The organism is Stratiformator vulcanicus (assembly GCF_007744515.1).
GTDB classification, from domain to species: Bacteria; Planctomycetota; Planctomycetia; order Planctomycetales; family Planctomycetaceae; genus Stratiformator; species Stratiformator vulcanicus.
On record NZ_CP036268.1, the window covers coordinates 4,755,070 to 4,812,740 of the forward strand.

The following is a 57,671-nucleotide window of genomic DNA, read 5'->3' on the forward strand; positions in this document are numbered from 1 at the left end:
GGCGATTCGACATTCGCGGAAACCAGCGGGAACGTGAATACGAACTGACGTTCGACATCGAACAGGCCGGGTCACACAACTTGAGCGTCGCCTTCGTGAATGACCATTATGTGGAAGCGGAAGGTTCAAAAAGCGGAGTCGACCGCAATTTGTACGTCAACGGCGTCAAGCTCTGGGGACCGGAAGCCGGCGCCCCGCGTCCTCCTGAACATCATCGCCAAATCGTTTCAACTGACCCGCGTCGAGCGGGCTCACTGAACAAGGCCGCTCGTCAGGTTACGGAGCGTTTCGCGGGACGGGCCTTTCGTCGAACCGCCACGAAAGCAGAGATAACGCGATTCGCCGCGCTGACGACCAGCATTGCGGAATCGAGCGGATCGTTTGAGCTCGGCGTGCGAGCCATGGTGCAAGCGGTCTTAATTTCGCCCGAATTCCTGTTTCGCGTCGAACAGCCGGTCGAGCAAGGCCCCGACCGACAACTCTCTGACCACGAGTTGGCCACCCGACTGTCGTACTTCTTGACGTCAACGCTGCCCGATGAAGAACTGCGTCGAGCCGCCGATGCAGGACGGCTGCGAACCGACAAACAAATCGAATCGCAGGTCCGCCGGCTGCTAAAAGAACAGAAGACGATTGACGCCTTGAACGAAGGATTCTTCGCTCAATGGCTCAACCTGAGAAACCTCGACGCGACGGCCCCGGAACCCGAGCTGTACCGCAAATGGAACACGAAACTCGCCCGCGCCATGCGGCGCGAGACGGAACTGTTCGCCGAGGAAATCGTCCGTAAAGATCGCAGCATTTTGGACTTCCTGACGGCCGATTACACTTACGTCAATCCGCGACTGGCCGAACTCTACGACATCAAATGGCGTGGCAAAGACCCGCTGCAATTGTATCTCGACTCGCTCTCCGGACGGGAACTCTCGAAAGTGAAACGAAAGGACTCGCGCGGGCCGAGTTTCCCAGAAGAGTCGACCTACCTGCGTGTGGACCTTCCGAAGAATCGACGTGGAGTGCTGACTCAGGCGGCAGTTCTCGCCGTTACCTCCAACCCGGTCGAGACGTCGCCGGTTAAGCGAGGCAAGTGGGTGCTGGAGAACATCCTCGGCACTCCCCCGCCCCCCGCACCGGCCAACATCCCGCCGCTTGATGAAGCCAAGGAAGCCGCGCCCGATTTGCCGTTGCGGGAGCAATTAGCTCTGCACCGAGAAAGTTCTGCGTGCTTTTCGTGCCACGCCTCGATGGACCCGATCGGCTTGGCGTTTGAGAACTACGATGTGCTCGGCATTTGGCGAGAAAAATTCGATGGGCACCGCATTGATTCGTCGGGCGAATTGCCGGAACGGGGCGAGTTCGAGGACGCAGTCGATCTGATCGACTTACTCGCGTCGGAACGCCGCCTGTTCGCCACCAACTTCGTCCGCAAAATGATGACGTACGCCCTCGGCCGAACGATCGATCGCCGTGATCGCTGCGCCGTCGAACGCATCGTCGACCGTGCCGAGAAAAACGGATTTCGCTTCTCTGAGATCATCGTGGGCATCGCCTTAAGCGATCCATTCACGATGCGGGCCTCCGAGACAAATTAAGTCCCCTTGCCGAAAGTAAGGATGACCATCATGCGCAACTCGATCTCTCGACGGACCGTGCTCCGGGCCGCCGGTTCCGCGATCGCCCTGCCTTGGCTCGAGTCGCTGGCGGCTTCTGCGAATTCGTCATCGGGTATGAATCAGCCCCCTGTCCGCCTCGGCTTTGTGTTCTTTCCCAATGGAGCCGTCCCCGATCAGTGGCGCCCCCAAGGGACCGGTACCGACTTCAAGTTCAGCCCGACTCTGTCTCCCCTGAGCGAGTTTCGTGAAGACGTGTTGGTCGTCAGCGGGCTGGCCCAATTGCTCGGCGACGTCGATGGTGGCGGCGACCACGCTCGCAATGCCGCAACCTTTCTGACCGGTGCCCGGGCCAACAAGAGTGAGTCCGACCTGCATGTCGGCCAAAGCATCGACCAATTCGCCGCCGACCGGATCGGATATGAGACGCGTCTGAAGTCACTCGAATTAGGGATCGACGCCGGGCGCAACGCCGGCAGTTGCGACAGCGGCTACTCCTGCGCGTACTCGAATACGATCTCCTGGCGCAGCCCGACGCAGCCGATGCCGAAGGAGGTGAAGCCGCGGGCGGTCTTCGAGCGATTGTTCGGCTCAAAAGGCAAGGGATCGGTCGCTGCTCAGGCACGTCGGATTGCGACGCGCAAAAGTGTCCTGGATACCGTCGCTGCGGGATCGGCCCGGCTACGGACCCGGATCGCCAAGAGTGATCAACGTAAACTCGATGAGTATCTCGGCAGCCTGCGCGAAGTCGAGCGCCGGGTCGAAGGGACGGACAGAAAGGCGATCGAACCGCCCCGCGATTTTCGGGTTCCGGATGAAAAACCCGACAACTTCGAAGAACACGCGAGATTAATGTACGACCTGATGGTCCTGGCGTACCAGACCGATTCGACACGTATCGCGTCATTGATGCTCGCCGGAGCCGCCAGCAATCGTACCTTTCCTCAAATTGAGGTCACCGACGGTCACCACTCGCTCTCGCACCACCAGGGACGGTCCGACAAAATCGAGAAGCTGACAAAGATCGACCGCTACCTCTGCGAGCAATTCGCTTACTTCATCCGTCGGCTCAAAGACACCCCGGACGGCGAAGGCAATCTGCTCGACAACACGATCGTGCTCTATGGCAGCGGGCTATCGGACGGGAATGAACACCGCCATGACGAACTGCCGATCGTCCTTGCGGGTGGAGGCGGACGCCTAAGAGGTGGTCGTCACCTGCGTTATTCTCGCGGAACACCACTAAATAATTTGTTCCTGAACTTGCTCGATACCGCCGGGGCAAAAGACGTCAAACGCTTTGGCGACAGCGACGGCCGTCTCCCCGATGTTGTCGCGTAATAGCGATTCGGCCTCAACGTGTTAAGACTCGCCGTCGGCTCCGTCGTCGGCCTCTCGCATCTCCAACAGAATCTCGAGCTCCGCAATGGCTTCGAAATCCTTCGGCCGACCGGCGGCGCGTTTAACGTGAATCAGCATGGGAAGATCGAGGACGCGGACATTTCTACCACTAATCTTCATTTCGACTGAGTGCGGCAGAAGCTGATCGTAGCCGCCCCCACCGGTGATCTCGCCGAGCAAATCGATTGCACCGAGGTCTGTTTGCAGCGTGAAATTAAGCCCGCGATCCAACGTCTTCGCGTCCCACAAGAACGGAAGATTCGGTGGCGCTCCTCGCAATTGCGGGCGATGCGACGAAAGACAGTCCGCGAGACGTTCGAGATTTTCCGGAGATCGCTCATAGACGACATCGATATCTTGCGTGAATCGCGCGGCTCCATGCTGAACAGCCGCAACGCCCCCGATCAGAATAAAATGAACCTCAGCATCACTCAATCGACTAAGAACTTCGATAAACTCGGTCTTCATTTTCACACCCCCCTCGCCCTCGCGTGGATGCAACGAATTCAGCCATTGACTCAAGCTGCGCGAGTCGATCGCTCGGGGTCATCCTCAAGTTCCTTACTAACAGCGAACGATCAACATCGACCTTATAAGCCTCAATAACCGGGTCGGGAAGAATCTTGACAGGCGTACTCGGCCTTAGGTCTTCTTCGTTCATCTTAAGTCCGTCCTTCGAAATGCCAATTTGCCTCCCCAGCTCACGGCAGCTTCGTCGATCCCATCAGATAACGATCGCATTCGCGGGCAACGCCGCGACCTTCGTTGATCGCCCACACCACTAAGCTCTGGCCACGTCGACAGTCGCCTGCGGCAAACACACCGTCAACATTCGTCGTGTATTGCTCGTGCTCGGCCTGATAGTTGCCACGGACGTCAAATTCGACACCCAATTGCTCGGCGACGGTCGGCTCCGGACCCTTAAAGCCGAGGGCGAGGAAAATTAAATCAGCCTCGACCTCGAACTCTGAATTGGGCACGACGCTGAACGGCGGACCATTCTTAACCGGCTTCGACCAATCGACCTTGCAGGCCTTGATCGACTTGACGTTCCCTTTGGCATCCCCGACGAATTCGAGCGTTTGAATCGAGAACTGCCGGGGGTCGTCGCCGAACTTCGCTTCCGCTTCTTCATGACCGTAATCGACGCGAAGAATACGCGGCCACTGAGGCCAGGGGTTTGAGGCGGTTCTTTCGCCCGGGGGTTGCGGCACGATTTCAAAAGTCACGACTTTCTCACATCCCTGACGGATCGACGTTCCGATGCAGTCGGTCCCTGTATCGCCACCTCCGATGACCAGGACCTTCTTTCCTTTCGCAGAAATATAGCCCTTCGGACTATCCCCCATCACTTTCTGCGTATTCGGACGCAAGAAGTCCATCGCGAAGTGAATTCCCTTCAGGCTGCGACCCGGTGTCTTTGCGAAAAAGTCATTCGGGGCCGTCGCACCCGTCGCCAGAACCACCGCATCGAACTTCTTCTTAAGTTCGTCAGCGGTGATGTCGTCGCCGACCTTACAACTCGTCACGAACTTGATGCCCTCGGCCTCCATGATATCGACGCGACGCTGAACGACTTCCGCCTTGTCGAGTTTCATATTCGGAATACCGTACATGAGCAGGCCGCCGATGCGATCATCTCGCTCGTAGACGGTCACCTTGTGCCCGGCTTGGTTTAACTGCGCCGCAGCCGCAAGCCCTGCGGGACCGGAGCCGATGACGGCAACCGTTTTCCCCGTTCGTTTCTCCGGGGGATTCGGAACGACCCAGCCTTCTTCGAAACCCTTATCGATGATCGCGCATTCGATGCTCTTAATCGCAACAGGGGGCTCGATAATCCCGAGCACACAGGAGCCTTCGCAGGGTGCCGGGCAGACTCGGCCTGTAAATTCCGGGAAGTTGTTTGTCTTATGCAGTCGGTCGAGCGCTTCGCGCCAGCGACCACGATAGACAAGGTCATTCCATTCCGGAATGAGATTGTTAATCGGGCAGCCGGTGGCCATCCCGGCCATCAGGTCACCGGTGTGGCAGAAGGGGACCCCGCAATCCATGCAGCGGGCCCCCTGATCGCGGAGCTGTTCCTCGGGCGGATCGAGATGAAATTCTTTCCAATCGAGAATCCGCAGCTTCGCGTCCCGCTCGGGAGCGTTCTGTCGTTCGATCGTCTTAAAGCCGGTGGGGTTACCCATAATAGAAGTCGAGAGTCAAGAGTTGAGTGTCGAGAGTGAAAGCAACCAGTCAGTATGTAGTGTCCGTCAAACTTCTTCCGCTCGTCGGAACCATTCTTTGATCGAGAGTTCGAACCCGGGAAGAATATCCCCGCCGTTCAACGAGTCTTCTTCCGTAAGTTCGGTGTAGTCATCAGCGGAGGAATAAACGCGACAAACTCTGGTTCGCGGATTTAACTCCCAGACAAGCTGGCAGCCGGAGTTAAAATATTCGACTCGCTTCTTATGCATCTCCGCGGGCGTGTTCGAGCGACTGAGTATCTCTACGGCAAGGTCTAAGCCGAATTCGCCAATCGCCTTCATCGGAAGCCGGCCATCCGGGAACCGACCTTTCAGGGCCAGAGAAACATCTGGCTTACGCACATTGCCTCCGGACATCCGGAGATCGAGATCTGGCCCAAACACAATACCGGACCGGTGAATTTCTAGGAATTGCTCAAGTATCGCGAGAAGCACCGCAGCCAACCGGCTCTCTACTACGGCCATAGCACCCTTCTTAACGATAACGTGATCAACCAACTCATATAATGCGTCCCGTCCCTCGACTGCCAGCAACTCGTTATCGCCTGCCGTTCCGGGTGACGGCAAAAGCAATATCCGGTCGGCGGGGATACCACCAAGTTCTTCAACCAAATCGGCAATCGTCGGAGGTCGTTCCAAGGTCGTCGCCGTCGCGGTGGCCATGATTAATTCTGCCCTCCTGTGGTTGCGACGACCGCGGACGGCTCTTTCGATTCGGTTGCTGCTGCGGCAGTGTCGGCTAATTCGCCGAGAGCTCGTTTAAAGTCGCGCGGCATGACCTTAACGAACTTAGCGACCTCACCACCCCAGTCGTCCAAAATTGCCTTCGCGACTGATGAGTCGGTGTAGCGAAAATGGTCATCGATTAATTCACGTAGTTCCGCTTCGTCCGCGTCCGATTCGACAGGGTCAAGGTCGACCATCTCCAAATTGCAGTTCGGCAGCAGATGGTCATTCGGGTCGTACACGTAGGCGATTCCGCCTGACATGCCGGCTGCGAAGTTTCGTCCAGTCGGCCCGAGAATCACGGCGCGGCCACCCGTCATGTATTCACAGGCGTGGTCGCCGACACCTTCGACAACCGCCTTCGCACCCGAATTTCGCACACAAAAGCGTTCGGCAGCGATACCGCGGGCGTAGAGTTCGCCTTCGGTCGCCCCATAGAGAGCGACGTTACCGATGATGATATTCTCTTCCGGCACAAAGGTAGAGACCGCGGGCGGACGAATGATGATCTTCGCTCCGCAAAGCCCTTTGCCCACGTAGTCATTCGCATCACCGTCGACCTCGATCGTTAATCCACGAACGCCCCATGCACCCACACTTTGGCCCGCCGATCCACTCGCTTTAATGCGAATCGTATCCTCGGCCAGACCGTCCTGCCCCCATCGCTTGGATATCTCGTGACTGAGGGTTGTCCCAAATGCGCGGTCGATGTTTTCGATCTCGCATTCAATTTCGACGGGGTCACCGTCTTCTAATGCATCGGCGGCTTGTTTAATCAGCCAGACGTCTTTTACGTCGTCGAGGCCGTGGTCCTGTTCCCGATCGCAAAACACTTGGACCGCATCGTGCGGCTTTCGAGCCGGGGTCAGAATTGCGCTAAGGTCAATGACCTGCGCCTTCGGATCGTCGATCGTGCGATCCTGCTCCAGGACGTCGCAACGGCCGACCATCTCGTTGATCGTGCGGAAGCCGAGCTTCGCCATGATCTCACGACATTCCTCCGCGACCATAAAGAGGTAATTGACCACGCTCTCCGGCTGACCATTAAACTTTTCACGCAACACGGGGTCTTGCGTGGCGATGCCGACGGGGCAGGTATTGAGGTGACACTTCCGCATCATGATGCAGCCGAGCGTAATCAGCGGAGCCGTGGCGAACCCGTATTCCTCGGCCCCCAGCAGTGTCGCGATCGCGACGTCACGACCGGTTTTTAATTGGCCGTCCGTCTGAATCCGAACGCGGCTTCGCAGATCGTTCATCACAAGCGTTTGGTGCGTTTCGGCCAACCCGAGCTCCCAAGGCAGGCCCGCGTGCTTTACGCTCGTTAAAGGCGAGGCGCCCGTGCCGCCGGAATCTCCCGCGATCAAGATATTATCCGCGTGACCTTTGGCCACACCCGAAGCGATCGTCCCGACGCCGACCTCTGAAACGAGCTTCACACTCACTCGCGCCGACGGGTTGGAATTCTTTAAATCAAAGATCAACTGGGCGAGGTCTTCGATCGAGTAAATATCGTGGTGCGGCGGCGGGCTGATCAGCCCGACTCCGGGCGTCGAGTGACGAGTCGCGGCGATGATTTTATTCACCTTGTGCCCGGGCAATTCACCTCCCTCTCCCGGCTTCGCCCCTTGCGAAATTTTAATTTGCAGTTCATCCGCATTGGTGAGATACCACGACGTGACGCCGAAGCGGCCCGACGCGACTTGTTTAATGGCAGACCGCTTGCTTTCGCCGTTTTCCATCGGCTCAAAGCGTTTGTAGTCTTCGCCCCCTTCGCCGGTATTGCTCTTGCCGCCAAGTTTATTCATCGCGATCGCCAGCGATTCGTGCGCCTCAGCGGAAATAGAGCCGTAGCTCATCGCGCCCGTGCAGAATCGTTTGACGATTTCCGACGCCGGCTCAACTTCTTCGAGCGGCACCGATTTGCACACTTCGAACTTAAACCGCATCAGCCCCCGTAACGCGGCATTGCGGGTCGTCTCTTCGTTGACGAGGTCGGCGAAGCGGTTATAGGCCGCCTTGTCGCCGGTGCGCGCCGCGGCTTGCACGGCGGCGATCGTCTGCGGATTCCAAGCGTGCTTTTCGCCGCCTTTCCGCCAAGCGAACAGTCCCAAATTTGGAAGAATCGGCAGGTCTTCGCCTTCGGTCCGCGAGGGAAAACCTAATTCATGGCGACGGATCGCTTCGGACGCCACCATATCGAGTCCGATTCCGCCGATGCGGCTGGCCGTGCCGACGAAGGCCGCCTCAATGACTTCACGCCCCAGCCCGAGCGCCTCGAAAATTTGCGCGCCCTTATAGCTTTGCAAGGTGGAGATGCCCATTTTGGCGAACACCTTCAGCATCCCTTTCGCCACGCCTTTGCGATACGCCGCGACGAGCTTTTCGTCCGTCCATTCCTGCTTTGAGACACCCCCCTCTTTAAGAACCTGCTTAAGAGATTCGAAGGCGATGTAAGGATTGACGGCATCGCACCCATAGGCTGCAAGCAGACAGAAGTGATGGACCTCACGGGCTTCGCCGGACTCCAGCACAATGCCGATCCGCGTGCGCAGCTCGTGCTTCACAAGATGGTGATGCACTGCGCCAACTGCTAATAGGGACGGAACCGGGACGTGGTCGGCATCAATCGCCCGATCACTTAATATGACCAGACTATGACCATCGTTGATCGCCTGCTGAGCTTCACTGCGAATACGCTCTAACGTCGCCTTAAGCCCGTCGGCTCCTTCTGACCGCGGAAAGGTGATGTCGATCGTCTTACTCGTCCAACCGCGATGGTCGATCGCCTTGAGCGAAGCGACTTCTTCATTTGTCAGAATCGGGTGAGGTACAAGCAGCCGTTGACAGTCGCTCGCTTCCGTTCCCAGCAGATTCCCCTCGGGACCGATCGAACACTCCAGCGACATGATGACTTCTTCGCGGATCGAATCGATCGCGGGGTTGGTCACCTGGGCGAACAGTTGCTTGAAGTAGTCGTAGAGCATCCGCGGCTTGTCCGAGAGACACGCCAGCGCCGTGTCATCTCCCATCGAGCCGATCGGATCTTTCTTCGCCTTAATGAGTGGCACGAGCATGAAGTTCAGCGTTTCGGTGGTGTAACCGAACGCCTTCATCTTCCGCAGTAACGCTTCGGAATCGTCTTCCGGTTCGGTCGGACCGGCCGCCAGTTCGCCGAGTTCAATCCGTTCGCTCTTAAGCCATTCGCCATAGGGCCGTGCCGACGAGAAGCGTTGCTTTAACTCTTCATCGGGGATGATCCGCCCCTCTTCGAAGTCGACCAAAAACATCTTGCCCGGTTGCAGCCGACCCTTAAATTTTACATTCTCAGGTTCGACTGAACTGACACCGACTTCCGACGCCATGACGACGCGGTCGTCGTGCGTTACGTAATAGCGACTCGGCCGCAAGCCGTTGCGATCGAGACAGGCGCCGATGTATTTGCCGTCGGTGAACGAGACGCTGGCCGGGCCGTCCCAAGGCTCCATCTTTGTAGAATAGTATTCATAAAATGCCCGCTTCTGCTCGGGCATCGCATGATGATTTTGCCAGGCTTCGGGAATCATCATCATTGCCGCTTCCGGGATCGGGCGGCCGGCTTGGACGAGCAGTTCGAGGCAGTTATCAAAATTACCTGAGTCCGAACATTCCGGCTCAGCAATTGGAAACGTCTTGCGAAGGTCGTCGCCGAACAGCTCGCTCCGCATCACGCCCTGCCGAGCTCTCATCCAGTTGGAATTACCACGAACGGTATTGATTTCACCGTTGTGAGCCATATAGCGCAGTGGCTGGGCGCGATCCCAACTCGGGAATGTGTTCGTCGCAAACCGCGAATGCACCATCGCGAGGTGCGTGGTAAACGCCTCGTCATTAAGGTCCGGGAAGTAAGGCCGCACCTGCGGAGCCGAGAGCATCCCTTTATAGATCATCAAACGCGTCGACAACGAGCAGACGTAGAACATCAGTCGCTGATCGAGATCGCTTTCCAACCGCAGGGCACGACTGGCCGCTTTGCGAATAATATAGAGTTGGCGATCGAACTCTTTGGAATCGATTCCTTCAGCAGCCGCAATAAAGGGCTGCTCCATTACCGGCTCGCACGCCCGGGCACTCGGTCCGATATCGGCAGCGTCCGGGTCGGTCGGTACGCTCCGCCAGCCGAGGAACTGCTGACCTTGCTCGGCGACCAGGCGTTCGAACACCTGCTTACATTGATCCCGCTCGCTATCGATCTTCGGCAGGAACAGGATGCCGGTTGCGAATTTGCCCTGCTCCGGCAAATCGATTCCCAAATCGGTCTGAGCCTTCTTCTTAAAGAACTCGTACGGCAGCGCGGTGAGAATCCCCGCCCCGTCGCCCGTGTTCGATTCGCATCCGCAGGCCCCGCGATGCTCCATATGAACGAGCATCCGGTCGGCATCGAGCAGAATTTGATGCGTGGCGCGACCTTTAATGTCGGCAATGAAGCCGACGCCGCACGAATCGTGTTCAAATTCCGGATCGTACAAACCATGTGCGGGAGGACGCCCGCCATTAAGTACGGACTCCGGGAGGCTATTGGACGCAGGCGATGTGTGGTTGTCGTGACTCATCGTCAAATCTCAACTTAATAAAGCGAATGTTCCGAGAACCGGAACGATCTCCGCAAAACCTTGTGTGAACTTCGTCTACTTACGCCATCGGTGATCGGTCGTGGCTGCAGCCTGCAACCTCCCGCCGGAGACGTTCCTCATCTCCGAAAGCTCCGGGGTCCGCTCCGCAGACCCCTTATCGTCTCAGCCTGCGACACCCACCGCCGCCGGCGGTTCGATGTCCACAAAATCATCAGAGCAAAGCAGTTCGATTAACCGCTGAGCAGCGATGACCAAGGCCTGATTCCGCCGGTGAATAAACCCGAGCGGCCGATACCAATGGGCATCGGAAAGTGGGACCGCTGCCAAGCTACCCGAGGCAATCTCGCGTTTCAGCAACGGTTCGGGCAGTATCGCCGCCCCGCTACCGATCTCGACCGAACGTTTGATCGTCTCGACGTTATCGAATTCGCGCAGGACGGTCATTTCAACGTCGGCATCACGCAGCCAGCGATCAATCTGCTTCCGCGCTGCTAAATTGGAGTCGAACGTGACGAGACGCTCGCCCGCCAACTCAGCCACCGAAACTTCCTCACGCGTTGCGAAGCGATGATCGGGCCCGACAGCCACCACCATTTTCTGCGACTGCCACGGGATGCAGTCGATGTCGCCGCCGTCACGCGGGAACGAAACGATGCCAAAGTGAGATTCATTGTTCAGCACGCTCTGATACACCCCGTCGGGCGTCCGATATTCCAACCGGACGTCGACGTCCGGATGACTCTGCATGAAGCAATCGATGGCCGATTCGACTTCGAGCAGGCCGACCGAATAGATCGCGGTGACACACAGCCGCCCGCTCAGGCGGTCGGAAAACTGCTGCACCTGATCTTCGACGGACCGGATCGACGCCAGCAAATCGCGGCAGCCGTCGAAATACACCTGCCCCGCACCGGTCAGTTCGAGCGGACGCTTCGATCGATCGATCAGCAATGTCCCGAGCCGCTTTTCCAAGGATCCCACCGCGTGACTGGCCGTCGATTGCGAAAGACCGTGCGCCTCGGCCGCTTTCGAAAAGCTCCGACGGGCGGCGACTTCGCAGAAAATTTCCACGTCTTTCAGGTGCATGCGGCCTATATGCAATATGCAAATACTGATGCGGATTCATTATCGAACAGCGTACTGTAGGCCCCGCGCACGCAATGTGTCAATCGTCGAGTTGGCGGGGCGAAATGTCGCAGCACCTTCGTGGCCGGAGCGCCGAAGGCTCTGTCTGTTCGCTACAACCCGAAGTTTACGAACTCGTTGCGGCGACGAATTGCGGGTTCCGGTCCTGCGGAACACGTCGCGGTCGCTTCGGTCGAGTGTGCTAGTAGGATCGGCGACGCGGCATCGAACCGGTCTGCCCCACCGAGTGGCGCGATCGACTGCTATCGAACTCGCCCGTGTTCAGACCGGTCGACCGGCCGGAGACGGACCACTCTCAGGTCGGTCGTTCCGAACGGGACGTTCCAATCTCGATCTACCCATCTGTGCGTGTGCAATACGGCAGTCGACTTTGAGGGAGCGATTACCCAAATCGCATCCCGCACCGCCAACATCTGCCGGAGTCCGGCAATCGAATTCGCTCGTTTAATCGGCCGGTCCAGATGACCAACGACCGCGTGCTCACCGATGTCGAATGCGAATAACGGTTCGTATGGCGGCACTAACGCATCAACTCGCTGCGCGGAGGCGGCCACTTCCTGTCGGCCATCGTTTGAGGGGAGCACCCACATCAACCCGACGATGAATCCGAAGCATCCGACTCCGCCGATCAAAATCGCCGCGGTCTTCGGCTTGCGCAACGGAAGGAGCACCAGCGCGACGATTGCAGCCGACGCGAATATCGAGGCGGCGAGCGTCGAAAGCGAAAGCACCGGAACGTCGTGCCGCGCATCCAATCGCATCACCAGATAGACGAGACCGGCCAGTACGGCCGCGACTGCGACGCAAGTTGCGGGCACATTCAGCAGCGGTTCGCCCCGCGCTGCGCATTTTCGCAACTGCTCGATTCTCCGAGCGGCCCACAGCGAACAGATTGGGAGGGCCGGGAGGAGATAGTGACTGTGCTTATTGACCGACAGGGAAAGGATCGCCAATTGGGTCAACAACCAAACCCAAAGAAAGCGTTCTCGCAGATCGGTCGGACGAGCGTCACGACGGGCCGACGTCGCCCGCCACGAGAATCGCTGACGCAAAGAGGCTGCCGTTGACGGCCAGGCAGCCTGAAAACTCAGCACCGCCCCCGGAATAGCGAAGATCGTCCACGGCATCGACAGTCCGAGCAAATGCGGAACGTAGTACCAAATCGGTGACGATCCGGTCGCCCCGACCGCCCGGCCGACCGTCTCGACCAACCAGATCTCGATGGCGTCGGGTCGTTCGGCTAGCAGCAACATTGGCCAAACGAAGATGGCAGCCGGCAATGCCACAAGCGTGCCGGGATTCAGTAAGAGTTTCCGGATTTGGTCTCGGCGACCTCGCAGCGTGAGCCAAACGATCGCGACACCGAAAATCATCGCCGGTCCGAAATGAAATTTCCCGAGCCAACTGACGGCGGCTAGCAGGCCAATGATCGTCCCGTCTCGGTAAGAGAGGCTCCCCCGATCATCCGCCTCTTTCGGCGCGATCAGAAATAGCGCGGCAGTCGAAAGCAGGCAGAGGGTCATATCGACCTCGGCCGAACGACCGTAAGTCACCACGTAGACACTGGAGACCTGAGCAAGAAACGCCGCGACGGCAGCCGTTCGTCCATACCACGCATCCGCCCAGAAAAAGAGAAGGATCGCCAAACCGACCGCGGCAAGGGCACTCGGGAGGCGTGCGGTCGCAGTGTCGATCCGACCGGCCAAACGCCCGACCGTGGCATGGGTCCAATAGACAAGAGGCGGCTTCCGCAGCCGAGGCTCACCGGCGTAGGTCGGAACGAGAAAATCACCGGTGCGCAGCATCTCCTGCGCAGGCACGATCGCCAACGATTCGTGGTGCCCCGCAGGTCGCCAAGTTCCGAGTTGAAAGAACAGGAACAGCGTGGCCGCAAAAGCAGCCAGCATCGCGGGCTTCATCGCGCGCGACAGCCGGGCCGACGCCACGGGGGCTGCTCCGATCGACACAACCGAGCCGGCGGTGGCATGGGATAGCGACGACATGAAGCCTCATCTGCTGCTGGCGGGTCGATCAACTCATCAATCGGCGAGCGGGCGCCTGCTTGTCGCTCCGCTTCGGTCCGACTCTAGGCGGCCGCTTTCAGCCCGACATCGTGCGACTCTTCATCGGGGGAGTCGAAGTTGATCTTTTCACGCACGGCGTATGGGGGAACTCCGCGCGACTGAAAGTAGATCCGGGTGATGAGTTCGCCGAGCAAACCGATCGCAAAAAACTGCACGCCCGCCATGATCGACAACGCCGTCAGCAACAGCATTGGATTGCCGGTCATATCGATTCCCGAACCGAGTTTCATCGCGACGGTCGTCGTGCCGGAGATCGCTGCAACACCAGCGCAGCAAAAGCCAGCCATCCCGAACAGTTTCATCGGCGAAGCGAGGTATTTCGTCAGATAGTGAACCGTCATCAAATCGAGCAGCACTCGGAAGACCCGTCCCATACCGTACTTCGAGACGCCGCGGGTCCGAGGGTGATGCCGCGTGACGACTTCGGCGCACCTCGCACCGCGCTGGGCGGCGAGAATCGGAATGAAGCGGTGCATCTCGCCGACGAGGTTCAGTTCCTGGGCGACCTCACGCCGCATCGCTTTGAGCGTGCAGCCGAGATCATGCACCGGCACCTTCGTCACCCAGGAGATCAGTCCGTTCGCGATCCAAGATGGGACTTTGCGATGCAGCAGCGCGTCCTGTCGATCTTTCCGCCAGCCATGAACGAGATCGAAACCTTCATCTAACTTGGTGAGCATCATCGGGATGTCGCCGGGGTCATTTTGCAGGTCGCCGTCGAGCGTGACGACCACGTCACCCGTCGCCGCGTGTAAACCTGCTTCCATCGCCGCGGTTTGACCGAAATTTCCGCGAAAAGAGACGACTTTGAAACGCCGGTCTTTCGCAGCCAAACTCTTGATCGCATTACCTGTTCCATCGAGCGAACCGTCGTCGACCAACACGACTTCGGATGATCGATCGAGCTTCGAGATCACGGCTTCGACAGCTTCGTACAACGGTTCGACGTTCTCGACTTCGTTGTAGAGCGGAATAACGATCGAAACGTCCATGTTTTCCTGCGTCCGGAGCACTGGGTTCGCAACAGAATGCGCAGCACGACGATGCCTGCCCATCGGCGCGGAAGTCTGGCACAATGACACCAAAGCGTCCAGACGAATCAAGGCCCCGCCAGCCAGCGCAGATTGCCCGATGTCACATTTCGCACAGCGTCTTCACGCCGCGATCAAACACAAACAGACGCCGGCTTTAGTCGGTCTCGATCCGCGACTATCGCAACTTCCGCCGCAAATTGTGAAGTCTGCGCGAACCCGGCATTCCGATGCAAATTTGGCGGCTGCCGCCGCATTCGAAGAGTTTTGCATCAGATTGATCGATGTCGTGACGCCGCTTGTCCCTGCGGTGAAGCCTCAATCGGCTTTTTTCGAGGAACTTGGACCGGCTGGGTCGCAGGCTCTGGCGAACGTCATCTCGCATGCTCGGTCGCAGAAATTGATCGTGATTCTCGACGCCAAGCGGGGTGATATCGGCTCGACGGCCGAAGCCTACGCCCGGGGTTTGATCGGTGGCGCAGACCCGCCGAGTCCTTGGATGGCCGACGCACTGACGGTGAACCCCTACCTTGGCACCGACACACTGCAACCGTTCGTCGATGTCGCGACCGAGCGAGGCGGCGGTATTTACGTGCTCGTCCGAACCAGCAATCCCGGTGCGTCCGCCTTTCAGGATCGGAGCGAGGACGGACAAAAATTGTTTGAAACCGTCGGCAGTGAAGTCGAACGTCTCGCTAGGGAGACGTCAGCCGAGGCCAATTACGGCTGCGTTGGAGCGGTTGTCGGCGCAACCTATCCTGCGGAACTTGCCGCACTTCGCGAGGCAATGCCGCACACACCCTTGCTCGTTCCAGGATACGGCAGCCAAGGGGGCACTGCGGCCGATGTCGCCTCGTCCTTCGATACGAGCGGACTCGGTGCCGTCATTAACAGCTCGCGGGCCATCAATTTCGCCTTTCGAGCTGAGCAGTACGCTACTGAATTCGGCGAAGAGCGATGGGAAGAGGCCGCCGAGGCGGCGACGCGGGCGATGATTTCTGATCTCGCCGATCTCACGCCTGCAAGTGCGCTGCAGACTTAGCGAGAAAAGAATCTGCTCACCGGCACCGCGAATCCCGGCAAATGCGGTTCGCAGGTGATCTCGTCATCGCCGGAAACCATTCGCGGGGGAACGCCCGGTTCGAAAATTGTGACAGATCCATTTAACGGTTCGACTCGCCAGACCACTTTCACTCCACCATCGAAATAGTCTTTGCACTTGGCGTCGATGAGCTTGATCGTGTCGGACGGCGAAAGGATCTCAACCGCCAAAGTGGGCGGCCCCGTCAGGAATGTGTCGTCCGCCTGAAATAGCTGCATCGCCTCGGCATCAAAATAGGCGACGTCGATGCCGAACAGGCTTTCGAGTTCTGGGAACAATACCCCTGCCTCACCGCTGAAAACTTCCCCTCGCGGCTCAGGCTGCGTATCAATCCATTTCAGAATCTCGGCAGCGATCCGCGGCTCGCTTCCGGAATGCCGCCAGTTTCGATAAGTCATCGGTAACTCAATCAATTCGCCTCGAATCAACATTCGGTCCACTGAGTCGTCCTCAGGAAGCGCAAGGAACTCCTCGATCGTCATCTGCTTCGGCGGGGAGGCGGTACTCATGGGAACTCATTCCAATTGTTCGACGTATGCATCACGATCGCGCGAAGAACTTGCTCACCGGCACTGCAAATCCCGGCAGTTGAGGCTCGCAAGATACTTCACCGTTCCCCGAGACCATCCGTGGAGGAGTATTCGGTTCGAAAATCGTCACCGACCGAAATGCCGGATCGACGACCCAGATGAGAGTCACTCCGGCCGCGAGATAATCCTTCACCTTCGCTTCGACGTATTGATGGCTGTCGGATGGTGAAAGAATTTCAACGACTAAAGTCGGCACACCGGTCAGATAAGTTTCATCATCCGCTTGCTGAGCTAATGTCGCAGCGTCGAAGTAAACGACGTCGACGCCGAACGAGGAACCAATTTCATCGAAGTTGACGCCAGCCTCGCCGCCAAAGACTTCCCCCCTCGGCTCCGGTCGCGACTCCAGCCACGATTCAAGCAGATGACAAATTCGCGAAATGCTCTTGGAGTGCCGCTTGTTACGCCTCGTCATCGGTAACTCAATCAATTCGCCTCGAATCAACATCCGGTCAACGGAGTCGTCTTCCGGAAGCGCAAGGAACTCCTCGATCGTCATCCGCTTCGGCGGGGAGGCGGTACTCATGGGATCGATCCATTGTCAGTACGCGGGCGATTGATTCACCTATATTCTACTTCCAAGGCGGGGTCGCGGGGAGATAGCCTTCGAATTCTTCGACAACTTTTGCTTCGTAGGCCCCCGCATACTCTCCACTTAAGAATTTGCCACACGATTCGTTCAGAAATCGTTCCCAGCTTGCTTCTTCGTGACCCGGATTGATGGGGTAGAACAAAGCTCCCACCGCGCGGGCGGCTTTCATATCACCCGGGGCGTCACCGATCATCAAAACCTTATCTTCGCCGTAGCCGAAATCTTTGGCCTGGCCCAGCGTTTCATTCTTTTTCCCGGCTTCCTGGCCGCAAATGGCATCGACGAACTGCTCGATGTCGTGCTCGCTCCACTCCTTCTGCAGCGCCGCGTTCGGTGTTGCCGAACACACGATCATGTCGGCCTGAGGACGAAGCTTTTCAAGGCTCTCACGCAGGTAGGGGAATGGCGAGACGCCGTGGACCATGTCGTCGACGGTCGCGTTGACGGCTTCGGACCATTTTAATGTCAGGACGAGATCCGGGTCGTTCGTCTTCTCGACTTCCGCCTTGAGCGCGGGATTGCCCAGCTTCGACTCGCGGGCAATCCAGTCCCGCAGCCCCTTTAATTCCGGCAGCTTCGCCTTGCGGCGAACGACTTCCGGCCGCTCTTCCAGCCAATCCAACGCTTCGGTCAACGCCGGGAAGCGATTGATGCCCCGCGACTTACTATAGAGGTTCACGAACTCGGCACATTCGCGGGCATATTTGCTGACTGCTTGAAGCCCGAAGTAATTGATAATATTAGGAATGAAGCACTCTTTGTGCTTAATCTCCATCGTGTCGAACGCGCAGCCGTCGGAGTCGATTCCGATTAAGAACTCGTGCTTCTTCTCGAAATTGGTGTCGAGCGGATTGTCAGACATCGCTAACTCTCATCTTTTAATTGTTCAAGAAAAAAGCCCACGAGTCACACCCCGTGGGTCTTTTATATTTATTACGCGGTGATCTATTTTCGATCCGCCTGCGGAACATAAGGTTCCAGGTGCTGATCGGCAAAAATGGGCTTCAGGCGCGTCAGGCGAAGCCGCCCGTCGACAACCGGAACGCTGACATGGTCCTGCCCGATCAGCGGCTTGCAGTAATTGACGAAGTCGTCCGTCACATCGGTCCCATCTTTGGTGATCCAGTCGGAGGGGAATGTCCTCTCGCTATTGGCGACCTCCGGGAGCGGAACCTTATCGAACCGCACGTTATAAATCGGCCCCTCATCCCGCAGAATTGTCGACATATACCCGTGCTCGCCGCTCGCGGCCAGATGGGCTGCCTTCTGCCCGACCCGATAAGCTTCATCGAGATCGACCGCGGAGGCGAACATCATATTGTGACGTTGATCGGTTCCGGGCACATTCGCGCGGGCAGCCCCTTTAACCGAAAGACCTTTCGAATTAAGGGCGTTAATCAGAGTTTGGGCGGTGGTAATCTGACTGGAACTGAACGAAGTATGCCCGAACGAGTCTTTCACCTCGCCAATATCGCCGAGCTTGAGGCCTTCACTGACGACCACGATTGCCCGACCGTTCGACTTCAGCTTGTCGTTAATCTGATCGGCGATTTGTTCGATCGAGATCGGTCGCTCGGCAAGATAGATCAGCAGCGGCATTTCCCGCTCGGGGTCGGCCAGCCGCGCAGCCGCCGGGATATATCCGATCTTTCGTCCCATCGCCTGCATCACCAAGACCGGATCGGCCGGGCAACTGCCGCGGTTTTCCTCATTCGCCAACTGGACGTTGTGAGCCCAGTAACGAGCGGTGCTGGCGTAGCCCGGCGTGTGATCGATCAGCTTGAATTCGCTGTCGCCGACGTCATTGTCGATCGTCTTCGGCACGCCGACGCCGGTGACGTCCAAGCCCCGTTCGCGGGCGATGTTGGCCACCTTGTTCGCCGTATCCATCGAGTCATTTCCGCCGATGTAGCAGAAGTAACCGATGTTATGAGCCTTGAAGATTTCGATCACACGGTCGAAGTCTTGATTCTGGTGCTCTTTCAATTTGTAGCGACACGTACCGATCGAACCGGCGGCGGGAGTCGTTCGCAGCAGCGCGATCTCGAGCGGATCCTGTTCGCTCAGGTTCAGCAACTCTTCTTTGAGCACCCCCTCGATCCCGTGCCAGCCGCCGTAAATCGTTCCGATTTCGGGCAAGTCGCGAGCGGTTTCGACAAGTCCCCGCAGGCTGTTGTTGATGACGGGCGACGGGCCGCCCGATTGGGCGACAATCATATTTTTCGGAGCAGACACAACACGATCCTCTAAGCCACGAACGCAAAAGGGTGAGGCCGGGGGCGATCACCTGTGCGGGACGCGCTCCCGCCGCGCGGATCATAAAGCAACGCCAGCGCGTTTTCAAAATAGCTCGCCACGCGCAGACTCCGACCTGGTGCCCCTCGCCGGAAGGTCGCGTGAAAGCTTCTTGCAGTTCGTTACGCTCACTCAGTAATCGGTGACAACTCCACGATCACGCCCGAGTACGACGAACGCAGCCCCAGCGGCTCGAAGACTGCCTTGAGAAAAGCCGTCGCGTCGGCACTGCGCAAGTCGAGCGTGACTCTCTGATTGAGGTCGACCCCCGCCTGCCGCAGCGCCGCGGCGTCGTATTGAAACTGCACTCCGGTCGATTCCAAATTTGCGATGATCGCAGTGACCGGAACATTTTCGGCCGACAGGGTAAACCTCCGGTCTTTGAGCAGCACCACATCGGTTGGTGCGACCGGAGGCTTTCCGGTCTCACGCAGCGGGACTTCTTGCGAGAATTGGGCGTGGTCGGCAATTTCGCCGCGCAACGTGACAACGCGACGGCGAACGTCGAATTCGGCGTCGGGCCATCGCCGTCGCCATTCCGCCAGTGCCGCAGCCGAGGTTTTTTTCGGCCGATATGTCGCCGAATAGACGATTCGATCGGGGATCGGAACGATTCGCACGATTCGCCCCGTCCGGTCAATGTCGATCGTTCGGTCGAATTGGATCAGCACGGCTGTCATCGCCGCCGCCGCGTCGGTTTGGGGCAGTACCCCACGCGGCCACAAATCGTGCGGAATCTCCTCCGGATTTTCGATCTGGAGCTCGAATCGGGTCGCGATCTCCGAAGCAATCTGCCGCGGCTCTGCCAAATCGCCCCAGCGAAACGTCTGCTCTTTGCGCAACTGATTGTTGGAAGACGCAACTTGAGCCATCCGCTCGCGAGTCCGCAAGAGAAGTGGCTCGAATCGCTCAGCCGCCAGAGGCGGCGCGATCAGGACAAGTCCGTCGCTATGGGCGGTTCGACCTCCGGCTTCAGCGGCGATCTTCTCGACGACAGCCGCCACCGATGCGACGCCGATTCTCAATGAAATCGGTCGGCTCGGATCGATCCGCCGGTCGACGAGGATGCTGAGGCGATGCGCGGTGCCGAGTTGTTCGCAAACGTTTCGTAACGGTGCGGCATCCCAGACCGCACCGGGAATGGTGCCAGCCCAAGATTCATCGGCAGCCTCGCCTACTTCGAACTGTGTGTCAGGCGGATCGATCCGCACAACGATTTCATTTCCCACGGCGACCGAACAGCAGAGAACCGCCGGAAGACTTCCCGGCAAAGAGACCGCGATCACCACGACGAGGGTCGAAGCAAAAACGACTGATGATTGGCGGCCCGGAGCCATTAACCACTTCATACTTGGCACCTTTGGAACTGGTCGCTCTCAAAACGTGATGATAACGTGAATGATGCGAATCTTCGCACGGGCTCGCTGATTCCGGCGGAAACCCGTTGATGTTCCGCGCGACTTACCGTTTTCTGATAATGCAATGGCACGGATTGCGCGACCGCGGATCGTCTACACTTGGCTTGCCAGCAAATATCCCCTTTCGGACCACCGGCCATGACTGAGTTTCCCACACCGGCCGTCGGGATCGACCTCGGAACGACCTATTCGACCATCGCCTGCCTGAACGACCACGGTGAGCCGATTACGGTTCCGAACATCGACGGAGAGTTTTCGACTCCGTCGGTGCTTCTGTACGAAAATGGCGAGGTGATTGTCGGAACGCACGCTCTGCGCACCGCCGTCGCCAATCCGGAACGCGTCATCCAAGAATCGAAGCGATTCATGGGCGACGACGAAAAGCAGTGGGTGATTGACGGCCGGACGTTCACCCCGGTCGACGTCGCCGCAGAAATCCTCGGGTTCCTGCTCGCCACCGTCGAGCAGCAGACCGGGCCGGTCAAGCACGCCGTGATTACTGTCCCGGTGATGTTCGGCGATGCCCAACGGCGTGCGACCATTGAGGCGGCTCACCTCGCGGGACTCGAAAAGGTCGACCTAATCAATGAGCCGGTCGCCGCGGCACTGTGCCACGTCCTCGGTAGCGAAGGGCTTTGGTTTACTGAACTTGCCGAGACGCAACGAATATTCGTTTTCGATCTCGGCGGCGGCACGCTCGATTTGTCAATCGTGCAGTACAACCCGCAATCGGTCAGCGTGATCGCCGGTGCGGGCGACTTGAAGCTCGGCGGAAACGATTGGAATCGACGACTGATCGGCGGGCTGTCGAAGGAATTTGAACGAGAATTCGGAAGCGACCCGAAAAGCGATTTGAGCTCGCTTCAAACCCTCACCAATGAAATTGAAGCTGCCAAACGGAGCCTCACTTCTCGAAATCGTGTGCCGGTAACGATCCAACACGGCGGGGAGCGAAAGACCTACGAGGTCCGACGCGAACAGTTCGAACGGATGACCGCCAAGCTCGTGGAGCGGGCTGAAAAACGGACTCTCGCCTTATTGAAACGGAAAAAATTCGGTTGGGCACACATCGATACCGTTCTCACAACCGGCGGCGCCTCACGCATGCCGATGATCCGCGAAATGCTCAAGCGGCTCAGCGGAACGACCCTCAATACGGCCCTCTCGCCCGATCTGTCGGTCGCCCACGGGGCCTGCTATTTCGCTGGGATCTTGCTCTCCAACAACGATTTCGCGCGATCGCTCATCAGCTCTGAACAGGCGGCCGAGAATTCGCGTCAGGTTTCCGCCCGAACAATCGCAATGAAGCAAGTCTCCGGCCGGAGTCTCGGAGTCCTTGTTCGCGACACCTCCGGCCATCGACTCATCCCGCATTACGTCATACCAAAAGACACTCCGCTGCCGGCGGAGGTCACGTTTGAAGTGGCGACGATTATTCCTAGTCAAAAGCAGGTCCGACTTCCGGTCATTGAGGAACAGGAGGACGAACCTGATTCAGCATCACAATTCAATCCGATCGGCCGTTGCGAACTGATCGACCTGCCGGCCGGATTGGATACGGGAACACCGCTCGACGTAACGATCAGATACGACCGCAACGCCGTTGTGAATGTGACGGTCAAGGAGCGATCGAGCGGCCGGACCGGGGACGCGCGATTGCGCGCTAATCATGTCGATGATTCCGCACCATCAAACCCACCATCGTCCACCCCCACCGCCGATAGCATCTCACTCAAGAATCCTCCGCCGAAGCCGCGTCGGACCAGGACGAAGCCGACAACAACGGCCGCCCCGAGTGATCGCCCCTCAATCACGGAAGCAGGCGAAGAGGAGTTCTGGCAGACGGTGGCAAGAACCGGAAGTCGGCGGCGACGGAAATAGAGCCCGTATCATCGACGGCTGGAGTCTTCAATTAATCATTTCCGGCCTCACCCAGACACCAACTGGCACAGCTCAATTTTGCTGTCTTGAAAATTAAAAAGCCGCGGCACTCAGTTAATGAGTGCCGCGGCTTATTTCATTCTTAATTCGCATTAGGCCCGAGATTTAACTCGAGCTGCCGTGCCATCAGGCCGTGGTTGGCTCTCTTAAGCCCGCGCCGAAGAAGCTGCCGGCGATCGCGGCTCCAAGCGAAAGAAGTATCGCGGCAAACGTCAGCCATGCGACCTCCGTGGCATTTCCTTCGAAAGCCGGGATGACGCTTTGCTCGGTGCTCATCATGCCTTGCACGGCACTGATCTGCTCTTCTTCCAAGCCGGCTTCCTCTAATTGCTCCGTCGAGATGGCGACTCCACCGTCGCTGCCACCGCTGAGCGCGCCGTATCCCATATTCATGCCCAACGCGGAAATCGCAGGCACGGCGAAGATGAACAACGACCACAAGATGGCACCGTAAACTGTGGGTTCCAAAGGCCCTTCTTCTCCAACCGTCAGGCGGGAGATAATCATGCCGCCGAAGAACAATGACCCGAGCATGGCGAGGGCGACCCAAGTGCCAACGAACACCTGCAGGGCGTCGGCTGACATTACATAACTCAGACACAGAGCCAAGCACATACCGAGAACAGAGAGTGTTGTGCTGGCGGCCAGCGCCATAAAGAAGCCGGCGATCACTGCGCCCCAGCGGATCCGGATACCAGTGGATACGACTGTCTCAGCCATTGTTCGTCTCGTTTCTGTGGAAGTACGACCGTTTGATTGCTCGTTTGATGCGGTTTCGCCGTTGCCGTCGACCGTCCGCACGTCACGAATCTGCCCATCCCGCTTATGAATGACGACCTGATGGACGTCATCTTCCGCGCCGACCGCCGCTTCGACCGCCTCTTTCTGAGTGGAATGAGTCGAAGTCGGATCGCTTTCTCCCTGCCGCTTAACGGCCCAGCCGTCATCGTGCGTCACAACGTGAAAAGTGTCGGTAGCCATGAGTTGCCTTAGCCTTTGTAAAAAGAACTCGGCAGCAAAACTTAAAGATTGCCGCGTGATTATCGGGTCAGAATGACATAGAGGGCGTGGATGACGCCGGGGATGAAGCCGAACAGCGTCAGGATGATGTTCAGCCAAAAGTGAAGCCCAATGCCGACCTCCAGAAACACGCCGACCGGCGGCAGCAACAGAGACAGCAGAATTTTAATGACGTCAGCACCAGTTTCGCCGCCGGCAGACATGGAATCACCTTACGATTTAAGAGTAGGACTTGTTGATTTCTCCCCACGACGAGTAAGCAGATAGAGTGCCAACTCGCCTGAAGGGGCCAAAGAGCTTGCAGATACCGGGAGAGGCCCCACAAAGAGCGAGTTTGTATTTCGTTCGCCCACGAAATGAGTAGTGGTCGCTGAACGACCACCGACCAAACTGCGCGTTTCGAGTTCGCGCATGTGGCGACGCGTGCCGACAACGAACGACCGGGCAGCGTCTCTGATAAAATGTGATCAGGCTCAGCTACGGCTGCAGATCGAGTTCACACATCGAAGATTGCGTGGCACCTTCGGGCCTTCTCGGTCGGCGCGTGAAGGTTTGCCAGTCGATGGGCTTGTGACGATTCGCATCAGATCGCTCATGCGGGGTTGCCGCTTGCCCGATCGAAACGATAGGGACCGTTCTCCCAAACCGATCGCGATTGTTCGCCATCAGGGGGCGTTAGAGATGCGCTATTGCTCGGCCGCACTTACGGCCTCACTCTTCGTGCTCGCGCCGATCACGTCAGCCAGCGCACAAACCTTCGACGCCCCCGCCTACGGACCAATTCGACTCGCTCAAGTTGATGACGACGTCGATGCGGGTCTCAAACCGCGGATGGAGAACGTGCCGCCGACGCCGCGTGTCGTCGGGCCGCAGATGCTGATCTATCTACGCGCCAACCGGCAGGCGGCCGGTCGCCGCGCTCGGATCGAAGCGCGCAAGGCGGCGGGAATCTCCGTGAGTCGCCCGCTCGTTGTGGGTCGCCCCTACTTCGATCCGCTCGGCGGAGTTACTCGCGCGCCAGCCTATTGGTATCCCGCAGCCGTTCCGGTATTGATCCGATAAAGTTGCGGACCGGTCACGTCAAAGAATTTCCTTGATTCGCGATAGGAAGTCGGCGTTCGTATCGAACCGCCTCAGATTGCGGACCAGATCGTCCATGGCCTGCACCGGCGAAAGCGAGATGAGTGCCCGCCGTAACGCGGTCACGCCGTCCAACGTTTCGGGATCGAGAATCTTCTCTTCACGTCGCGTTCCCGACTGAGCGATGTCGATTGCTGGCCAGATTCTCCGATCGGCAAGCTCGCGGCTCAGCACGAGTTCCATATTGCCGGTCCCTTTGAACTCTTGGAAGATCGCGTCGTCCATTCGCGAGCCGGTCTCAATCAGCGCGGTTCCGGCAACGGTCAGCGATCCGCCTTCTTCGAACAGGCGAGCCGTTCCGAACAGCTTTTTCGGAATATCGAGGGCTCGAATGTCGAGACCACCGGTCGCGGTTCGCCCGGTGTTGCTCCACTTATTGAAGGCGCGAGCAAGCCGCGTGATGCTGTCGAGCAGCACGAATACGTCCTTGCCTTCTTCAGCCAATCGTTTCGCCCGCTCAATCACGAGTTGGCTCACGCGAATGTGGCTTTCCAGCTCCTTGTCGAGCGAACTGGCAACGACTTCGCCTTTGACCGAGCGACGCATCTCGGTGACCTCTTCGGGCCGCTCGTCGACGAGCAGCACGATGAGGTGAATCTCGGGATGATTCTCGCTGACCGATTCAGCGATGTCCTGCAGCAGCATCGTTTTGCCGGACCGGGGCGGAGCGACGATGAGTGCCCGCTGCCCCTTGCCGATTGGCGTTAGCAGATCCATGACCCGCATCGTGGCCGGATCCTTACCCCGCTCCAAAATCACCTGTTCGTGCGGGTTGATCGGCGTCAGATTGTCGAAGTGTTCGATCTCGGCGTAAGCCTCGGGATCACGGCCGTCGATCGTTTCAACCACCTTGAGCCGGGGGCCCTGTCCGCGCGACCCCGGTCCGACATCACCACGAATGATGACGCCTTCGCGAAGGCCGTACTTTTCGATGACGGAACTGGAGACGAATGCGTCCGAGTCTTTGGACCCGTAGTCGTTCTTGGGATCGCGGAGAAACCCGTACCCTTTCGGGTGCAGTTCGAGAATTCCTTCGATCGTGCCGGTGACTTCGTCAGAGACGGGACCTCCGCCGCCGCCGCCACGCTGATTACGCCCACGCTGATTGCGTCCGCGACCTCCCCCGCCTCCGCCGCCCCCGCGTTGGGAGTTGTTGTACTGGCCACCTTGACCGCCTTGGCCACTACCCTGCCCGCCTTGGCCTCCTTGACCGCGTCGACGTCGACGGCGGCGGCGGCGATTTCCGTCGTCACGCCCGCCGTCATCGCGACTACCTTCGCGTTGAGGCCGGCCGGACGATTCTCCTGACGATTGCTCGCCCGCAGAATTTGTCGGCTGTGCTGTCTCAGCCGCCTGATGGTCGCTCTCGGAAGACTCCGCCGCGGCATCGCGATCGGAACCAGACCGTGTGCTGCCGGATTCGACGGGCGCATCGTCCTCGTCGGCTTTTTTGCGTGTCCGGCGCTTCTTGGGCGCAGCTTTCTTTGACGATCGCGACTTCGCATCGTCTCGGACGTCGATCCCGTCACCGAAGTCATCGGGCACGTCGGTCGTCAGGGTGGCGGCTTCGACTCCATCGCTCTTGGAATCCGCTTTGCGGCGGGTTCGGCGACGGGTCGGCTTCTTTTCCGTTGACTCAGAGGAGTCCATAAGCACCTTTCTCGACAGCCCACACTTTCTCGCAGGCGTGTCCACAACTTCTAAAACACAGAAAAATGTTTCGCATTATTTCGCCAGTCACATCTTCACCGACATCGAACCGATATCGCGTTTGTGACAGCCGATCTTCGCAAAGGGCCCGTCAGGCCCGGAAAGCAAGTTTATTTCATTCCGGCGAATATGCCTCCGAACGTCTGCCTGACGCCGAAAAAATTCGGTTGGCAAAGCTTTGTGAGGCTTCGAGTCGCCATTTCGCCAGCTATTGAGCGGCTCATTGATCATTTCACCGACCGACCCGACGCATGAGGGTAGTTCCGCAGTCGATTGCGGAAAGCCACCGGCGAAAGAAACGGCCGAGATTCCGACACGAATTCATAAACTCGTCAAGAAATACTTCATTGGACCGCGGGCACAAAGTGCCTACGGCATCACTGGGTGCCGACTCGTGGATTGTTCACCCAGTCCGAATCGACCGTGGAAACCGGCAGTTCCCACGTATTAACGCGGGCTGACCGATGAACGGACGCGGAATAATTCCGCAGAACCGCTTGCGCAAGAAGTTCGCAGTTAGCGAAGCTCTTCGAAAGATTTTGAACCGACGACTCGCTGAGCCATCGACTGACCGAAAGATGGGTCGCCGCTCAGAGTCCGGTCGGTCTCACAATCGCCGAAGCCGGAAAGTCCCGAGCACACGCCCGACAGAGAGCAGTTCGGAGAGTCAATCGGTTACCGCAGTATCCGATTAACGCGCAAGTGAACTGCCATGAATCAGCCCTATGTTAGTTTTCACAGCGGACCTGTCAATCGGATTCGCATGGTTTCACAGATTCGGTGAGACAATTGGACCAGATACCGATCGCGCTTTACCCGGTCGCGCAACGTGTTTTTTTAGCTCGGCCGCATGATTTGCGATCGCTTTTGAGCCGTTTCAACGCTTGAGCCGCTGCCTCAGCCGAGCGAGAGTTTCGCCCCGCTACTCGATTCGCGTCGTGTCGATTTCGTCGAGCAGTACGATCGCCCGGCGGTTCATAAACTCGCTCGGATCATCACGGAATGCGGACCGGGTCTTCGCACCGGCAAAAAGGTACAGCACTTCATCGTAGAACGCGGCGTGTTCAACACTGCCGGGAACCGCTTTGCCGGTCGTGAAGTAAATGACCGGATCACAGCCGAGCAGCCGCGGTGCATATTGCTCCGGACCTTCACGAAACCGAGACGCCGCTCGAGCCGACACGCAGAAGTAACTGATGCCCTGATGTTCGACCGAGAAACGCTTTGAACCGCGGGTCCATTGTCTCGATCCATGCAGCGTGACCGGGCAAAAACCCCGCAATCCCAACAGTTGTGATTGCTTGCCCCGACCATCGCGGACGGTCGGCTGACGTCGCCCGGGTGTGCGGCCGCGCGCGATCGATTCGTCGGGTTCGTTTGCGCCGACGTCTGGTTTTTTCGTTCTCGCAAAATAATCATCGATCGCGGTGACACGGCGAACGTAATCCCGCTTATCGCGAAAGCCGTTCATCATCCCCAAGACATGTCCGTCCGGAGCGACGAACACGTCAGCCGGGATCGAACTGACTCCGAAGCGAGACGCAAGGTCGCGGTTGTGATCGGAATTCAATTGAACACCGACGACACTTTGACCGACAATGCGAGTCACCTCGTCGGTGTGCAGGACCTCGCGTTCCATCCGCTTACAGGGCACGCACCAATCGGCATAAAAGTGGACTAGCAGTGGCTTTTGATCGCGCTTCGCGATCTGCAGTGCGGTGTCGAAGTCACGTTGCCAATATTTGCCGACGCCGCCGCCGAGGACGAAACTCGCTCCCACGCCGAACAACAGAGCGACGGCGCTGACGGCGAAAACCGGCGCGACTGAGCGATTGTGAGCAGATGTTTGATGCGACACGAAAACCTCGGGGGAAGGAAAGGTCCCTTCTCCCGTATCGGTCCGCGCGCCATGCTTCCGCCGTTCAGGTTTGAATCGAGCCTTAGATCGAGAGCAACCCGGCTTCGATCATTCCGACCGAATCGATCGCATCGATTACGAAAGCAGCCGAACACCTGACATCAAAACTCGTCTTCAAGCCCCGTCAGTCGGACGGACAGTTCGAGCGTTTCATTCTCCCTTATGACGGTAACGTCGACGACGTCCCCCTCGCTCTTGGAATCGAGAATCCGATAGACGTCGTTGGTATTGGCGACAGCCTGGTCATCGATTCCAATAATCAGATCGGCGCGAAGCAGAGCGTCTTCACCCTCGGAATCTTGACCGCTTCGCCTGTTCTCCTGCACCAGCGCCCCCAGCCGCGGAATGATGCCGCGTCGCGCGACCTCACGCACCACGCTGTCGGGAAAGAGCACGACCCCCAGGCCCGCGCGACTGGCCCGGCCCGTTCGAATTAACTGCGGCACGATCGTGTTGACCGTGTCGACCGGTACGGCAAAACCAATGCCTGCATAGGTTCGGGTCGGGCTGAAGATCGCCGTGTTGATCCCGACGAGCCGGCCGGCGCTATCGAGCAGCGGACCGCCCGAATTCCCCGGATTGATCGCGGCATCGGTTTGAATCACGCCCTGAATTGGTCGCCCCGTCTTGGCGGAAATCTCGCGATCCAACCCGCTGATCACGCCCGTCGTCAGTGTGCGGTCGAATCCGAACGGACTGCCGATGGCAAAGACCTTCTGGCCGACGAGCAAATCTTCCGACGTTCCAACCGCGATCGGGATAAGCCGCTCTTTCGGCGCGTCCAATATCTTTAGGACGGCGAGATCCCGATTCGCCGACGAGCCGACCCGCTCGGCCCGCCACTCGGTCCCGTCTTCGAGCGTGACGCTGTAACCGCCATTCGGGAAGACGACACGACCGTCTTTGATGTCGCCGATTACATGCATATTGGTGACGACATGGCCGTCTTCGTCCCAGATAAATCCCGTGCCGCTGCCGCTCGGAATCGCGAAGATATTCCGACTCAAGACGTCGCGCCGGACGTCGATTCGCGAGACATAAACGACCGATGGCGATGCGGTTTGGAATAGCTCAATCGTCGCCCGTTCGTCTTCGGCGAGATCACCCCGCGCGGCGACCGTTCGCGCTATAGCGTCGGGATCGTGCAAGCTGTCGTCACGTCCGAAGAAGACTTCGCCACCGCGAAATAGCAGAGCACCGATTGCGATCAGCAATCCCGCAACGAGCCACGGGTTCAAGGAATTCCCGCCCCGATGTTCATTCGCGTCCGACATCGATTCGCACTCCGCTCGGCGACATTCCGATTCACGCAGTCTCTTCACGCAATCTCAGTCACGCGATTGTAGCGGCTGGTGCGAGTCGATTCGTCCCGAAAGCTGCCGGCGATTTTACGAGCCGGAATTTATGGTCGGACGTCGAGATGCCGTCAGCGCAGCGAAGCCAGCTTCTCCATCAGTTCTTCGGCAGCGACGAAAATTCGCGTTCGTTTTGCTTCGGGCAGCGACCGCATATCTTCGATTAAGTCGTCCGTGAGCGCTGCCGTAAAGCGTTCGAGTCCGGACGCAATCTTTTTGGCAAGTTGTTCCGGCGTGGGTGGCTCTTTGCGAGCCGACCCGTTGCTTTCCCCCGGCCCGGGGGAGGCGGCGTCGGGACGGAATGGGGCGTAATCACCGTTCTCGCCCGCCGATCGGGCGACCGCAGCCGCCATCTCTTGTTCGGCAGTTCCTTTTTGATACGGACCCTCTCCCCCACCCTCACCCGGCTGCCAATCTCCGGGCGCCTTCACCTCTGTCGGTGTGTTCGACAAAAACGTGATCGACGGATCGCCCCCGAACGGGTCCGGCGGGGACTCGGCCGAGGGATCTTCGTCTCCGTGGAGCACACGACGCCAGGCACGCAATTCGGCGACGGTCGCGGAATTCTCTTCGGCCCACTCCAGACAGGCGTCGGCGTCCTCCCAATTCAATGCGACGTAGTAGTGCGACCACTTGAGGCCGGACTCAGGACGAAACTCCAGACCGAATCGCTCCCAAACGCGTCGGCGCTGGTAAACCTGATCCGGGCTGAGACCGACGAGCCGGGCGAAATCGGCATCGGTTCGACCGCGGGCATATTTTTTCGTCCATTCGGCCGCGCACTCGCCGACCGTCCAATTGCATTGGCTGACGGCCGTTCGCGCCGCGTCAACGAGTTCCCCTTCGGTCTTTTCCGCCGCATCAACCGCCATGTCTGCCATTGCCGTCTCGATCAGAGTCGTCTCGAATTCGCGCATGCCGATACACCCGGCCCGCCGCACCGCCTGCGACGCAAATCGTAGGTAGACGCTCGGCCGGACAACAGCAAGCGGAGCGACATTCCCGCCTGTAGTGGCGTGAAATCGCCGAGCGTCGTCGATCGTGGCTGATTCGGCTTCACGTAACTCCAATGAAATCGAGCGTTAAGGTTTATTCAAACTCCTTGACCCCCCGAACCGGTCAATCTACGATCGGTTTCCGAGTCGTCGATTCAGCGCGAACAACCCGTCAGTGGTTGGTGTCGAAACTGACCGGAAACGTGCCGTCGACACCACCCGCGAGAGGCAAACCGCGAAACAACCGGTTTGCGATTTTCGGACGAACTCATTCAACCGCTACGCGGGGAATTGCCGATACAACAGTCACGACCGGAAGGCGCCGTGGCCAAGTGGTCTAAGGCAGTGGATTGCAAATCCACCATTCGGCGGTTCGAATCCGCCCGGCGCCTCTTCGCAAGCCTCCCCGTTTTCGGGGAGGCTTTTTTGTTGTCAGGCGGCCGAAGCATGTCTTCGTCGAACTTTGCAGCCGCTCGCGCGTTCGCGTTATGACGGTCGAATCGAGCGGAATCGCAGATTCCTGCAGCATTCCCGGCTCGACCGCCCTCCAAACCTCCCGGTCGCGACTTCTGCACTAGAGTTGGACACCAGATCAAGCGATCTCCCGATCGTCCAGCCCCCAACCGGCTCGAACCATGCTCTCACTCTTTTGCCAGCTCACCCGTGACGAGGCCGGAGCCGTCCTGTCGGCCGAAGCCGTCCTGATTCTGACGATCTTCGTCCTCGGCTCGGTCGTCGGACTCGCCCAAGTCACCCATGCCGTAAACTACAGCATGGGCGGCATTTACTCTTCGTTCGAACGATCGAATTCCGCGTATGCCCCGATGAACGACTTCGGTGATTACGGCGGCGATGATTACCGCGGCGGCGGCAATTACGGCGACGATTACGCCTCAACATCCGACGGATCGTTCACCCACTTCGTCAGCGATGCCTCTCGCGACGTCGTGACCCGACCGTTACACAGCGTCCGCCTCGACTAAGCAGCGCACCCACACCAAGCCGCACTTCCTGTGAAGTGCGGATCGAATACGCCAAGAAGCGTAACGGAACGCATCGGCCGCGAACCGCGCTCCGTCCGCGGCTCGCGGGAGCCTCTGCTCGTGGGGTTTGGGTTTGCCTCGACCCCGAAATCTCAGGGCAAGTCGTCCGTCACGGGCGACTCATCGATGGCCGCAGGCTCGGCTTCGGCGGCCATCCAGTCGGGTAGTTCGAAGTCAATCATCTCGCCCGGCCGATGTGATTCGAACTGCCGCGCGAGTTCCACGTAAACCGCGCACTCGGCGACGTGGCCGTAAAGATTGATCACGCCCTCCCAGACTTTCTTCGCTTCGAGCAGATTTCCCTCGCGGTACTGCCGGTACGCTTCGCCCATCGACTCGCGAAGTAACTCGTCGCGGTTTCGCAATCCGCCTTCGGCTTTGATCGCCGCGATCTTCGAGTTGGCCAGCCTCAGAAATATTTGATTGTCTTCGGTCGATTCGGCGCTGGCGAGAATATTGGCCATGTCCTCATAGTATTCGAGGGCCGTGACGCGGTCGCCGAACCGCTGAAACTGCCACGCTTCGACGAAGAGCTGCTCGGCAGCCGATCTCGGCGGTTGGCTCAGTCGCGCCCGCGTGATCGCCTGTCGTTCCCGCTTCGACATTTCGATGCGGTCGATCCAACCCTGAGCTTCCTCCGCATATCGCCCGTCGGGGAATCGGCTGAGCAATTGCTCAATGTACCTGCGTCGGGCGTCGTCCCAGTCGGACGGGCTGTCGCTGGCCATCAATTCGTTGGAGTAGACGTACAACCGCTCTTCACTGGGGAACATGTTCCAATAGGTCAGGCCGCCGACTCCGATCAACAACGCCGCCAGACAGGTCGCCAAAAACCATGTCTGCTCCAGCAGAGGCTTTTTCTTTTTCCGTTTCTTCTTGCGAGTCTCGCCTTTGAGCGTGCGGATGAGATCGCGATCTTCCTTGCTCACTTTCGTCGCCCGAGACGTTCCCGCGCTCGTGCGCCCGATGAAACTGAGTTGCTGCTCGACCTTCGTTTTGACGTCGTCGAGCGCCACCTGCGTGGCGAGCGCATCGAAGTAACGATCCTCCGGTTTTTTCTCGAGCAGTCGATCAATGACTTCCTCAAACCATACGGGGCAGTCGTTATTGAATTCGCGGACCCGCGGCGGGTCATCATTCAGATGCATGAACAGCATCTCCGCCGGCGTCGTCGCATCGAACGGCGTGCGCCCCGTCAGTAGCTCAAAGCTGACACACCCCAGCGCGTACAGGTCAGTCTTATTAGAAACCGGCGGAGTGCTCGCGATTTGCTCCGGGGCCATGTAGGCGTAAGTTCCGACCGTCTTGCCGGCCGCCGTCAGCGCCGTCGCGCCGGTATCGCGGGCGATCCCGAAGTCGCCGAGTTTGATCCGGCCTTCTTTACCGATGAATAAGTTCGCCGGCTTTAAGTCGCGGTGAATCACGCCTTGGTTGTGTGAGTACTCCAGCGCCTGGGCGACCTGCCGGGTGATGTCGAGGGCTTCTTCCCAAGGAAGCCGCTTCTTCTTCGCGAGGACGTCTTCGACCGATCCCCCCTCCATCAGTTCCATCGCGTAATAGAGCTGACCGCCGCTTTTGCCCCCGCCGAAATATTGCACCACGTTTTCGTGCCGCAGTCGCTTCAGAATCTGCATCTCGCGTTCGAAGCGCTTGTTGAGCTGCTCGTTGGATGCAAGGCCCGGCGATAGCGCTTTGAGCGCCACCTTCCGTCCGGTTTCGATGTAGGTCGCCTGGTAAACAACGCCCATACCCCCCACGCCGAGCTTGCGCTCCAGAATGAACGGACCCATGCGTCGCTTGGTGCTCATGAAATCGCCCGAGCCGCTGGGGCTCGTTGTCGTCACGGGGTGCGGCAAAGAGGTGATCGTGCCGAACGGTAGTGCCGGGTAGAACAGGCACGTCGTTCGACCCCCGCATTCTGGATGCGTCGGACTCGGAGTTCAATCGGTGCCGCCTGCAGCCGTAGCGCGAAACCTCGGCTCGTCCAACAAAAACGTGCCCGCGAACGCGAGGAGAATCAGCACCGTGCCGCCCAGAAAGACCGGCAGATGTCCCAGCCAACCGACGAGGATTCCGATCGGTATCGCCGTAACGATCGGCACCGCCAGACAGAGCCGGAGCGTGCTGATATAGCGCGCGTGATTCTCGACTGCGGTCAGTTCGAGCGTGTAGTTCGTCAACGCCCGAAAGGTGACCGGCATCATCCCGAGCACGAAGTATGGGATCATAAACCAAATCGACGACCCGAACTCAAAGGTCAGCAGTGCGAGGGCCGGAACGGTTGAATTGATGAGCACGCTGCTGCGCACCGCCATGCGATTGCCAAGCCGGTCGCCGATCCGTCCGATCACCACGCTAAATAGTCCGACGCCGATATTCTGCGACACGACGAAGTAGATCAAATCCCGCCCCGACGCACCCTCGGATTGCCGCACCAGCGTCACATAGTGCGGAAACAGCGAGTACGCAGCCATAAACAGCATCGCGCAGACCGCCAACACACGGAAGTTGCGATCCCCGCGCAGGACCTCAAAGACCGGGCCGAACGAAAATCGCTTCGCAGGATGATTCGAGTTGTCATCTGCCGGTTCCGCGAGCGCGATCGCGATCGTCGCGGCGACGAACATACCGAACGCCGTAATCCCGAACGGCAGTAAGAAATCGGACGCTTCATCTCCCGACCACCCGCCTAGTACGAGAAAGATGGCCGTCACCGATAAGACCGACCCCACTACTCCTGCGATTCCGAGTAACCGACCGCGGCGGTCAGCCCGGATCAGTTTGCCCTGCAGCGTTCCAAACACGACTTGGTTCAGACCGGTCATCGCGAAGAACAGGCAATAAGCCGACAGAAACAACGGAGCCGCCGCAACGGCCACCCAGGGCTGATCTCGCAACGCGATCAATCCGCAAATTACCGCAAAGCACAGCCCCATTCCCGCCGTCGTCACCAACAGCAGCCACTTCTTTTTCGGCGTATCGCGGATGCTGTCGGACGCGAGAATCGGCGGCACACTCTGCCCCAACCGATTGAGTACGGGCAGGCATCCCTGAACCCAAGCCGGCCCCGCGATCGACTGCAAGAACGCGGGGATGAAGACCGTTTCCGTTTTGAAAACCCACGCCAGACGCAACAAGACCTGATACGTCGCCATCAGCAACATATTCCGCGGTTCGCACGATTCGATTTCCGACCGCTGCGTTACATCAGAGTCTTCTGGGATCGAATCTTTCGAGGCGGCCAGGCTCGGAGCGGAATGGGTGGAGACAGAAGTCAGGGGAGATCGGCGGGCTGAAGCGAGGGATTGGAACGTCGCCCGAACTATAGCACTTCGCCCCTCGTCCGTTTAGCCGCGACCGTCGGGCTCAACGCTCGATCCGCTCGTAATCCCTCTTTTCTCAATCGTTGGAATGTCCTAGCGTTCACACTTACCTTCGCCTCATGGACGTTCCAACATGCGTCGACTCGCCATCGTTCTAACCCTGTTGATTGGCAGCGTCATCGGTTGCACGGGATCGGGAAAATCGCGCTGGGCAATGTCGGACGCCCTTTACCGCGACAAATGGGGCAAGCCATACGAACACTCGAAGCTCCACCCCGATTCACTGAAGCGTCGACTCGTGCAAGCGAACGATGCCACTTTCGTTAAGCAGCGGACCGGTGTCACCGTCGGCGGTTTCGGAGCCGATCAGCCCGTCGCGGCCGGTGCTGAATTCGGCTTGGTCTATTTCCCGGCCTCTTGGGTTGAGGCGCGCGGCACATTGGCCGGCGTAATCGCTGAAGGCGCGGAAACCGCCAACGGCGGACTCAACCTCGCTCTGCGTGCGCATTCGCCGACACGCCTATCACCGTTCGTTGGGGTCGGCTCCTATATTGGGGCCGGCAAGAGAACCCTCTCCGCAGAGGACGATCAGCGCGATAACGACGGCGACCTCTTCATTGATGAAGCGGGTGAAGAATCGGAAGAGTCACACGGCTTCCTCACAATCTACCCGGAAGCCGGGCTGCATTACTGGCTGTCTCCCAGTTTTCGTCTCACCGGGTCGGCGGCCTATCATGTGACTTCTCAAGGACGCGATGCCGATTTTCTGGCGTTCGGGCTGTCGATCACATTTGTGCCACCGAACGATGCTTCCGATATCTTCATGCCGCCGCAGCCGCCGCCCGGACACGTTGAGGTCGGGCACGACGACACCGGAATCACTCACTACAAACGAAGCCGTTCCTTGGAGAATGCGGCGGAGAAAGCGTTGCGTCCCGCGTCGCCGACGTCTTCGCCGCGGTTGCAAACGTATGAAGCGCAGGAAAACGAGGTGACGGCTTTCGAACTTGCCGAACCCGATCCGCTGGACCCACCCTACGAACCAATGCGGGATCCGGAGTATCTTCGTATGAAGTACCAACCCACGCTACCCGCGCCGCCAGTTCGAATCGAAGTCGATGACGAATGACCCGACACCCGACGAAACCTTCGCTACTGACGTCGTACGACGTTTGACCGCCGCCGGGCACACCGCCCTGTTCGCCGGCGGTTGTGTGCGAGACCTCGTACTCGGCAAACTTCCGAAAGACTACGACGTCGCCACCGATGCTCGACCGGAGCAGGTCCGCGATCTCTTCGGCCGACGACGCACGCTCGCCGTGGGCGAGAGCTTCGGCGTGATTATCGTATTGCCGCCACGGAAGTCAGGGGCGCAACAGGTCGAGGTCGCAACATTTCGCACCGAAGGCCCCTATCTCGATGGTCGAAGGCCCGAAGCGGTCTCGTTCGCGACGCCCGAAGAAGACGCCAGCCGACGCGACTTCACGATCAACGGCATGTTCTACGACCCGCTTGCCAAACAAGCCCGCGACTACGTCGGCGGCCAGCGCGACATCAAGCGGGCAGTCGTGCGGGCCATCGGCGATCCCCACGAGCGGATGACCGAGGACAAGCTTCGGCTGCTTCGCGCCGTCCGTTTTGCCGCGACGTTGGAATTCGAACTCGAGCACGAAACCGGCGAGGCGATCCGCCGGATGGCCGTCGATCTGACGATGGTCAGTGCCGAACGGATCGGTGAAGAGTTGAAGCGAATGCTCGCAGACCAACACCGCCGTCGTGCCGTGCTATTACTTGCTGATACGCAGTTGTGGCCGGTGATATTCCCCGAGTTGCGTGACCTGCCTCGATTGGAAGAGCAACGCTGGGAACGGATGACGGCGGCACTCGCCCTATTGGAGACCGATCGCTTCGAGCCCGCACTGGCGATCATTGCTGCCGAGATGTTTGACGCGATCGACCCGGCGTCGGTGAGATTCCCGGAACATAAGCCGGAAGGACTCGACGAAGTCCACGATCTCTGCCGGAGACTGAGGCTATCGAACGAAGAAACAGACCGGGTCTGCTGGCTTGCCGCCCGGCTTCCGTCGATCGCCGCATTCAATCGCCTGTCACTTCCGCAGAAGAAACGTCTCTTGGCTCACGCCGACGCCCCGCTGCTCCTGCAAACCGCGGAGGCAGTGATGGCGGCAAACAGCGACGACCACGAGCCGATTCGACTCGCCACAGAGATATTGGCACGAGGCGAACACGAATTGAAACCTCCGCCGCTGCTGTCGGGAAAGGACCTCATCGACCTGGGCCTCCGGCCTGGCCCGCAGTTTAAAGCGATCCTCGACGATGTCCGCGATCAGCAACTGGCCGAAGAAATCGCCACACCCGAAGCAGCCCTCATCGAGGCGCGATACCGCATTGACGCAATCGAATAATAGAAGCCGCGTTTAAAACAAGCCGCGCACGTAGTAAGCGGATAGCGAGGGGCGTTGCCGCACACTTGATCCGCTTACTACGTGCGCGGCTTGTTGGGGTTAAGTGCTACATGAATTCTGGGTGGCGGGGTGCGTGTCGCCCCCGCATCTGGGCCGTCACCTGCTTATTGCACAGATAACTCCCGCGACAGCTCTTCGATTTCGCGTAATGAGCGGTGCAAGGAGCATGCGAACTCAACCCTGCGGGGGCGACACGCCCCCGGCACCCCGTGTTCGCAAAGATCCGCTTACTTCGTGCGCGGCTTGTGTGAGACGCGGGGCGTCAATGCTTCTTGCAATTGCCGCAGCCGCCGCCGGATTGTAGCGGAATCGGGCCCTCGGCTGAGACGGGTTGCACTTCGATCACGCCGAATCCCTTGGTGGCGGCCATGAGAGCCAGTTTCGTCGTGTCGTTGCCGCGATCACCGAGCACGTACAGGATCAGCTTCTCGCCGTCGAGCGTGCGATCGATATCGATCAAATCGAGTTCGAGGTTCCAATCCTCGATCCGCTGCAGCCAATCAACGAACTCGGCTTCACACTGCATTCGTAGCGCTGTGGCCCGTTCGCGATCGGTTTCGTCGGCGAGACGTAACACGTGAAAGGATTTCTCGTCGACTTCTTCTTCGTCAGTCCCGGCTGCCCGAGGTTCAAGCGGTTCACCCAGCACTGCACCGGTCGGCCCGCGAACGACCAGAGCCTCATCGCGTTCAAACGCCAATCCCGCAGGCACCGCGAACTTCGCGACCTCGGGAACCTTGCCGTAACGGATGAGAACTTGGTCGGGCATGTGCAATCGATAAAGGGGATCGTCTCAGTATCTCTCGAAGGAGTGATCGAGGGAAGTCTATCGCCAACAAGCCGCGCACGTAGTAAGCGGATTAAGTGTGCGGAAACGTTCGAGCTATCCGCTTACTTCGTGCGCGGCTTGTATGGGGGATGCTGCATGAATTGAGGGTGGCGGAGTGCGTGTCGCCCCCGCGTCTGGGCCGTCGCCTGCTTATTGCACAGACAACTCCCGCGACAGCTTCTTCGGGGAGTGCTGGAAATGATGCAAGAACCGATCGGGCTCTACACTGCGGGGGCGACACGCCCCCGGCACCCGCGCGAAGTTTCATTCTCGCACTTCGTGTGCGGCTTGTGGGGCTGACTTAATCCGCGACGGCCATGCGGACCCATGGATTGCGTAGGGCAGCCAGCTTCATCAATTCCTTTTCAGCCGACCCGACCTGTCCCTCGGTGGCGTGATGAGTCATCACGACGAGCGGCACCACGAACGGTGAGTCGATCTCGCCCTCCTCGACCTCAGGGGCCTCGTGCTGCATGACCGAAGCGAGACTAATCTTGTTGCGGCCCAGGATGTCGGCGATATCGGCCAGCACGTGCGGCCGATCTTCGACATGGAAGCGGAAATAGTACCTCATGCGGACATCGGACGGAGGCACCAACTCGCGCGGCTCGCCTTCGCCGAACAAATCGAGCGTGCGGAATGTCTCGGCGGCTCGCCCGGTCGCGGCGTCGATGATGTCGGCCATTACGGCCGAGGCCGTGGGCATCATCCCGGCACCGGGTCCGGCGAACCACACTTTCCCAACGGCGTCGGCCTCAACGACGATCATATTTTGCGGTCCGTCGACGGCCGAGAGGGGGCGTCCGTACTTTACGAGCGTCGGCTGCACATGCATCTCGAGGCGATCGTCGATCAGCTTCGCGATGGCCAGCAGCTTCACCGCGTAGCCGAGTTCATCCGCGTATTGCAGGTCGGCAAGGTCGAGCCGGTCGATCCCCTGCCGGGTGAAATCGGCGGGGCGAATGCGTGTGCCACCGGCGAGCAGCATCAGCAGCGACAGCTTTTGGGCCGCGTCGGTCCCATCGACGTCCATCGCCGGATCGGCCTCCGCGTAGCCCAACGCCTGTGCTTCAGAAACCGCTTCCTCGTACGAAATGTCGGCGTCGAGCATCCGCGTGAGGATAAAATTGCTCGTCCCGTTGAGGATCGCCTCGATCGACGTCACTTGATTACCGCTGAGAGCCTGTCCGATGCCGGAGACAATCGGCACTCCGCCGGCGACGGCGGCTTCGAACCCGATCGTGCAGCCGTGCTCGCGAGCGACGGGGAAGAGTTCATCCCCGTACTCGCACATCAACGCCTTGTTCGCGGTGACAACACTTTTGCCGGCTTTCAGAGCATTGAGCACGATCTCTCGCGCGGGCGAGATGCCGCCGATGAGTTCGACCACGACATCGACTTCCGGGTCGTTGATCGCCTTATCGACATCCGTGTGAACGACGCCGGCGGGGAGCTCGATTTCTCGCGGCTTGTCGGGATTCTTCACGACGGCATGTCGGATTTCGATCGGCCGCCCCGCACGACGAGAGGTTCGTTCCGCGTGCTCGGTCAGAATTTTGGCGACACCGGTTCCGACGGTGCCGAGGCCGATCAGGGCAAGCTGCAGCGGTTTCATGAAAGAATTCGTAAACCGAAAGAGTGAAGGAACGGGAGCGTTTGCGGTCTTTATTTGAGTGGGCCGGGCATCGTAACCCGGCTCCGAAGTAATGGACAGTTCGTACCCCGGTTCTCAACTCAGTTCGCAGCGCTGATTGCGACATCGGGTCGGCCCCCTATAATTCTGCGAACACCCACCGCGCTATGATTCGCCGCCAGCCCGTCGCCGCCGACCGCAGCCGTGGTCGCCATCGCCCGATGAAAAGCTCCAATCGACCGCATCGCCGTATTGCCGCGGTCTCATACCTGAACTCAAAGCCTTTGATTGCAGGGCTTTCGGCTGCGCTCGCCCCGGACAAGTTTTCGGTCGACGTGCCCAGTCGGCTCGCCGACGATCTCGTCCGGTCGAATCTCGACGTCGCCCTCGTCCCCACGGTCGAAGTGCTCAGGCATCCGGGGCATGAGATCATCTCCGATGCGTGCGTCTCTGCTCGTGGGCCGGTCCGCAGCGTGAAACTGTATTGCCGGGTTTCGCCGGGCGAAGTGAAATCCCTCGCGCTCGACGAAGGCTCCCGCACCAGTGCGACCCTCACCCGGCTGATTCTGCTCGAGAAGTACGGCGTTAGGCCGACCGCCGAACCGCTGCCTTTGTCGCATTCGACCGCAGACACCACTGCGGACGCGGTCTTACTGATCGGCGACCGGGCTATGTTTCCGCCCGAAGAACATTTCCATACCGTGTGGGACCTCGGCCAACACTGGTACGACTGGACGGGGCTGCCGTTCGTGTTCGCCGTGTGGGCGGCACGTTCGGGCGTCATGACCGAGGATATCGACCGCAAGCTCCGTGAGGCGCGAGACCGCGGGGTCGAGGCGATCGATGAGATCTCCGCCCGAGAGGCGCCGCTTTTGGGACTGAGCGTCGACTCGGCGATCGACTATCTCCGGCACAATCTGCACTTCACGCTCGGCGATGCCGAACGGGCCGGGCTGAAACTCTTCCGACAACTTTGCACCGACGCGGGACTGCTCCCCCAAGGAGAAGACATTGTCTTCCGACATCACGACCATTCTCGACAAAGCGATCGCCGGCGAGCGGCTCTCACCGGCTGACGGCCTCGCGCTGCTTCAATCGCACGACCTGACCGCGATCGGCGCGGCGGCGGACGCGGTCTGCAAGCAGAAGCACCCGGAGCCCTACCGCACCTACAACATCGACCGGAACATCAACTACTCGAACGTCTGCGCAGCGGTCTGCGACTTCTGCGCGTTCTACCGACCGGTCGGGCATGAGGATGCGTATGTGCTGTCCGATGAGGTGCTCTACAAGAAGATTCAGGAAACCCTCGACCTCGGCGGAGATCAGATTCTCCTCCAAGGCGGCCTGCATCCGAAATTGCCGCTGGAGTGGTACGAAGACCTGCTCCGCGGGATGAAGGAAAACTTCCCGACACTCAACGTCCACGGTTTCAGTCCGCCGGAACTGTGGCACTTCAGCAAGATGTCGAAGCTCCCGCTGCGGGAAGTCTTGCAGCGACTCAAAGATGCGGGCCTCGGCAGCGTGCCGGGCGGAGGAGGCGAGATTCTGGTCGATCGCGTTCGCAAGCAAATTACGCGCGGCAAGGTACTCAGCGACGGCTGGCTGGAAGTGAATCGCGTCTGGCACGAGATCGGCGGCCATAGCACTTGCACGATGATGTTCGGCCACGTCGAAACGCTTGAGGAGCGGATCGAGCACATGGGTCGCCTCCGTGACCTGCAGGATGAGACCGGCGGGTTCACCGCCTTCATCTGCTGGACGCATCAGCCGCCCGAGGATGCCCCGTGGTTCAATGCCGATGCCAAGAACGGCCGTAAAGGGGGCGTCGACATGTCGCAACTTCCTTCCGCTGGAGCGTTCGAGTACCTCAAGACGCAGGCGATCAGTCGGCTGTATCTCGACAACATCCCCAACATCCAGTCGTCCTGGGTCACGCAGGGAGACAAGATCGGGCAAGTCGCCCTGTACTTCGGGGCGAACGACATGGGCAGCCTGATGATCGAAGAGAACGTCGTCTCGCAGGCAGGCACGGTCTACCACCTCTCGGTCGAGAGCATCCGCCGCTGCATCGGTGAAGCGGGCTACGAACCCCGACAGCGGAACGTTTTTTATGATTTGATCGACGGCGACGGTCGTAGCGATTCGAAATTTTCAGCCACCGAACCGCAGCATCCCTCCGAACCGGCTTTGCCGGTGCTGTCCTGAATTCCTGAAGCCTCGCCCCGTATTCGGCGCTCGCGCGGCGTACGTTCTGACGTAGACTTCTCCACTTGCGATAAGGCCAGAGGCGAGTGGCTAGAGGCGAGAGATATTTTTAGGCGAGCCGTAAGCGTCAGCGATCGGAGTTCTCGCGACGTCATCACTAACGGGCGACTCCATGATCCGCGTTCAGGACTTGCGAAAGGATTTCGACGACCTGAAGCGTGGTCAGGTGACGGCGCTGGACGGGGTCAGTTTCGAAGTTCGCCCCGGCGAGGTTTATGGCTTGCTCGGCCCGAACGGTGCCGGCAAGACGACCTGCCTGCGAATCCTGAGCACTGTGCTGCAATCGACGGGCGGTTTCGCCGAAGTCGCCGGGCATGACGTGAGTCGTTTCCCGGCAAAAGTCCGGGCGAGCATCGGCTTCATGTCGAACAACACCGGCATCTACGATCGCATGACCGCCCGCGAACTCGTTGAGCATTACGGCCGACTCTACGGCCTCGGCGAAGACCGCCTAAAAGAACGGATCGACGAGGTCTTCGAGACCCTTCAGATGCACGAGATCGCCGATATGCTGGGGTCGAAAATGTCGACCGGCAATCGGCAGAAAGTCTCGATCGCCCGCACGATCATTCACGACCCGCCGGTGCTGATCTTCGACGAACCGACGAGCGGACTCGATGTGCTGGTGGCCCGGGCAGTACTCGACGCCGTCCGGAAACTGCGTGACAGCGGCAAGTGCATCATCTATTCCACGCACATCATGCGGGAAGTCGAAAAGCTCTGCGACCGCATCGCGATCATCCACCGCGGACGAATCCTCGCGGCGGGCTCCGTCGATGAATTGGAGCGCGAGCATGACGAACCGGACATGGAAGAGCTGTTCTTCGATCTGATTTCCGAGTACGAAAAATCACGAAGCGAAACATCGCCCGTTTAGCCGCGACCGACAGGGAGCGCTCCTTGTCAGTCGCGGCTAAACGGGGAACCGCATTCATATATCCCCGAAACGCAGTCGCCGATGAATTGGAATAACGTTCGCCTCATTCTGCTGCGTGAGATTCGCGATCAACTGCGCGATCGGCGGACGATCTTCATGGTCGTCGTGCTGCCGCTGATTTTGTACCCGGCCCTCGGGATCGGGATGGTGCAAATGATGGTGCTGTTCACCGAACAGCCGCGGACCGTCGTTGTGCTGGGGGCGGAAAACCTGCCCGACCCGCCACTGATCGAAGGCGATCAGTTTCGTCCCGAATGGTTCGAGCTGCCCGGCGATGCCGACCGCTTGCGCGTTGTGACGGCGAGCACGATGGCCGACGCCGAGGCGGGTGCGCAAAAACAACAGGCGGAACTACTGGCATCCGCCGAATCGGTTCGCGATGCGCACACAAAAGTCGCCGCCTTGCAGGACGACCTTACGGCCGCGCTGCAGGCCGAAGACGAAGCGAAGATCACACAACTAAAATCTCGACTGGATGCCGCACGCGAGCAGCGCCGCAAACAATTCGGCGAGGGCTTGGCCGAGGTCGTCATCCTTGTGCCCGAAGGTTTCGCGGAGAGCGTCGCGCGGGCGAATACGCGAATCAGTGAGCGAGATCGCGAGGGGGGTGACGTTGCAATCAGCCGGCCCGTCGTGTTGCACAACAAAGCCAAAGAGAAGTCGTTGCTCGCTTACACGTGGGTGAAAGAGGCGCTCGGCCAATGGGAAAGCGCTTTACTCAACAAACGGCTCGAACTGGCGCAGCTCCCGCAGTCACTGCCGAATCCCGTCAATCCGGAATCGGTCGATCTCGCAATCGCGAAAGATCGAGCCGCCTCGGTTTGGAGTAAGTTGTTCCCGGCCCTGCTGATTCTGATGACCGTGACCGGCGCCTTCTATCCGGCGATCGATCTCGGCGCGGGAGAGAAGGAGCGAGGGACGATGGAAACGCTTCTGATCTGTCCGGCGTCTCGGGCAGAGATCGTGCTCGGCAAATTCTTTACGGTGCTCGCTTTCTCGATCGGGACGGCCGTACTCAATCTCGCGAGCATGGGTTTTACTGGGAACCACATGGCCTCGATGGCCGGGGGGGCCGCATCGGCGAGCAAACTGGGGGCACTCGCGGCCCCGCCATTAGCCTCGTTGATTTGGGTCGCCGTATTGATGGTGCCGATCGCGGCGCTGTTCAGTTCGCTGTGCCTGTCGTTGGCAACCTTCGCCAAGAGCAGCAAGGAGGGCCAGTACTACCTCACGCCTTTGCTCGTCGTGACGATCGGACTGACGGTCTTTTGCCTTTCGCCGGCGGTCGAACTCACGCCGCTCTACAGTATCTTACCGGTCATCGGGCCGGCGCTGCTGCTCAAGGAGTTGCTATCGGCCGGTGGGGCGGGCGATCAATTGTGGTATGCGCCGGCGGTGCTCGCCACCAGTATCGGCTACGGGCTGCTCGCCCTGTGGTGGGCGATCGATCAATTCAATCGCGAAGAAGTCCTCTTCCGCGAGGCGGAGCGGTTCGACCTGAGTCTGTGGCTGCGGCACTTGATGCGAGACAAAGAAGACACGCCCAGCTTCGCCGAGGCGGGTGTCTGTTTCGTCCTCATTCTCCTGCTGCAATTCATCGCGCTGCCATTTTTGCGCGGGGCTCTGCCGCCGCCGGAGAGCGAGGCATTTGGAGTCGCCATGGTGCGGCTGCTACTCGTCCAGCAGATCGCCATCATCGCGACACCCGCCCTGCTCATGGGCGTGATGCTGACTCGGAGTTTCCGTCAAACTTTCAGCCTCTACTGGCCGAGTTGGAAGTACCTCGCCGGTGCGGTCCTGCTGTCGATCTTCGCTCACCCACTGGCGACCACCCTGCTGCAACAGCTCGATTGGTTCTTCCCGACATTACCGCCTTCGGTCATGCGGCAATTCGCTGCGATGTCGGACGCGAATGTGCCTTTCTGGCTCGCGATCCTCGGCTTCGCCGTCGCCCCAGCTCTTTGCGAGGAGATCACGTTCCGCGGCTTCATGCTGAGCGGCTTTCGGAACCGCGGTCGGGTCTGGCTCGCGATCACGCTCTCGGCACTCACGTTCGGCCTGATCCACATGATCCCGCAGCAAGTATTTAACGCCTCGCTGCTGGGACTGCTGCTGGGTTGGATCGCGATCCGCTCGAAATCTCTGCTGCCGGGCATCCTGTTCCACTTCATTTGGAACGGCACCGAGGTGATGCTGATGCGGGTCGACGAAAAGTATTTTCAAGACACATCGCTCAAATGGCTGGCGTCCGCAGGGGAGCAGGGACTCGTCTTCCATTGGCCCATACTACTGGTCTGCGGACTAGTCACGGTCGGCACAATCCGCTGGCTGATGCACGATGCAAGCCCGTCGGAAGACTCGAATCGACTCGATGAGGACCCTTCGCTCCCGGTCTCGAGCGACTTGCCTCAGCAACCAGTCAGTGTCGGCTGAGAGTCAACCAGATGGCTCAATCAATCGACTCGTTTCTCCATCGCGATCTCCGCGCGACAGCCGTCTCGGCTCGCTGCGTGTTCGTTGACGATTGGGAGCCGATCGACGGCGGCGTCATCGAGATCGATAGAGAGGGTCGGATCGCTGATCGACACGATCGGACCCACGAAGCCGAGTATGACCTCGGCTCGGTCGCGCTCCTCCCCGGCTTGGTGAATGCCCACACGCACCTGGAGTTCAGCGACATCCGCGAACCGATCGCGCCCGGCCCTCCCTTCCCCGATTGGATTCGGCGACTCGTTCAGTGGCGACGTGAACACGGTTGGGCGAAGGGAGACGCTCTGCACGCCGGTTGGAATGAGTCGGCCTGCTGCGGCACGACGCTGCTTGGCGAAATCTCGACCGGCGGTGATGTCACCCCGCACGACCCGATGGGAGCCGTCATCTTCCGCGAGGTGATCGGTTTCTTGCCCGAGCAGAAAGACGCGGCCCTTCAGGCTGCTCGGCAATTCCTCGACGATGAAATCGCGGAACCGGGGGCTACTACCATCAGCCGCAAAGGCCTCAGCCCGCACGCGCCATACAGCGTGCATCCGGAATTATTTAACGCCCTCGTCGACCTCGCTGCCGAGCATGCTGCACCGGTCGCGGTGCATCTGGCCGAAACGCGGGAAGAATTGCAATTTCTTCGTGATGCCGACGGCCCGCTCGCAGATCTTCTCCGCCACTTCGGGGTGTTCCGCGATGATGCCTTCAATGGAGGCTTGCGTCCCCTTGCGTATCTGGAAAAACTAGCAAAGCTGGAGAAGGTGCTGGTCGTCCACGGAAATTACCTTGGGCCGGAGGAGATCGACTTCCTCGCGACCCGTCCGCAGTTCTCGGTCGTCTACTGCCCCCGGACGCATCGCTTCTTTGAACACGAATCGCATCCGTGGCGCGAGTTACTCGAACGCGGCATCAATGTCGCACTCGGGACCGATGGTCGCGGATCGAACCCCGATCTTTCGATTTGGAATGAAATGCTGCTCTTGAGATCACGACATCCGGAGCTTGAAGCGGCGACCCTCGCGGACCTCGTCACAAGGGGTGGCGCCGTTGCGCTCGGCTGCGATGACCAACAGGGCCGACTGTCCGTGGGGAAACGGGCGTGCTGGACGGAAGTCGCACTCGATGATGCGTGCGATGCTAAGGTCACTCTCGATTCGGTGATCTCGGCGGGTCGACGCGTGACGGGTTCCGCGGTGGATGGCTTTCGGATCGCCTCGCTGTTCGGAGGCGTCGATGGCTGACGATGCACTCCGGCTCGACGCCCCCCTGCCCCCCGGATTTCAAGAGTGCCCCGATGGCGAATTCATCGCGGCGCTGCAATTTGCCGAGGACGCCGCACCCGCGTTTCGCAAAGCGCAGCAATCACGCGATCTCGAAATGTTCTGGCGGGTCGTCGCGGGCGACTTGGCGATGCGGCGCGGCGCCGCGAAACAAAAGGGCCGGCCGAAACTCGACGGTGATGACCGGCGACGGCTTTTGACGTGCGGACTGCCCGCCGACGAGCGGAAAGCGATTGCCGGTCTTGTGCAAATCATCGATCGTCCGAAAACCAGTCTTAAGAAGTCGACGTCGGCGTACGAAGAATTGTGTCTGAGACTGCCCGATGCCGCAGCCACGATCATCGCACTCGACGTTCTGATCGACGACGGCGCGTCACTCGATCCCGCCTTGCTCAGCAAAATCTATCGCGACGGTGTTATCCAATCGGCCGCCGTCGAAGCGTGGGAGCCCGAGACAATCGCCGATGAATTCGCGCTTGCTGAAATCGAATTTAAGGCCGGCCATGTCCTCGGTGCGATTGCCGGGGCTGATACCGTGCATCGCCGGGGTCGCGATCGATTGCGAGAATTACTCGACGAACATACCGACACCGACGGCACACCTCACGGCCGCATTCTGCCGGAACTCGAATTGATCTTCGCCTCTCTCGTCCGCTCGATCGAGTTCGCCGCGCGAGTCGACACGCGCCTCAGAAATCGACGGATGGTCGAACGATTTGCCGATCTCGTCTCGGTCGTCGCGAGACTAATCGACCGCGACGGTACCCTCGGGAGCTTTGTGTCTGGAGATCGCCTTCGTGGAGTTCTGGCCACCGCGCGGACATTAAGCGGCTTGAAGAAAGGCTCGTTGCCGGGCCGACTGATCAACGAAATCGGCTCCGCAAAGAAGAAAGCGAACGCGAAGCTCAGCGGTCATGATGACGTGAGCGTGCAATCGGATTGGGCTCGCATCGCGCTATTGAGAGCAAGTTGGAAACTGCGGTCCGATACGCTGCTGATTGAACATGCCGGTGCCGAGCCTTTCTTCGAATTAAGACCGGAAAATTCGGCCATCATCTCCGGTTCCATTCCGATCTCCGCGACCGTCGATGGCAAGACAATCGAACCGGACGACGAATGGGAATGCGTTTGCACTCATTCCGACGACGATGGCGACTACGTGGAACTGTTTCTGGAAACCGGCGGCGTAAAGTTCGGTCGGCAGTTCTATCTGTCACGGGCGGAGACGTGTGCGGTTCTGGTCGACTCGGCTTGTGCCAAGCCGGCGAATGAAGTGCGCGTCGATACCCGACTTCCGCTGGTTGCCGGCGCGGCGGTCGAAGCGGCGCGGCCGATTCGAGAACTTCGGCTTGCGAAAGGGAAGCAGCGGATGCGGCTCATCCCCGCCGGACTGCCTGATCGCCGGGAAATCAGTACGGCCGGTCATTTCCGGGAGCACGAAGGCACGTTGGAATTAAGTGCCGCCAACTACGGCGTCGCGTTCAGTCCGCTCGTCATCGACTGGAGCCCCGAACGACGCCGGAAGCCGGTCGACTGGCGATTACTGACGACCGCTGAGGAAGGTCGAGAACTCGCCCCGCATGAAGCGACCGCCTGCCGTGTGCGGATCGGCGACTTTCAACTCGTCGTCTATCGGCGGTTCGATGAGTCGAAAGAAATGCGGACGGTCCTCGGAATGCACCACAACAACGAGACGGTCATTGGGCAGTTCATGAACGACGGCGAGATCAATCCATTGCTGCTCGTGGAATGATGGCCTTACAAGCCGCGCACGAAGTAAGCGGATCGATTGAGGGAAGCATTTCCCAGAGTCTAATCCGCTTACTTCGTGCGCGGCTTGTTTAGTGAGATGATCCGCTCGCTGCTCGCACGGCTTGTTGAGCGGGAGCGCGCCGCCGGATGTTGCGACCGGTTAGGTCGTCTCGTAACTTATCTTCATCACTTTCGAGCCCCAGCGCCCTGCCCGCCGTGTTCCGCCTCCACGTTTCCCGCACCGAAGCGATCGTCGCTGCCGTAACCACGGTCGCGATCTTGCTGCATTTGGTGGGCGTGCGCATCGACAATTACGTGGCCATCGGCGGCCTGTTCCCGTGTGCCAATCACCGTTGCGGCTGCGATTCGGCTGAGAAGTGCCTGACGAATTGCTGCTGCTTCTCGCCGAAAGAGCAGGCCGCATGGGCCCAGTCGCGCGGCATCCCGGTCCCGACGGTTGTCGAAAAGGCCATTGCGAACGATCCCGATTCGTTGTGCAAGCCGCCCGATCTTTCGTTGGCCAGCCGCAAGGCCGCGACGGAATCGGATGAAGAACCGCGGCCCCCGTGCTTCAACGTCCCGCCGTGTCACGGGCCCGGTTCGACCTACGTGGTCAACTTCTGGCCGTGGCTGGGACCGTCACCCCTGAAAATTTTCGGGGAGCAACGGCCGTCCGAGCTGATCACCGAACGACAGCTCGATCCACCCGCAACGTGCTTTCCCCCTCCGACGCGTCCCGGCTAGCGACTCCCATTCGGTAAGAGTTCTCGCTACCGGTCCGCGCCGTCGATCTCCTTCGACAGGCTGCGGTTTCCCCTATTCTTCGGAGGAATGAATGACTGTCTGTTTTCGTGCTGCGCTGCGCCACAAGCGCCGCGGCTTCACGCTGATCGAACTGCTCGTCGTGATCGCGATCATCGCGATCCTGATCGCCCTGCTCCTACCCGCGGTGCAACAGGCACGCGAGGCGGCGCGGCGGAGTCAATGTAAGAACAATTTGAAGCAACTGGGCTTGGCCCTGCACAACCATCACGCGACGTTCGGGCATCTGCCATCGCATCGCGATATTAAAGAGGCCCCAGTACCGCCTGCCGAGCAAAGCTTTTATCGCTGGTCGATGCACGCCATGCTCACTCCGTTTCTCGATCAGTCGATCATCTACAATCAGGTCGATCTTAAATCGCCGTTGATCGTACTTGCCCCGTTTCCGACCTATAACCCCGCCCTCTCAAACGTCGTCGCGACAAAGGTGTCGGTCTTCCTTTGTCCCAGCGACCCAGTCGTGCAAATCGACCCGAACTTCGGACCGACGAATTACGTTGCGTCCAACGGCAGCGGAAACATCGGCGGCCGATTTGAGCGGCACACGGCTGATGACGAAGCGACCGACATGTGGGGCTTTGTCGACAACGAAGACCCCGATGGCGCGTTCTACATCGACTCGCAGACCAAGTTTCGCGACTTAACCGACGGCACCTCGAACACCGTCTTAATGAGCGAAACTTTGAAAGGGGGTGGCGGCGCGGCCCCGGCGACACTCGCTGACGCCAAATTGCAGCCGGCCGGTCTTCGTTATCGCAATTATGTCTGGACCACCGACGGCTCCGAGGACAAATCGGTCGACGACGCGTGGTGTCTGGACGACTCAAAAACGGTTGAACGAACGCGCGGTGAGAAGTGGGTCGACGGAGCCGTGTCACAAAACGGCTACCATCACGCCCGCACGCCCAACAGCAAGGTCAATGACTGTGCGTCCCGCTTCGCTGCGATCATGTCAGCCCGCAGCCTGCACACCAGTGGCGTCAACGCTCTGTTGGGCGACGGAGCAGTCCGATTCTTCAGTGACAACGTCGACCTGACGACCTGGCAACGCCTCGGCTCGATCTCCGACGGACAGCCAATCGGGCAATTCTGATTTCGGTCTGGGGAGAAGAGGGTGGAGCGGGTTGTATTGTCCGCTTCGCCCTCGCTTCCTTTCGGTCGCGGCTAAACATCCTTGCGCCCGCCGAACACCCGGTTGCTCTCGACTTCTCTGATTCGTTGTTAAACTACTCCTGCGCTGTCTGACATCGCTGCGCCCACCCCACTATCCTCTCACTGTTTGAGTGTCTGATGAATCTCGCCCTCGTGATCCTTTCGCTCGCCGCGCTCGGCGAGGTGGCCTGGCCCGAATTTCTCGGCCCGTCGTCAGAGCAGGTCGATCCCGCATCGATCCCTGTTGCGTGGTCGCCGGATGAAAATCTCGCATGGTCGGCCGACCTTCCGGGTTATGGCCAGTCGAGTCCGGTCGTCTGGGGCGAAATTGTTTATGTCACGACGATCGAGGGGCCGAACAAGGAGACGAATCATCTGACCGCGCTGAATCTATCGGACGGCGGAGAGTTGTGGCGACACTCTTCGGAGTCATCGATGCCGGTAAAGAACTCGTATTATGTCAGCCGGGCTGCTCCGACGCCGGTTGTTGACGCCGGCGGAGTGTATGCGTTTTGGGAAAGCGGCGACCTTGTTGCTCTCGATCACGACGGCGAGCAACGGTGGAAGATGTCCCTCACCGAAACGTACGGGCCGATCAAAAATCGCTTCGGATTGGGCGGCTCGCTGATTCAGACCGATGCAGCGGTGATCGTGCTCGTGGACGACACCGAGGGCGGCTACATCGCTGCTTTTTCCAAGGCGACCGGCGAAGTCTCATGGAAGACCGACCGCACGAAGCGGATGAGTTGGGCTTCGCCCGCCCTGATTGAGGTTGATGGCACCGCGATGGTGGTCGTAAGTTCGGAAGGCTCGATCGACGGTTACGACCCCGCAAGCGGAGAGCAGCTTTGGACGTTGGATGGACTCAGCGGCAACACTGCCGCCAAGCCGTATGTCTTCGGGGACGGCAAGCTTCTGATCGGGGCATCCGCCGGGCGTGGCGGAAGAGATGCCGGTGCGCGTGACTCCAATTTGGCACTCTCGATTACCAAGGCCGGGGACGAATGGGAGCCGGAGATTCTCTGGCGAGCCGACGGAGCGTTGACGACGTTCGCCACCCCGACCGCCCATGCGGGCTACGCTTATTGGGTCAATCGCGTCGGCGCGCTTTATTGCATCAATGTCGAGACGGGTGAACTCGCCTACCGGGAGCGGATCGCGAACAGTTGCTGGGCCACGCCGATCGGCTTGGGCGACCACGTCTACATCTTCGGGAAAGACGGCGTTACCACGGTGCTTCGAGCCGGGCCGGAATTCGAAGTGCTTGCTGAAAACCGCGTCTATGAAGCGGAATCAGGCGGCGAAGACACGTCCCGCTTCGCCAAGCCGATTCAATACGCGGCCGCAGTCGTTGATGACTCGCTGCTCATCCGAACCGGCCGGACGCTCTATTGCGTAAGGAAATAAATCGGCATTCGGCGGCGATCGAAACTAATCGTTCTGCCCGGGCATCAACGGAAGCAGTTCGATCTTTTGCTCGCAAAAGCGGCATGCGACGACCTGCCCCACGTATTTGAAGTTGATCCGCAGCGTCTTCTCGCAATGGGGACAATGCACATATCCCACCCGGAATTCACTCGGCGGCTTCCGGAGGTCAACCTTCGCTCCGCATAGCTTGCACGCGATCTTCGTTCCGACATATCGCCCGTTGACCCTTAATTCGCGATGGCAGCTTTCGCACTCGTGATAAATGCCGCGGGCCGCCACCTCGGCGTGCTCTTTGATTTCTTTTAGCGGGACGAACGCCGGAATCTCGACCGTATCACAATCGAGATCGGTGTTGAGCATCGCGCGGCAATTGCGGCAGCGGACCATGCGTGCCGGCATGTCTTCGCCGCATTCAGGGCAGGCTCCCCCGGGCCAAGCGGGCATGACAGGTTCCTCAATACGACCAAAATCAAATTCAACGACGTCAGCCCGCGGCCTACTCAGGATAACACGACAGAAGACATTAGTCTTGGCCGGGCAGACACATCAGCCGATGGAACGTCCGCAAAAAGAGCTTATTATTCGCAACCGCGGGGGTCGAATAGCTCGGGTCGCCCAAGGCCGTCCGACCGAGCAACTCGAATCGGTCGGACGCGGAAACCACGTACGCCGTGCCGTCCTCGCTCATCGCACACAACCGACCGTCGATGCAGACGGGCGAGCCGCTGAACGCCGCACCGGGCAGACGTTCGATCCAGAGACGACGAAAGTCGGTCGCGTCGAGACAGACGATGATTCCGCCGTCGGTCCACAGGAACAGTTTGCCGTCGTAGTAAACCGGAGTCGGAACATAGGGCAGTGAGCGCGTCATTTCCTTCACGATCGAACCGGCTTTTCGGTCTCCCTTGCCGTACGGGTCGATCGCCAGAAAATCCTTTCCGCCACCGCCCTGCCCAGCCGTTTGGATCACGAAGTCACCGGCCAGGATCGGGCTGCCGACGACCCGCTGCCGGAACCCGCGCGTCGACCAGACTTCTGAACCATCAGCCACGTCGACGGCCGTCACACCCGAGGCGCTGCTGGAGAGAACCACTTGCTTGCGGCCGTTCCGCTCAATCATCAACGGCGTTGAGTAAGCGGTGTGCCCGGAAGCCCGGTCGAGCTTCCAACGGACCTCGCCGTCGAACTTCGAGAAGGCGTACGTTGCACTCGGTCCCAATTGGTCATTCGTCACAATGACGAGATCACCCACCAGCAATGGCGACGCGCCGTGTCCGTGCTTGCTGTCGAACGGCCCGACGTCTTGCCGCCACAACAGTTCGCCATCGTGATCGAATGCGGAGACGACGAATTGCTCCGTATCGGCGAACGTCGTGCAGACGACGTCGGCATCGACGGCGGGCGATCCGGAGGCCCAACTGTTTTTCTGGTGCAGATGATTTGAATCGAGGTTGAGGTCGACCGACCAGATGGACGCACCGGTGGCGATGTCGATCGCGATCAATCGGCGATCGCGGCCGTCGTTCGTGGCCGTGTTGAGGAACAGGCGATCCCCCCACACGACCGGCGACGAATGGCCCACCCCTTCGATTTCGACGTTCCACAAGTAGTCTTCGGCAGCCCATTTGCTGGGGATGGTTGTTCCACTGACGACACCGGCGCCATCCGGTCCACGAAATCGCGGCCAATGTTCGGCCGCCGAGGCTTGGGCGGGGTAGGCAATAAGGACGATCATTCCCAGCGCAACAGCGAATTGGACTGATTTAGAGATAGGAATCGCGCGACCGAACAGGGCACTTCGCAGAGCCGAAATTGATGTCATGTTTGGAAACTCTTGAGTAAAGACCGCGGAAGGAATTGCAAGCGGCGGTTGTCGAAGTTGCTGTCAAAGATGCCGTGTTCGTCATCGCCAAATGGGGCAATGATCATCATGGAAACTGCCCGGCGAGTCCATCGTATCGGATTAGGCGCATCGGATCGCCTCTTTTGCGTACAATTGGCGTCAGCTTGGTCCCAGACGCTCGACAGCGTATTTTGTCAACATGGGCGGGATAAGTGAAACTGACATGCGGACACGGGAACACCTAGCGCAGGATCATGCGTATCTCGTCGTGCGCAGCGGCGCGAGTTGGCGCGACGTCTATCGGCTCGAGCCGGACCGGGTCCTCACGGTCGGACGCGCCGCCGAAAATCGCATCGTTCTCGCCGACGAAATGTGCAGCCGGCGTCACTGCGAGATCTACGGTCAGGCCGAGCAATGGAAGGTCCGTGACCTCGATAGTCGAAATGGGACGGAGGTCGACGGCAAACCGATCATCGAACTGGAACTGTCCGAAGGCAACGTCATTCAGATCGGCAGCACCGAGCTGATGTTTTCGTTCGATCTCGGGCGGATCGAGGCGGCACGCAACGGCGAAGATCAGCAATCGGCCACGATCACCGCTACTGGTCCGGAGATTCTCGATCGGCGAAAGGTCACCAGTTACCTGTCGCTCGAAGACTTGGAGCGTGCCGAAGACCTCGCGCGGCTCGGGGAGGATTTGGCGAGCCTGTATCGCCTGGCACTCAGCATGGCCGAGGTGGACGATATCTCCGACCTCGGACGGCGCGTCCTCGATCAACTCTGCAAGCGAACCGGGGCGGAGATCGGCGCGTTACTAATCACGAAGAAGTCGTCGCTCGACCTGCCACGCCTCAAGGTGCCCAACGACTTCGATTTGACCGCGTTTCACTCTGCCGATGGCGATCAGCCGAATCTGTCGCATTCCGTCTCCGAGATCGTACTCGACAGCGACGAAGCCGTGCTCGCTAACGATCTCGCCGACGACAGTCGACTCTCCGATCGAGACAGCCTTGGTGAATTACGGGCGCGGGGCGTGATTTGTGCGCCGATGCGGTGGGACGAAAAGACTTACGGGCTCGTCCACCTCTACACGATGAATCCGCAAATTCGATTGGGCACCAATGACCTCGACTTCACGTTGGCCGTTGCCAACCAATTGGCGATCGTCGTCAATCAGAAGCACGAGCGAGACCGCCTGACGCTGAACCTGACTCGGGCCGAAAGCGAAAATCGAAACCTCAAGCAGCAGCTTCGATCTGAGACCGAGATCATCGGCGACAGCCCGCCGATGCAGCAGCTTAAGACCGAGATTGCTCGGGTCGCTCCGACCGAGGCGACGGTCCTCGTGCGGGGCGAAAGCGGCGTTGGCAAGGAACTGGTCGCACGGGCCCTGCACGCCGGCAGCGGCCGCGCTAGCGGCCCGCTCGTCTGCCTCAACTGCGCGGCTCTCGCCGAGAGCCTATTGGAAAGCGAACTCTTCGGACACGAAAAAGGGGCCTTTACCGGCGCGACGGCCAAGAAAGCGGGTAAGTTCGAACAAGCCGACGGCGGGACGCTCTTTCTGGACGAAGTCGGCGAAATGCCCATGTCGATTCAGGCGAAGTTCCTGCGAGCGATGGAGGGACACGCCTTCGAACGGGTCGGCGGAAGCCGCCCGATCTCGGCCGATGTGCGGATCGTGGCGGCGACCAATCGCGATCTTGAAACAGCCGTGCGCGAGGGAGACTTTCGCCGAGACCTCTACTTTCGCCTCAATGTGGTCATCGTCACGGTGCCTCCACTGAAGCGACGAACAGGCGACATCGACATTCTAGCCCGGCACTTCGTGCAAAAGTTTTCGATGCGCAGCGACCGCGTGATTCGCGGCTTGACCAAATCGGCGGTCGAGTTGCTGCGGCACCATTCTTGGCCCGGGAACGTGCGAGAGCTTCAAAATACAATCGAACGTGCTGTCATCCTGTGCGAGGGGGACGAGATCGCTGACACCGATCTGCAACTCATGCCGCTCGATCAGGAAGAGGTCTCAACCGATACCGCAGAGTTCGCACCCGTTTCGCTTGCGGAAGTGGAGCGCCGACACATTCTGGCGACGCTCACGTCGACCGACGGCAACAAATCGAAGGCCGCCCAGATCCTCGGCATCGAACGTTCGACACTCGATCGCAAACTCAAGCGATATCGCGACGGTTAACAAAACGACGTATCTCGATGTTTGCCAAACTGAACAGGACAAATGCGTCGAGATGCCGCATCGCACCCTACTTTTCTGAACTTTCCGCTAGTAATTTGCCGGAAAGTTATTGACCCGTTTGAAATTCCGGCGAGAATCGGCGCGTTAAAGAACGAAAGCCGCCTTGGCTGGTCCTGCCACATCAGAGACTCCCTGTCGTTTGTTTGGGAGCCTCCGTGTCTTATTTAACGGGCTGACCGCGAGTTCATCACTCGGCGTGTATCGCCGTCTGGACTTCGAGGCGCTTCGATTCGATTTTCGCTGGTTCTAGGAGTACGGATATGTCTTTTACGTTCGATGAAGAAGTTGAAGGTCAGCAGAGTGAATATTTGGAGCACCCTTCGGACGAATATGATTTTCTGACCGAAGAGGATTTCCTGGCCATGGGAATCGATCCGACGATGCCGACCGAAGCAAAGCCCGGGTCTGAAGACAAGGTTCTGATGTTGGCTGCCCGTTATGCAGCCGGCTTGCCTCTGTGGCACGATTGCGACCGATATGATCACGGACCGGCGGTTTTTGACCCCTCAATGCTTGAATTTGCGGCTCAGGATGACGCCAAATAGTTGAGCAAACGCCGTTCCAAGACGAATCGCAAAAGGCCCCGAAGGTCGCTGACCTTCGGGGCCTTTTATTTCAATTTCGCGGCGATGCCGTAGTCAATCGCTCGATTTTGACTCGCATCAAAAGCAGACGGCCGCGTCACTCAGCCGGTTCGATTTTGACGATCTCGAGCCGCAATGTGCCGGTCGGAATCTCTGTCTCGGCCTGATCGCCCACCTTCTTGCCTTCGAGCGCCTGCGCGATCGGGCTACTTGTGAGAATCTTCATCGGCTCGGCGGAATAGTCCTCTTCGCCCGGCCCGACGAGTTCGTACTGTTCTTCTATATCGTCCGACAGGTCTTTGACCGTCACGATCGTTCCGAAACCGACCACGTCCTTCGGCAGGTCTTCCTTCTTGACGATCACGCAATTGGAGAGTCGGCTCTTCAACTGGTAGATCTTGGCCTGCAGCATCCCCTGCTGTTCTCGCTGGCCATGATATTCCGCATTCTCGCTCAGATCGCCTTCTTCGCGGGCGACTTTGATCGCCTCGCGGACCTGCGGCATCTCGACTTCTTCGAGCTGTTTGATCTCGGCCAGAATCTTGTCGTAGCCAGCTTGGGTGATCGGTTGTCGGTCCATAAGTACGCCCTCGCAATACAGAATCGCCACGTCCGGATTTTCC

The 57,671-nt window shown here is 59.2% G+C and carries 44 protein-coding genes and 1 tRNA gene (1 of these 45 running past the window's edge); 20 read left to right on the plus strand and 25 right to left on the minus strand.

Features of this window, described 5'->3' with window-relative positions; all coding sequences use genetic code 11:
* Both Pan189_RS18975 and Pan189_RS18980 read left to right on the plus strand, forming a co-directional pair.
* On the plus strand, positions 1–1,592 hold the 3' portion of the coding sequence (locus tag Pan189_RS18975) for a DUF1592 domain-containing protein (protein WP_145365655.1). Its footprint begins 805 nt before the window's first position; only the last 1,592 of its 2,397 coding nucleotides appear in the window; the start codon falls outside the window, past its left edge; its stop codon occupies positions 1,590–1,592.
* 21 nt (positions 1,593–1,613) lie between these two features.
* Entirely contained in the window at positions 1,614–2,951 is a 1,338-nt protein-coding gene (locus Pan189_RS18980; RefSeq protein ID WP_310820793.1) for a DUF1552 domain-containing protein, read from the plus strand.
* A gap of 21 nt (positions 2,952–2,972) precedes the next feature.
* Here Pan189_RS18980 and Pan189_RS18985 read toward each other — a convergent pair whose 3' ends face one another.
* From Pan189_RS18985 to Pan189_RS19015, 7 genes are all read right to left on the minus strand, one after another.
* Positions 2,973–3,479 carry a nucleotidyl transferase AbiEii/AbiGii toxin family protein gene (locus tag Pan189_RS18985; protein ID WP_145365657.1) on the minus strand — a complete coding sequence of 169 codons (507 nt, stop codon included), beginning with the start codon at positions 3,477–3,479 and terminating at the stop codon, positions 2,973–2,975.
* 233 nt (positions 3,480–3,712) lie between these two features.
* Positions 3,713–5,200 (minus strand): glutamate synthase subunit beta, encoded by a 1,488-nt coding sequence (locus Pan189_RS18990; protein WP_145365658.1) that lies wholly within the window; start codon positions 5,198–5,200, stop codon positions 3,713–3,715.
* A 66-nt stretch (positions 5,201–5,266) separates the two neighbouring features.
* Entirely contained in the window at positions 5,267–5,923 is a 657-nt protein-coding gene (locus tag Pan189_RS18995; RefSeq protein WP_145365659.1) for a Uma2 family endonuclease, read from the minus strand.
* A 2-nt stretch (positions 5,924–5,925) separates the two neighbouring features.
* Positions 5,926–10,578, minus strand: coding sequence for a glutamate synthase large subunit (gltB, locus tag Pan189_RS19000; RefSeq protein ID WP_145365660.1), 4,653 nt, complete (start codon positions 10,576–10,578; stop codon positions 5,926–5,928).
* 183 nt (positions 10,579–10,761) lie between these two features.
* Positions 10,762–11,685 carry a LysR family transcriptional regulator gene (locus tag Pan189_RS19005; RefSeq protein ID WP_145365661.1) on the minus strand — a complete coding sequence of 308 codons (924 nt, stop codon included), beginning with the start codon at positions 11,683–11,685 and terminating at the stop codon, positions 10,762–10,764.
* Between the two features lie 302 nt (positions 11,686–11,987).
* On the minus strand, positions 11,988–13,748 hold the full coding sequence (locus tag Pan189_RS19010) for an ArnT family glycosyltransferase (protein WP_145365662.1): 1,761 nt from the start codon (positions 13,746–13,748) through the stop codon (positions 11,988–11,990).
* Positions 13,749–13,831: 83 nt separating this feature from the next.
* Entirely contained in the window at positions 13,832–14,821 is a 990-nt protein-coding gene (locus Pan189_RS19015) for a glycosyltransferase family 2 protein (RefSeq protein ID WP_145365663.1), read from the minus strand.
* Between the two features lie 139 nt (positions 14,822–14,960).
* On the opposite strand from Pan189_RS19015, the gene pyrF reads away from it, so the two are divergent.
* Entirely contained in the window at positions 14,961–15,902 is a 942-nt protein-coding gene (gene pyrF, locus Pan189_RS19020; protein ID WP_145365664.1) for an orotidine-5'-phosphate decarboxylase, read from the plus strand.
* Here the strand turns inward: pyrF and Pan189_RS19025 are convergent.
* The 5 genes from Pan189_RS19025 to Pan189_RS19045 form a co-directional block, all read right to left on the minus strand.
* Positions 15,899–16,471: a Uma2 family endonuclease gene (locus Pan189_RS19025; RefSeq protein ID WP_145365665.1), complete on the minus strand. Its 573-nt coding sequence runs from the start codon at positions 16,469–16,471 to the stop codon at positions 15,899–15,901. The genes pyrF and Pan189_RS19025 overlap by 4 nt on opposite strands.
* A gap of 31 nt (positions 16,472–16,502) precedes the next feature.
* On the minus strand, positions 16,503–17,078 hold the full coding sequence (locus Pan189_RS19030; RefSeq protein ID WP_145365666.1) for a Uma2 family endonuclease: 576 nt from the start codon (positions 17,076–17,078) through the stop codon (positions 16,503–16,505).
* A 46-nt stretch (positions 17,079–17,124) separates the two neighbouring features.
* Positions 17,125–18,006: an HAD family hydrolase gene (locus Pan189_RS19035; RefSeq protein WP_145365667.1), complete on the minus strand. Its 882-nt coding sequence runs from the start codon at positions 18,004–18,006 to the stop codon at positions 17,125–17,127.
* Between the two features lie 83 nt (positions 18,007–18,089).
* Positions 18,090–19,379 (minus strand): diphosphate--fructose-6-phosphate 1-phosphotransferase, encoded by a 1,290-nt coding sequence (locus Pan189_RS19040; protein ID WP_310820795.1) that lies wholly within the window; start codon positions 19,377–19,379, stop codon positions 18,090–18,092.
* Positions 19,380–19,567: 188 nt separating this feature from the next.
* Positions 19,568–20,776: a hypothetical protein gene (locus Pan189_RS19045; RefSeq protein WP_145365668.1), complete on the minus strand. Its 1,209-nt coding sequence runs from the start codon at positions 20,774–20,776 to the stop codon at positions 19,568–19,570.
* Positions 20,777–20,995: 219 nt separating this feature from the next.
* On the opposite strand from Pan189_RS19045, the gene Pan189_RS19050 reads away from it, so the two are divergent.
* Positions 20,996–22,738 carry an Hsp70 family protein gene (locus Pan189_RS19050; RefSeq protein ID WP_145365669.1) on the plus strand — a complete coding sequence of 581 codons (1,743 nt, stop codon included), beginning with the start codon at positions 20,996–20,998 and terminating at the stop codon, positions 22,736–22,738.
* Positions 22,739–22,924: 186 nt separating this feature from the next.
* Here the strand turns inward: Pan189_RS19050 and Pan189_RS19055 are convergent, their stop codons facing one another.
* The gene (locus tag Pan189_RS19055; protein ID WP_145365670.1) at positions 22,925–23,779 is read right to left on the minus strand and encodes a DUF2188 domain-containing protein; all 855 of its coding nucleotides are present in this window, start codon (positions 23,777–23,779) and stop codon (positions 22,925–22,927) included.
* A 59-nt stretch (positions 23,780–23,838) separates the two neighbouring features.
* Positions 23,839–24,021, minus strand: coding sequence for a YqaE/Pmp3 family membrane protein (locus tag Pan189_RS19060; RefSeq protein ID WP_145365671.1), 183 nt, complete (start codon positions 24,019–24,021; stop codon positions 23,839–23,841).
* 406 nt (positions 24,022–24,427) lie between these two features.
* Here Pan189_RS19060 and Pan189_RS19065 point away from each other — a divergent pair, with 406 nt between their 5' ends.
* Complete coding sequence (locus Pan189_RS19065; protein WP_145365672.1) at positions 24,428–24,880, plus strand: hypothetical protein; 453 nt, start codon at positions 24,428–24,430, stop codon at positions 24,878–24,880.
* An 18-nt stretch (positions 24,881–24,898) separates the two neighbouring features.
* Here the strand turns inward: Pan189_RS19065 and rho are convergent, their stop codons facing one another.
* The 4 genes from rho to Pan189_RS19085 all read right to left on the minus strand — a co-directional run bounded on the left by rho (position 24,899) and on the right by Pan189_RS19085 (position 30,858).
* Positions 24,899–26,608, minus strand: a complete 1,710-nt coding sequence (gene rho, locus Pan189_RS19070; protein WP_145365673.1) for a transcription termination factor Rho — start codon at positions 26,606–26,608, stop codon at positions 24,899–24,901.
* A 982-nt stretch (positions 26,609–27,590) separates the two neighbouring features.
* Positions 27,591–28,526: a thioredoxin family protein gene (locus Pan189_RS19075; protein WP_145365674.1), complete on the minus strand. Its 936-nt coding sequence runs from the start codon at positions 28,524–28,526 to the stop codon at positions 27,591–27,593.
* A gap of 161 nt (positions 28,527–28,687) precedes the next feature.
* Complete coding sequence (locus Pan189_RS19080; RefSeq protein ID WP_145365675.1) at positions 28,688–29,860, minus strand: S1C family serine protease; 1,173 nt, start codon at positions 29,858–29,860, stop codon at positions 28,688–28,690.
* 152 nt (positions 29,861–30,012) lie between these two features.
* On the minus strand, positions 30,013–30,858 hold the full coding sequence (locus tag Pan189_RS19085; RefSeq protein ID WP_310820796.1) for a helix-turn-helix domain-containing protein: 846 nt from the start codon (positions 30,856–30,858) through the stop codon (positions 30,013–30,015).
* A 396-nt stretch (positions 30,859–31,254) separates the two neighbouring features.
* Here Pan189_RS19085 and Pan189_RS19090 point away from each other — a divergent pair.
* Both Pan189_RS19090 and Pan189_RS19095 read left to right on the plus strand, forming a co-directional pair.
* A tRNA-Cys gene (locus tag Pan189_RS19090) sits at positions 31,255–31,328 on the plus strand.
* Positions 31,329–31,571: 243 nt separating this feature from the next.
* Positions 31,572–31,919, plus strand: coding sequence for a hypothetical protein (locus Pan189_RS19095; protein ID WP_145365677.1), 348 nt, complete (start codon positions 31,572–31,574; stop codon positions 31,917–31,919).
* 152 nt (positions 31,920–32,071) lie between these two features.
* Here the strand turns inward: Pan189_RS19095 and Pan189_RS19100 are convergent, their stop codons facing one another.
* On the minus strand, positions 32,072–33,787 hold the full coding sequence (locus Pan189_RS19100) for a serine/threonine protein kinase (protein WP_145365678.1): 1,716 nt from the start codon (positions 33,785–33,787) through the stop codon (positions 32,072–32,074).
* A gap of 132 nt (positions 33,788–33,919) precedes the next feature.
* The gene (locus tag Pan189_RS19105; protein WP_145365679.1) at positions 33,920–35,134 is read right to left on the minus strand and encodes an MFS transporter; all 1,215 of its coding nucleotides are present in this window, start codon (positions 35,132–35,134) and stop codon (positions 33,920–33,922) included.
* A gap of 301 nt (positions 35,135–35,435) precedes the next feature.
* On the opposite strand from Pan189_RS19105, the gene Pan189_RS19110 reads away from it, so the two are divergent.
* Both Pan189_RS19110 and Pan189_RS19115 read left to right on the plus strand, forming a co-directional pair.
* Positions 35,436–36,431, plus strand: a complete 996-nt coding sequence (locus Pan189_RS19110) for a hypothetical protein (protein ID WP_145365680.1) — start codon at positions 35,436–35,438, stop codon at positions 36,429–36,431.
* Positions 36,421–37,728 (plus strand): CCA tRNA nucleotidyltransferase, encoded by a 1,308-nt coding sequence (locus Pan189_RS19115; protein ID WP_145365681.1) that lies wholly within the window; start codon positions 36,421–36,423, stop codon positions 37,726–37,728. Before Pan189_RS19110 ends, Pan189_RS19115 begins: the two co-directional genes overlap by 11 nt.
* 322 nt (positions 37,729–38,050) lie before the next feature.
* Here the strand turns inward: Pan189_RS19115 and Pan189_RS19120 are convergent, their stop codons facing one another.
* Together Pan189_RS19120 and Pan189_RS19125 are read right to left on the minus strand one after the other, a co-directional pair.
* Positions 38,051–38,557: a PSP1 C-terminal domain-containing protein gene (locus Pan189_RS19120; protein WP_145365682.1), complete on the minus strand. Its 507-nt coding sequence runs from the start codon at positions 38,555–38,557 to the stop codon at positions 38,051–38,053.
* 361 nt (positions 38,558–38,918) lie between these two features.
* Positions 38,919–40,232, minus strand: coding sequence for a homoserine dehydrogenase (locus tag Pan189_RS19125; RefSeq protein WP_145365683.1), 1,314 nt, complete (start codon positions 40,230–40,232; stop codon positions 38,919–38,921).
* Positions 40,233–40,471: 239 nt separating this feature from the next.
* Between Pan189_RS19125 and Pan189_RS19130 the strand changes: the two genes are divergently transcribed.
* The 9 genes from Pan189_RS19130 (at position 40,472) to Pan189_RS19170 (ending at position 52,349) form a co-directional block, all read left to right on the plus strand.
* Positions 40,472–41,326 (plus strand): menaquinone biosynthetic enzyme MqnA/MqnD family protein, encoded by an 855-nt coding sequence (locus Pan189_RS19130; RefSeq protein ID WP_145365684.1) that lies wholly within the window; start codon positions 40,472–40,474, stop codon positions 41,324–41,326.
* Positions 41,262–42,458, plus strand: a complete 1,197-nt coding sequence (gene mqnC / locus Pan189_RS19135) for a cyclic dehypoxanthinyl futalosine synthase (protein ID WP_145365685.1) — start codon at positions 41,262–41,264, stop codon at positions 42,456–42,458. Before Pan189_RS19130 ends, mqnC begins: the two co-directional genes overlap by 65 nt.
* A 172-nt stretch (positions 42,459–42,630) precedes the next feature.
* Positions 42,631–43,395 (plus strand): ATP-binding cassette domain-containing protein, encoded by a 765-nt coding sequence (locus Pan189_RS19140; protein WP_145365686.1) that lies wholly within the window; start codon positions 42,631–42,633, stop codon positions 43,393–43,395.
* An 81-nt stretch (positions 43,396–43,476) separates the two neighbouring features.
* Entirely contained in the window at positions 43,477–45,888 is a 2,412-nt protein-coding gene (locus Pan189_RS19145; RefSeq protein WP_145365687.1) for an ABC transporter permease subunit/CPBP intramembrane protease, read from the plus strand.
* 11 nt (positions 45,889–45,899) lie between these two features.
* On the plus strand, positions 45,900–47,177 hold the full coding sequence (locus Pan189_RS19150) for an amidohydrolase family protein (RefSeq protein ID WP_145365688.1): 1,278 nt from the start codon (positions 45,900–45,902) through the stop codon (positions 47,175–47,177).
* A complete protein-coding gene (locus Pan189_RS19155) occupies positions 47,170–48,969 on the plus strand; it encodes a hypothetical protein (RefSeq protein WP_145365689.1) in 1,800 nt (599 codons plus the stop codon). The genes Pan189_RS19150 and Pan189_RS19155 overlap by 8 nt, the downstream gene beginning before the upstream one ends.
* Positions 48,970–49,184: 215 nt before the next feature.
* Positions 49,185–49,712 carry a hypothetical protein gene (locus tag Pan189_RS19160; RefSeq protein ID WP_145365690.1) on the plus strand — a complete coding sequence of 176 codons (528 nt, stop codon included), beginning with the start codon at positions 49,185–49,187 and terminating at the stop codon, positions 49,710–49,712.
* 91 nt (positions 49,713–49,803) lie between these two features.
* Complete coding sequence (locus tag Pan189_RS19165; protein ID WP_145366255.1) at positions 49,804–50,883, plus strand: DUF1559 domain-containing protein; 1,080 nt, start codon at positions 49,804–49,806, stop codon at positions 50,881–50,883.
* A gap of 197 nt (positions 50,884–51,080) precedes the next feature.
* Complete coding sequence (locus tag Pan189_RS19170; RefSeq protein WP_145365691.1) at positions 51,081–52,349, plus strand: outer membrane protein assembly factor BamB family protein; 1,269 nt, start codon at positions 51,081–51,083, stop codon at positions 52,347–52,349.
* 24 nt (positions 52,350–52,373) lie between these two features.
* Here Pan189_RS19170 and Pan189_RS19175 read toward each other — a convergent pair whose 3' ends face one another.
* Both Pan189_RS19175 and Pan189_RS19180 read right to left on the minus strand, forming a co-directional pair.
* Positions 52,374–52,814, minus strand: a complete 441-nt coding sequence (locus Pan189_RS19175) for a hypothetical protein (protein WP_145365692.1) — start codon at positions 52,812–52,814, stop codon at positions 52,374–52,376.
* Positions 52,815–52,893: 79 nt separating this feature from the next.
* Positions 52,894–54,192, minus strand: a complete 1,299-nt coding sequence (locus Pan189_RS19180) for an outer membrane protein assembly factor BamB family protein (RefSeq protein ID WP_145365693.1) — start codon at positions 54,190–54,192, stop codon at positions 52,894–52,896.
* A 244-nt stretch (positions 54,193–54,436) separates the two neighbouring features.
* Here Pan189_RS19180 and Pan189_RS19185 point away from each other — a divergent pair, with 244 nt between their 5' ends.
* Entirely contained in the window at positions 54,437–56,404 is a 1,968-nt protein-coding gene (locus Pan189_RS19185) for a sigma 54-interacting transcriptional regulator (protein WP_145365694.1), read from the plus strand.
* A gap of 320 nt (positions 56,405–56,724) precedes the next feature.
* Entirely contained in the window at positions 56,725–57,009 is a 285-nt protein-coding gene (locus Pan189_RS19190; RefSeq protein WP_145365695.1) for a hypothetical protein, read from the plus strand.
* Between the two features lie 136 nt (positions 57,010–57,145).
* On the opposite strand, the gene greA is transcribed toward Pan189_RS19190, so the two are convergent.
* Positions 57,146–57,628 (minus strand): transcription elongation factor GreA, encoded by a 483-nt coding sequence (greA, locus tag Pan189_RS19195; protein WP_145365696.1) that lies wholly within the window; start codon positions 57,626–57,628, stop codon positions 57,146–57,148.
* Positions 57,629–57,671 lie beyond the last annotated feature (43 nt).

Bases quoted from the DNA above. Each gene is read 5' to 3' on its own strand.
- Pan189_RS18980 (WP_310820793.1), top strand. From the start codon at position 1,614: ATGACCATCATGCGCAACTCGATCTCTCGACGGACCGTGCTCCGGGCC.
- Pan189_RS18985 (WP_145365657.1), bottom strand. From the start codon at position 3,479: ATGAAGACCGAGTTTATCGAAGTTCTTAGTCGATTGAGTGATGCTGAG.
- Pan189_RS18990 (WP_145365658.1), bottom strand. From the start codon at position 5,200: ATGGGTAACCCCACCGGCTTTAAGACGATCGAACGACAGAACGCTCCC.
- Pan189_RS18995 (WP_145365659.1), bottom strand. From the start codon at position 5,923: ATGGCCACCGCGACGGCGACGACCTTGGAACGACCTCCGACGATTGCC.
- gltB (WP_145365660.1), bottom strand. From the start codon at position 10,578: ATGAGTCACGACAACCACACATCGCCTGCGTCCAATAGCCTCCCGGAG.
- Pan189_RS19005 (WP_145365661.1), bottom strand. From the start codon at position 11,685: ATGCACCTGAAAGACGTGGAAATTTTCTGCGAAGTCGCCGCCCGTCGG.
- Pan189_RS19010 (WP_145365662.1), bottom strand. From the start codon at position 13,748: ATGTCGTCGCTATCCCATGCCACCGCCGGCTCGGTTGTGTCGATCGGA.
- Pan189_RS19015 (WP_145365663.1), bottom strand. From the start codon at position 14,821: ATGGACGTTTCGATCGTTATTCCGCTCTACAACGAAGTCGAGAACGTC.
- pyrF (WP_145365664.1), top strand. From the start codon at position 14,961: ATGTCACATTTCGCACAGCGTCTTCACGCCGCGATCAAACACAAACAG.
- Pan189_RS19025 (WP_145365665.1), bottom strand. From the start codon at position 16,471: ATGAGTACCGCCTCCCCGCCGAAGCAGATGACGATCGAGGAGTTCCTT.
- Pan189_RS19030 (WP_145365666.1), bottom strand. From the start codon at position 17,078: ATGAGTACCGCCTCCCCGCCGAAGCGGATGACGATCGAGGAGTTCCTT.
- Pan189_RS19035 (WP_145365667.1), bottom strand. From the start codon at position 18,006: ATGTCTGACAATCCGCTCGACACCAATTTCGAGAAGAAGCACGAGTTC.
- Pan189_RS19045 (WP_145365668.1), bottom strand. From the start codon at position 20,776: ATGGCTCCGGGCCGCCAATCATCAGTCGTTTTTGCTTCGACCCTCGTC.
- Pan189_RS19050 (WP_145365669.1), top strand. From the start codon at position 20,996: ATGACTGAGTTTCCCACACCGGCCGTCGGGATCGACCTCGGAACGACC.
- Pan189_RS19055 (WP_145365670.1), bottom strand. From the start codon at position 23,779: ATGGCTACCGACACTTTTCACGTTGTGACGCACGATGACGGCTGGGCC.
- Pan189_RS19060 (WP_145365671.1), bottom strand. From the start codon at position 24,021: ATGTCTGCCGGCGGCGAAACTGGTGCTGACGTCATTAAAATTCTGCTG.
- rho (WP_145365673.1), bottom strand. From the start codon at position 26,608: ATGGACTCCTCTGAGTCAACGGAAAAGAAGCCGACCCGTCGCCGAACC.
- Pan189_RS19080 (WP_145365675.1), bottom strand. From the start codon at position 29,860: ATGTCGGACGCGAATGAACATCGGGGCGGGAATTCCTTGAACCCGTGG.
- Pan189_RS19085 (WP_310820796.1), bottom strand. From the start codon at position 30,858: ATGCGCGAATTCGAGACGACTCTGATCGAGACGGCAATGGCAGACATG.
- Pan189_RS19095 (WP_145365677.1), top strand. From the start codon at position 31,572: ATGCTCTCACTCTTTTGCCAGCTCACCCGTGACGAGGCCGGAGCCGTC.
- Pan189_RS19100 (WP_145365678.1), bottom strand. From the start codon at position 33,787: ATGAGCACCAAGCGACGCATGGGTCCGTTCATTCTGGAGCGCAAGCTC.
- Pan189_RS19105 (WP_145365679.1), bottom strand. From the start codon at position 35,134: ATGGCGACGTATCAGGTCTTGTTGCGTCTGGCGTGGGTTTTCAAAACG.
- Pan189_RS19110 (WP_145365680.1), top strand. From the start codon at position 35,436: ATGCGTCGACTCGCCATCGTTCTAACCCTGTTGATTGGCAGCGTCATC.
- Pan189_RS19115 (WP_145365681.1), top strand. From the start codon at position 36,421: ATGACGAATGACCCGACACCCGACGAAACCTTCGCTACTGACGTCGTA.
- Pan189_RS19120 (WP_145365682.1), bottom strand. From the start codon at position 38,557: ATGCCCGACCAAGTTCTCATCCGTTACGGCAAGGTTCCCGAGGTCGCG.
- Pan189_RS19125 (WP_145365683.1), bottom strand. From the start codon at position 40,232: ATGAAACCGCTGCAGCTTGCCCTGATCGGCCTCGGCACCGTCGGAACC.
- Pan189_RS19130 (WP_145365684.1), top strand. From the start codon at position 40,472: ATGAAAAGCTCCAATCGACCGCATCGCCGTATTGCCGCGGTCTCATAC.
- Pan189_RS19140 (WP_145365686.1), top strand. From the start codon at position 42,631: ATGATCCGCGTTCAGGACTTGCGAAAGGATTTCGACGACCTGAAGCGT.
- Pan189_RS19145 (WP_145365687.1), top strand. From the start codon at position 43,477: ATGAATTGGAATAACGTTCGCCTCATTCTGCTGCGTGAGATTCGCGAT.
- Pan189_RS19150 (WP_145365688.1), top strand. From the start codon at position 45,900: ATGGCTCAATCAATCGACTCGTTTCTCCATCGCGATCTCCGCGCGACA.
- Pan189_RS19155 (WP_145365689.1), top strand. From the start codon at position 47,170: ATGGCTGACGATGCACTCCGGCTCGACGCCCCCCTGCCCCCCGGATTT.
- Pan189_RS19165 (WP_145366255.1), top strand. From the start codon at position 49,804: ATGACTGTCTGTTTTCGTGCTGCGCTGCGCCACAAGCGCCGCGGCTTC.
- Pan189_RS19170 (WP_145365691.1), top strand. From the start codon at position 51,081: ATGAATCTCGCCCTCGTGATCCTTTCGCTCGCCGCGCTCGGCGAGGTG.
- Pan189_RS19175 (WP_145365692.1), bottom strand. From the start codon at position 52,814: ATGCCCGCTTGGCCCGGGGGAGCCTGCCCTGAATGCGGCGAAGACATG.
- Pan189_RS19180 (WP_145365693.1), bottom strand. From the start codon at position 54,192: ATGACATCAATTTCGGCTCTGCGAAGTGCCCTGTTCGGTCGCGCGATT.
- Pan189_RS19185 (WP_145365694.1), top strand. From the start codon at position 54,437: ATGCGGACACGGGAACACCTAGCGCAGGATCATGCGTATCTCGTCGTG.
- Pan189_RS19190 (WP_145365695.1), top strand. From the start codon at position 56,725: ATGTCTTTTACGTTCGATGAAGAAGTTGAAGGTCAGCAGAGTGAATAT.
- greA (WP_145365696.1), bottom strand. From the start codon at position 57,628: ATGGACCGACAACCGATCACCCAAGCTGGCTACGACAAGATTCTGGCC.